At 64.5% G+C, this 57,671-nt stretch carries 47 protein-coding genes and 1 pseudogene (1 of these 48 running past the window's edge); 14 read left to right on the top strand and 34 right to left on the bottom strand.

The genetic code is table 11. The annotated features are described in order from the left end of the window. From HMPREF3014_RS00650 to HMPREF3014_RS34580, 18 genes are all read right to left on the bottom strand, one after another. On the bottom strand, positions 1-1,598 hold the 5' portion of the coding sequence (locus HMPREF3014_RS00650; RefSeq protein WP_023087517.1) for an FAD-dependent oxidoreductase. It extends 136 nt beyond the left edge of the window; 1,598 of the gene's 1,734 nt are visible here — the first part of the coding sequence; its start codon is at positions 1,596-1,598; the stop codon falls past the left edge of the window. Positions 1,599-1,784: 186 nt separating this feature from the next. Next, the gene (locus HMPREF3014_RS00645; protein WP_003089238.1) at positions 1,785-2,852 is read right to left on the bottom strand and encodes an acyltransferase family protein; all 1,068 of its coding nucleotides are present in this window, start codon (positions 2,850-2,852) and stop codon (positions 1,785-1,787) included. 82 nt (positions 2,853-2,934) lie between these two features. Beyond that, positions 2,935-4,344 (bottom strand): lipid II flippase MurJ, encoded by a 1,410-nt coding sequence (locus tag HMPREF3014_RS00640; RefSeq protein ID WP_003122758.1) that lies wholly within the window; start codon positions 4,342-4,344, stop codon positions 2,935-2,937. Between the two features lies 1 nt (position 4,345). Beyond that, a complete protein-coding gene (locus HMPREF3014_RS00635; RefSeq protein ID WP_003089234.1) occupies positions 4,346-5,782 on the bottom strand; it encodes a biofilm formation protein PslJ in 1,437 nt (478 codons plus the stop codon). A gap of 2 nt (positions 5,783-5,784) precedes the next feature. Further along, positions 5,785-6,888, bottom strand: coding sequence for a glycosyltransferase family 4 protein (locus HMPREF3014_RS00630; protein WP_003089232.1), 1,104 nt, complete (start codon positions 6,886-6,888; stop codon positions 5,785-5,787). Continuing rightward, on the bottom strand, positions 6,879-8,087 hold the full coding sequence (locus HMPREF3014_RS00625) for a glycosyltransferase family 4 protein (RefSeq protein WP_003158940.1): 1,209 nt from the start codon (positions 8,085-8,087) through the stop codon (positions 6,879-6,881). The genes HMPREF3014_RS00630 and HMPREF3014_RS00625 overlap by 10 nt, the downstream gene beginning before the upstream one ends. 8 nt (positions 8,088-8,095) lie before the next feature. Then, entirely contained in the window at positions 8,096-9,424 is a 1,329-nt protein-coding gene (locus HMPREF3014_RS00620; protein ID WP_003089230.1) for a glycoside hydrolase 5 family protein, read from the bottom strand. Continuing rightward, complete coding sequence (locus HMPREF3014_RS00615) at positions 9,414-10,601, bottom strand: glycosyltransferase family 4 protein (RefSeq protein WP_003089229.1); 1,188 nt, start codon at positions 10,599-10,601, stop codon at positions 9,414-9,416. Before HMPREF3014_RS00615 ends, HMPREF3014_RS00620 begins: the two co-directional genes overlap by 11 nt. Continuing rightward, a complete protein-coding gene (locus HMPREF3014_RS00610) occupies positions 10,601-12,589 on the bottom strand; it encodes a GumC family protein (protein WP_003089228.1) in 1,989 nt (662 codons plus the stop codon). The genes HMPREF3014_RS00615 and HMPREF3014_RS00610 overlap by 1 nt, the downstream gene beginning before the upstream one ends. Positions 12,590-12,603: 14 nt before the next feature. Next, a complete protein-coding gene (locus HMPREF3014_RS00605) occupies positions 12,604-13,374 on the bottom strand; it encodes a polysaccharide biosynthesis/export family protein (RefSeq protein ID WP_003089227.1) in 771 nt (256 codons plus the stop codon). 29 nt (positions 13,375-13,403) lie between these two features. Further along, entirely contained in the window at positions 13,404-14,315 is a 912-nt protein-coding gene (locus HMPREF3014_RS00600) for a glycosyltransferase family 2 protein (RefSeq protein WP_023087518.1), read from the bottom strand. Beyond that, complete coding sequence (locus HMPREF3014_RS00595) at positions 14,315-15,781, bottom strand: mannose-1-phosphate guanylyltransferase/mannose-6-phosphate isomerase (protein ID WP_023087519.1); 1,467 nt, start codon at positions 15,779-15,781, stop codon at positions 14,315-14,317. Before HMPREF3014_RS00595 ends, HMPREF3014_RS00600 begins: the two co-directional genes overlap by 1 nt. Continuing rightward, positions 15,781-17,217, bottom strand: a complete 1,437-nt coding sequence (locus tag HMPREF3014_RS00590) for an undecaprenyl-phosphate glucose phosphotransferase (RefSeq protein ID WP_003111160.1) — start codon at positions 17,215-17,217, stop codon at positions 15,781-15,783. Before HMPREF3014_RS00590 ends, HMPREF3014_RS00595 begins: the two co-directional genes overlap by 1 nt. 527 nt (positions 17,218-17,744) lie before the next feature. Then, positions 17,745-18,341: a transglycosylase SLT domain-containing protein gene (locus HMPREF3014_RS00585; protein ID WP_003089218.1), complete on the bottom strand. Its 597-nt coding sequence runs from the start codon at positions 18,339-18,341 to the stop codon at positions 17,745-17,747. 117 nt (positions 18,342-18,458) lie between these two features. Then, entirely contained in the window at positions 18,459-19,178 is a 720-nt protein-coding gene (locus HMPREF3014_RS00580) for an MOSC domain-containing protein (RefSeq protein WP_004343550.1), read from the bottom strand. Between the two features lie 215 nt (positions 19,179-19,393). Beyond that, positions 19,394-20,134: an SDR family NAD(P)-dependent oxidoreductase gene (locus HMPREF3014_RS00575; protein ID WP_003117250.1), complete on the bottom strand. Its 741-nt coding sequence runs from the start codon at positions 20,132-20,134 to the stop codon at positions 19,394-19,396. Between the two features lie 49 nt (positions 20,135-20,183). Continuing rightward, positions 20,184-20,546: a hypothetical protein gene (locus HMPREF3014_RS00570; RefSeq protein ID WP_023087520.1), complete on the bottom strand. Its 363-nt coding sequence runs from the start codon at positions 20,544-20,546 to the stop codon at positions 20,184-20,186. Positions 20,547-20,640: 94 nt separating this feature from the next. Next, entirely contained in the window at positions 20,641-20,961 is a 321-nt protein-coding gene (locus HMPREF3014_RS34580; RefSeq protein ID WP_132707032.1) for a hypothetical protein, read from the bottom strand. Here HMPREF3014_RS34580 and HMPREF3014_RS00565 point away from each other — a divergent pair. From HMPREF3014_RS00565 to HMPREF3014_RS00550, 4 genes and pseudogenes are all read left to right on the top strand, one after another. Next, positions 20,896-21,990: an MBL fold metallo-hydrolase gene (locus HMPREF3014_RS00565; RefSeq protein WP_004343548.1), complete on the top strand. Its 1,095-nt coding sequence runs from the start codon at positions 20,896-20,898 to the stop codon at positions 21,988-21,990. The genes HMPREF3014_RS34580 and HMPREF3014_RS00565 overlap by 66 nt on opposite strands. A 226-nt stretch (positions 21,991-22,216) precedes the next feature. Next, entirely contained in the window at positions 22,217-23,296 is a 1,080-nt protein-coding gene (locus tag HMPREF3014_RS34295; protein ID WP_023086258.1) for a carbon-nitrogen hydrolase family protein, read from the top strand. A 286-nt stretch (positions 23,297-23,582) separates the two neighbouring features. After that, positions 23,583-23,753, top strand: a pseudogene (locus HMPREF3014_RS00555) (transposase); the annotation flags it as partial. Between the two features lie 123 nt (positions 23,754-23,876). Then, positions 23,877-24,419: a hypothetical protein gene (locus tag HMPREF3014_RS00550; RefSeq protein WP_003122765.1), complete on the top strand. Its 543-nt coding sequence runs from the start codon at positions 23,877-23,879 to the stop codon at positions 24,417-24,419. A 22-nt stretch (positions 24,420-24,441) separates the two neighbouring features. Here the strand turns inward: HMPREF3014_RS00550 and HMPREF3014_RS00545 are convergent, their stop codons facing one another. Further along, a complete protein-coding gene (locus tag HMPREF3014_RS00545; protein WP_003160255.1) occupies positions 24,442-25,641 on the bottom strand; it encodes a PucR family transcriptional regulator in 1,200 nt (399 codons plus the stop codon). A 293-nt stretch (positions 25,642-25,934) separates the two neighbouring features. Between HMPREF3014_RS00545 and HMPREF3014_RS00540 the strand changes: the two genes are divergently transcribed. Next, complete coding sequence (locus HMPREF3014_RS00540) at positions 25,935-26,801, top strand: phytanoyl-CoA dioxygenase family protein (protein WP_003089190.1); 867 nt, start codon at positions 25,935-25,937, stop codon at positions 26,799-26,801. An 84-nt stretch (positions 26,802-26,885) separates the two neighbouring features. Here the strand turns inward: HMPREF3014_RS00540 and HMPREF3014_RS00535 are convergent, their stop codons facing one another. The 7 genes from HMPREF3014_RS00535 to HMPREF3014_RS00505 all read right to left on the bottom strand — a co-directional run bounded on the left by HMPREF3014_RS00535 (position 26,886) and on the right by HMPREF3014_RS00505 (position 36,993). After that, positions 26,886-27,848 (bottom strand): WD40/YVTN/BNR-like repeat-containing protein, encoded by a 963-nt coding sequence (locus HMPREF3014_RS00535; RefSeq protein ID WP_003144176.1) that lies wholly within the window; start codon positions 27,846-27,848, stop codon positions 26,886-26,888. A 10-nt stretch (positions 27,849-27,858) separates the two neighbouring features. Continuing rightward, a complete protein-coding gene (locus HMPREF3014_RS00530; protein ID WP_023082917.1) occupies positions 27,859-30,261 on the bottom strand; it encodes an efflux RND transporter permease subunit in 2,403 nt (800 codons plus the stop codon). An 8-nt stretch (positions 30,262-30,269) separates the two neighbouring features. Beyond that, positions 30,270-31,916, bottom strand: coding sequence for a DUF1302 domain-containing protein (locus HMPREF3014_RS00525; protein WP_003089183.1), 1,647 nt, complete (start codon positions 31,914-31,916; stop codon positions 30,270-30,272). Positions 31,917-31,939: 23 nt separating this feature from the next. Continuing rightward, entirely contained in the window at positions 31,940-33,364 is a 1,425-nt protein-coding gene (locus HMPREF3014_RS00520) for a DUF1329 domain-containing protein (protein WP_003089182.1), read from the bottom strand. Between the two features lie 554 nt (positions 33,365-33,918). Further along, the gene (locus HMPREF3014_RS00515; protein WP_003158798.1) at positions 33,919-34,566 is read right to left on the bottom strand and encodes a hypothetical protein; all 648 of its coding nucleotides are present in this window, start codon (positions 34,564-34,566) and stop codon (positions 33,919-33,921) included. Positions 34,567-34,676: 110 nt separating this feature from the next. Further along, positions 34,677-36,044 carry an NAD(P)/FAD-dependent oxidoreductase gene (locus HMPREF3014_RS00510; protein WP_003122771.1) on the bottom strand — a complete coding sequence of 456 codons (1,368 nt, stop codon included), beginning with the start codon at positions 36,042-36,044 and terminating at the stop codon, positions 34,677-34,679. 61 nt (positions 36,045-36,105) lie between these two features. After that, a complete protein-coding gene (locus tag HMPREF3014_RS00505; protein ID WP_003158799.1) occupies positions 36,106-36,993 on the bottom strand; it encodes a phytanoyl-CoA dioxygenase family protein in 888 nt (295 codons plus the stop codon). Between the two features lie 448 nt (positions 36,994-37,441). On the opposite strand from HMPREF3014_RS00505, the gene HMPREF3014_RS00500 reads away from it, so the two are divergent. The 8 genes from HMPREF3014_RS00500 to HMPREF3014_RS00465 all read left to right on the top strand — a co-directional run bounded on the left by HMPREF3014_RS00500 (position 37,442) and on the right by HMPREF3014_RS00465 (position 47,348). Further along, entirely contained in the window at positions 37,442-38,023 is a 582-nt protein-coding gene (locus HMPREF3014_RS00500) for a TetR/AcrR family transcriptional regulator (protein WP_004349750.1), read from the top strand. A 383-nt stretch (positions 38,024-38,406) separates the two neighbouring features. After that, positions 38,407-39,933, top strand: coding sequence for a flavin-containing monooxygenase (locus tag HMPREF3014_RS00495; RefSeq protein ID WP_023087521.1), 1,527 nt, complete (start codon positions 38,407-38,409; stop codon positions 39,931-39,933). Next, on the top strand, positions 39,930-40,805 hold the full coding sequence (locus HMPREF3014_RS00490; protein WP_004349746.1) for an alpha/beta fold hydrolase: 876 nt from the start codon (positions 39,930-39,932) through the stop codon (positions 40,803-40,805). The genes HMPREF3014_RS00495 and HMPREF3014_RS00490 overlap by 4 nt, the downstream gene beginning before the upstream one ends. A gap of 230 nt (positions 40,806-41,035) precedes the next feature. Further along, positions 41,036-42,193, top strand: a complete 1,158-nt coding sequence (locus HMPREF3014_RS00485; RefSeq protein ID WP_003158800.1) for an iron-containing alcohol dehydrogenase — start codon at positions 41,036-41,038, stop codon at positions 42,191-42,193. A 12-nt stretch (positions 42,194-42,205) separates the two neighbouring features. Continuing rightward, on the top strand, positions 42,206-43,537 hold the full coding sequence (locus HMPREF3014_RS00480; RefSeq protein WP_023087522.1) for an APC family permease: 1,332 nt from the start codon (positions 42,206-42,208) through the stop codon (positions 43,535-43,537). Between the two features lie 78 nt (positions 43,538-43,615). Continuing rightward, entirely contained in the window at positions 43,616-45,040 is a 1,425-nt protein-coding gene (locus tag HMPREF3014_RS00475; protein ID WP_003160242.1) for a gamma-aminobutyraldehyde dehydrogenase, read from the top strand. Between the two features lie 45 nt (positions 45,041-45,085). Beyond that, on the top strand, positions 45,086-46,339 hold the full coding sequence (locus HMPREF3014_RS00470) for an aspartate aminotransferase family protein (protein WP_012614185.1): 1,254 nt from the start codon (positions 45,086-45,088) through the stop codon (positions 46,337-46,339). An 88-nt stretch (positions 46,340-46,427) separates the two neighbouring features. Next, entirely contained in the window at positions 46,428-47,348 is a 921-nt protein-coding gene (locus tag HMPREF3014_RS00465; RefSeq protein ID WP_003122778.1) for an NAD(P)-dependent oxidoreductase, read from the top strand. A gap of 303 nt (positions 47,349-47,651) precedes the next feature. Here the strand turns inward: HMPREF3014_RS00465 and HMPREF3014_RS00455 are convergent, their stop codons facing one another. From HMPREF3014_RS00455 to HMPREF3014_RS00425, 7 genes are all read right to left on the bottom strand, one after another. Continuing rightward, a complete protein-coding gene (locus tag HMPREF3014_RS00455; RefSeq protein WP_003158805.1) occupies positions 47,652-49,310 on the bottom strand; it encodes a cation acetate symporter in 1,659 nt (552 codons plus the stop codon). Next, positions 49,307-49,630, bottom strand: a complete 324-nt coding sequence (locus tag HMPREF3014_RS00450) for a DUF485 domain-containing protein (RefSeq protein WP_003089157.1) — start codon at positions 49,628-49,630, stop codon at positions 49,307-49,309. Before HMPREF3014_RS00450 ends, HMPREF3014_RS00455 begins: the two co-directional genes overlap by 4 nt. A 56-nt stretch (positions 49,631-49,686) precedes the next feature. Continuing rightward, on the bottom strand, positions 49,687-51,333 hold the full coding sequence (locus HMPREF3014_RS00445; RefSeq protein ID WP_011666659.1) for an acyl-CoA synthetase: 1,647 nt from the start codon (positions 51,331-51,333) through the stop codon (positions 49,687-49,689). Positions 51,334-51,419: 86 nt separating this feature from the next. Continuing rightward, entirely contained in the window at positions 51,420-52,187 is a 768-nt protein-coding gene (locus HMPREF3014_RS00440; protein ID WP_003123438.1) for an SDR family NAD(P)-dependent oxidoreductase, read from the bottom strand. After that, positions 52,187-53,359 (bottom strand): acyl-CoA dehydrogenase family protein, encoded by a 1,173-nt coding sequence (locus HMPREF3014_RS00435; RefSeq protein ID WP_010794173.1) that lies wholly within the window; start codon positions 53,357-53,359, stop codon positions 52,187-52,189. Before HMPREF3014_RS00435 ends, HMPREF3014_RS00440 begins: the two co-directional genes overlap by 1 nt. 50 nt (positions 53,360-53,409) lie before the next feature. Beyond that, positions 53,410-53,766 carry a DUF6285 domain-containing protein gene (locus tag HMPREF3014_RS00430; protein WP_003089151.1) on the bottom strand — a complete coding sequence of 119 codons (357 nt, stop codon included), beginning with the start codon at positions 53,764-53,766 and terminating at the stop codon, positions 53,410-53,412. Further along, entirely contained in the window at positions 53,763-54,818 is a 1,056-nt protein-coding gene (locus HMPREF3014_RS00425) for a phosphotransferase family protein (protein WP_016253453.1), read from the bottom strand. Before HMPREF3014_RS00425 ends, HMPREF3014_RS00430 begins: the two co-directional genes overlap by 4 nt. 196 nt (positions 54,819-55,014) lie before the next feature. Between HMPREF3014_RS00425 and prpR the strand changes: the two genes are divergently transcribed. Then, positions 55,015-56,967 (top strand): propionate catabolism operon regulatory protein PrpR, encoded by a 1,953-nt coding sequence (prpR, locus tag HMPREF3014_RS00420; protein ID WP_023087523.1) that lies wholly within the window; start codon positions 55,015-55,017, stop codon positions 56,965-56,967. Positions 56,968-57,032: 65 nt separating this feature from the next. Here the strand turns inward: prpR and HMPREF3014_RS00415 are convergent, their stop codons facing one another. Next, the gene (locus HMPREF3014_RS00415) at positions 57,033-57,515 is read right to left on the bottom strand and encodes a transcriptional regulator (protein ID WP_225037681.1); all 483 of its coding nucleotides are present in this window, start codon (positions 57,513-57,515) and stop codon (positions 57,033-57,035) included. Between the last annotated feature and the right edge of the window lie 156 nt (positions 57,516-57,671).

The following is a 57,671-nucleotide window of genomic DNA, read 5'->3' as shown; positions in this document are numbered from 1 at the left end:
TCCGCGCCCGCCGCGTACAGGCCGGGGATCGGCTGCCCGCCGCCGTCCAGCACGCGGGCCTGGGCGTCGGTCTTCAGCCCGGCGAAGGTGCCGAAGCAGCCGGGCTCGACCTGCACCGCGTAGTACGGTCCGCGTTCGATGGGGGCGACGCAGGGATTCGGCCCCGGATACGCCGGGTCGCCCTGCTTGCGGTTGAATGCCGTGCCGCCGCGGCCGAACTCTGGGTCGCGGCCCTCGCGGGCGTGGCGGTTGTATTCGGCGACGGTGGCGGCCAGGCCGGACGGGTCGATGCCGCAGCTCCTTGCCAACTGATCCAGGCTGGTCCCGCGCTTGAGATAGCCGCTGCGCAGGTGCGCGGCGATCGGCAGCGGCGCCGGACGCACGTAGCCGAGGCCGTAGCGACGCAGGAAGCGCCGGTCGCAGACCAGCCAGGAGCGTGCCGGCTGCCCGGGCGGGGTGGCCTCGAGCAGGGCGGCGACATAGTCGTGGTAACCGTGCGCCTCATTGACGAAGCGCCTGCCGTTGGCCAGCACGCCGATCACCCCGGGCTTGCCGCGCTCGATGATGTGCGGGAAGTGCCCGGTCTCGCCATCGCGGTGGGGAACTCGCGAGACCGGCGCCCAGGCGATCGGCGAGCGCAGGTCGTCGGCCACCCGGCCGCCGGCGCTTTCCCCCAGGCGCAAGCCGTCGCCGTTGCAGCCCGGCGGCGGCAGCGGCAGCAGGGTGTCCAGGGTGGGGGCCAGCTCGGCGCGGCGCTGCGGATCATGGGGAAAGCCGCCGCAGGCCAGGACCACGGCGCCTGCCTCGATGCGCAGGAGTCCCTCGGCGCTCTCGACCAGCGCGCCGACCACCTTGCCGTCACGCAGCAGCAGTTCGCGGGCTGGCGCCGATTCGATCAGGCGCACACCCAGGGCTTCGGCGGACTTGGCCAGGCGCGCTACCAGGGCCACGCCATTGACCAGGTGCATGGCGCGACCGTAGCGCAGCAGGTGCCAGAGGTGGCTGGAAAAGCGCCGGGCGACATGCAGGAAGGCCGGCAGCGAGCGGGTCAGGTCGAGGAAGGCGGCGAGGTCGGCGCCGGCCATGATCGGCATGCCCATGAACGAGGTCTCCCGCAGGGTCTTGCGCAGGCGCGGCAGCAGCGGGCCCAGTTGCCGTGCGTCATAGGGCGCGGCGACCAACTGGTGGCCGCCCTCGGCGGCGCCCGGCGTGTCGCCATGCATGTCCGGGATGCCGTTGCCGTCGACGAACCGCAGGTGGGTGTGGCGCTCGAAGAAGGCCACCATGTGCGGGCAGGCTTCGAGGAAGGCGTCGATCCGCGCGGCGTCGTAACGCTCGCCCAGTTCGTGGCGCAGGTAGGTACGCGGTTGCTCGATATCCTCCTCGATACCGGCGCGACGCGCCAGCGGGTTGCGCGGCAACCAGGCCCAGCCGCCGGACCAGGCGCTGGCGCCGCCGAACACCGGGTCCTTCTCCACCAGGACTACCCGGCGCCCGTGCCAGGCCGCGGTCACCGCCGCCGCCAGCCCGGCGGCGCCGGAGCCGACGACCAGCACGTCACAGGTTAGCGGGGTGGTCTCGACGGCCGCAGAGGTCATGGCTTCTCCCTTTTTAAAGATTTCGGAACGATGTTCCATATTCTAGGGAGGCAATGCCCGCGTACCAACCCGCTCAGCGAAAGGAGCGGGCGATCATCGGCCAGGTCGAAGCGAGGTCGGCCGCCCGTCAGGGAAAAGGGAGACGGGAGGGGAAAGGCCCGGCGCAGGCGCGCCGGGCCGAGGGCGTCAGCGCGCTTCGCCGCCGCCCTGGACCGCGGCGGCCTTCTTGCGCACCGGGAAGGGGAAGTAGAGGGCGCGCAGCAGCGCGACGCGCTTGATCACTTCGCCGATCAGCAGCGAGACGATCACCGAGATCACCAGGGCGACGCTGGCAGCGGCCGGTTCCGACAGACCCAGGTGGACCAGCAGGTTGAAGGTCTTGTGCTGGATCTCGCCGTGGAAGATCAGCAGGATCAGGGTCGACTGGCCGATGTAGGTCATCGCCTTGCCCAGCCAGTCGATCTTCATCATCAGCCCGGACAGCGCCCAGCACAGGTAGACGCCGCTCACCGCCTGGACGGTGGCCCAGAACCAGTGGTCGTAGCGGCGCTGCGCCATGTCCACCACCGTCGGGTAGTAGAGGAAGCTGGCGGTGGTCACGGCAAGGGCGATGCACAGGGTCAGCAACGAACTCTGGTGGCGACGCAGGACGTCGCGCAGGACATAGCCGAACATGAAGTGGGCGCTGCTGATCAGGGTGATGTCCAGGCTGAACGGCAGGCCTGGCAGCAGGTACTGTTCGCCGCCGAACTCCACCGGGATCTGCCAGAACGTCTTGAGGAACAGGATGCCCAGGCCCAGTTGCACGGCCAGCAGCACGCAACTGGCGGCGAGGGACAGGCCGAGACGCTGGATGACGCGCAGCATGAACCAGGCGAACAGGGTCGCTACCCAGAAGTGCGGCAGGTACCAGAGCGCCTGCCAGGGCAGGGTGTCGACCGAGGCGTACAGCACTCCGCCGATGTCCGGCAGCAGCGGTTGGCCGCGCAGCAGGTCGCGGAGGATGACGTAGCCGAGCATGGTCACGAAGAACGGCTTGAGGAGGGCGTCGGCCTTGCGCAGGGCCATCTCGCCGAAGGGTTGCTCGGTCCTGAAGAACACCCCGGAAATGAAGAAGAACAGTGGCAGGATGAACGGAGAGAGCAACGGATAGAGCACGGTCGGCGAACTGGCGACGAACCAGCTGTGCCCGAAGACGATGATCAGGATGCCCACGCCGCGGGTCACATCCATCTGAATCCAGCGTTTTTTCACTTTGCAACTCCCGCTTGACGTGCTAACTCACAGTGGTTGTTCGAAGGCCCCCAGGGCCAGGCTCCCTACCCGGAGCCATGGGTCAATCGGTGCGCCAGGGCCGCAGCCAGAGCGCCATGCCGAGCAGCGCCAGGCAGCCGGCGACGGTGCCCAGGCCCAATTGCAGCCAGATACCGTCGATGCGGAACAGCAGGCCGGCGGCGAGCGCCATGGCCAGGGCGTTCAGTAGCCACAGCCGGGCCCAGGGCAGGGCGCCGAGCAGGGCCTGGCGACGCATCAGCAGCAGCGCGGTGCAGAGCACCCCGCCAAGGGCCGCGAGGGGAATCCCCGGCAGTCCGAAAATCAACGGCAGGACCGCCAGCAGCGCGGCGTTCAGCGCGCTGCCGAGCAGCTCGCAGCGCAGCGGCAGGCGAGTATCGCCGGCGGCGTAGGCGTAACGCGCCAGCAAGGCATTCCAGGCGCCGAACACCAGTGGCACGGCGAACCAGGCCAGCAGCGCCGGCAACGGCGAGCCGGCGGTCTGCCGCGGCAGCAACAGGGCCACCAGGCCGGGTGCGGCAGCGACCAGCCCGACCCCGGCCGGCAGGGTCAGCAGGCTGGCGGTCTCCAGGCCGCGGCGAAGCAGGGCCAGGCGCTCGCCACCCTGGCGTCGGCTCATCATGCCGAGCAACACCTGGTTGAGGCTCATCAGGGCGATCAGCGGCAGGTTCATCAGCTTGCGCGCCAGGTTGACCCAGGTCACCGCGCCTTCGCCGAGCAGCGAGGCCACCAGCCGCTCGACCAGCGCCAGGCCCTGGCTGGCGGCGTTGCTCAGCAACAGCGGAGCGATGCGCCCGCCAAGCTCGCCCAGTTCGGTGCCGGACAGGCGCCAGTGCCAGGGCCGCCAGCCCTCGATCCATAGCGAAGGCAGCAGCACCAGCGGCATCAGCAGGCTGCCGAGCAGGCAGGCCAGGGCCAGTTGTTCGGGCTGGCTGGCCTGGCCGTGCAAGGCCAGGTAGAGCACCGGCGGCAGGTTGAACAGCAGCGAGCCGAGCCCGGCCAGGACGAAGCGCTCGGCGGCCTGCAGGGGGATGCTGAATAGCGCATGGAGCATCAGCCCCGGCACGCACCAGGCGAGGACCCGCAAGTTGGCCGCGGCCTGGGCGCTGGCCGTCTCGGCCAGGCCCGGGCCGAGCAAGCGCACCAGCCAGGGCGCCGCCGCCAGCAGCAGGAGGCTGAGCGCCACGGCGATACCGAGCAGCGCCGGGAGGATTGCCGCCAGCCAGTCGAGGCGACGTTCGCCCTGGCGTTCGAGGAACAGTGGCAGGGCCGCCGCGCTGAGCACGCCGCCGGCCAGCGACATGCGCAGGGCCTCGGGCAGGAACAGGGCGATGAGGAAGGCGTCGCTGCGCTCGCCGGCGCCCCAGGAGGCCACCAGCAGCCATTCGCGGGCGAAGCCCAGGCACAGGCCGAGCAGGGTGGCCAGGGTCAGCCAGAAGGCGGAGCCGAGCATCTCAGGCCTCGGCCCCGCGCTCGAGCTGTCGCTTGAGCTTGCGATAACCCACCGCCCGCGGTTGCGGCTGGCGTTCCGGGAACAGCCGGCGGGCTTCCAGCAGGTTGATCCCGACCAGCAGCCAGAACAGGCCGATCATCACCACGGCGAAGCTGAAGTAGTGGTCGAACAGGCCGCTGACCAGCGCCGCCAGGATGCCGCCCGTACTGCCCAGCCAGATCGCGTTGTCGCGGGTCAGGCGGATCGGGCCTTTCTCCGGACGGGCTTCGCGCCACCAGCGCCAGGTCACCGCGATGAACAGCAGCATGCCGCCGAGGCCGACCTTGTACATGAAGTTCAGCCACAGGTTGGAGATGCCCAGGAGGTCGGTACCCGGCACCGGCGGGTCGACCTTGAAGCCGATTCCCAGCGGATAGCGGGCGACGGCCTTGGGGAACATCCGGTATTCGTCGAAGCGCACCTCGGTACTGGCGTTCTGCGGCGAGAAGATGGTCGCCAGGCGTTCCTGCAACGGCGGGTAGCTGAGCACCAGGACCACCACCAGGCCGACCCCGAGCAACAGCAGGCGGCCGGTGTAGGGCACCTTGCGCAGGGACATCCAGAACAGCACCACCGCCAGGCTGAGCATCGCCCCGCGGGAACTGGCGAGGAGGATCGCGGCGGCGCCGAGGACCGCCACGGCGAGGCCCAGGCCGCGCCGCCAGCCCTGGTTGGCGACCCCGTAGCAGAACGCCAGGGGCAGCAGCAGGGCCATGATCCCGCCGGTGGCGTTGGGGTGCATCCATGGCGAGCCCATCCGCGAGGAAAGCGCCTCCAGGCCGAACTTGAGGGTGTCCAGGTTGGCGTAGTTGAACATCGCCAGGATCGGCGCCATCCCCGACGCCGAGCGGTAGCGGATGAACACCGCGATGGACATCAGCAGCATCGCCAGGGTGCCCAGCAGCAGGGCGATGACCAGGGTCTCGCGGTTCTTGCGCTCCACCAGCAGGCGTCCGGCGAGGAACACGATGGACAGGTTGAGCAGCCAGCGCAGCCAGTTCGACAGGCCGCTGGCCTCGGCCTTGATGCTGACCTGGCCGACCACGAACGGCAGCACGGTGAACAGCATCAGCCACAGCAGCATGCGCTCGGTGGAGCGGTAGCGCAGCGCCGGCGCCGGCGGCAGGCGCGAGAGGAAGATGTGCCAGAGCACCGCGCCCCAGGTCAGGGCGAGGATCGCTTCGCTGACCGTCGAACGGATCCCCACGTTGACCGTGGAGTAGGGCATGAAGGTCGCCACCAGGGCGAACAGCAGCAGCCCCCAGAACGGGAAGCGCAGGATGGTGACCGCGGCCGCCAGGCCGACCATGGCGGCGCCGGCCTTGGCCGGGCTGAGCATCAGCAGCGCTCCGCCGAAGGCCAGGCCGAAGACGACAGCGACGAGGTTTCCCAACGACATTCTCAACTCAGTTCCTCGATCAGTGCGGCCAGCCGTTGCCGGTAGGCTTCGCGGTTGAAGCGCGCGGCCCAGGCGATGAGTTCTTCCGCCGAGGCTTCGCGCGGCGCATCGGCCAGGCGCAGCATCAGGCGTTCCAGGGCGGCGCCGTCGCTGGGCGAGAAGCGCGGCGCCGACGGCGGGGTGACTTCGTCCAGCGAGGTGCCGCTGGCCACCGCCACCGGCGTGCCGACGCTCAGCGCCTCGACCACCGGCAGGCCGAAGCCTTCCGCGTAGGACGGTTGCCAGAGCCGCTCGGCCTGGCGGTACAGCGCGTGCAGTTCGGCGTCGTCGAGCCCGCCGAGCGCGTGCAGGCCGGGCAAGCCGCGTTGTTCCTCGGGCAGGTGGTCGAGGCTGCCGACCAGCACCAGCGGCGGCACGCCGGGCGCCTGGGCGCGCGCCCGGGCCCAGGCACTGACGAACCAGGGCACGTTCTTGCGCAGTTCGCGGGTACCCACCAGCAGCCAGTAGCGTGGCGGCAGGCCGCGTGCCGAGAGGTCGGCGGGTTCGCCGGCGAAGCCGTCGACCTGGTTGGGCAGCACCCGGACTTTCCCGGCGACCCCGGGAAACAGCCGCACAGCCTCGTCGGCGCTGTACTGCGAAGGGGTCCAGACACGGTCGGCGACACGCAGCGCATAGGCGATCGACAGGTAGTCGCTGACCCGATAGACCAGTGCCTTGAGGCGGTTGGCGTGGTAGTTCTTCAGGGTGATCTGGAACAGGTCGTGGATCAGCAGCGCATAGCGCACGCCCGGCGGACGCGGCGGTAGCGGCAGGCCCATGTTGAAGGTGCTGATGTACAGGTCGATGTCCTGTTCGCGCAAGGCGCGTGGGAGGAACCCTGCTTCGAAGCGCAGGCGCTGGTGCGGCTGGTGCATCGCGGTGCGCGGGCAGCCCCACGGCGGGCAGACCGCCCGCTGGCGCAGCGGGTCGTCGAGAGGGGCCACGGTGAAGCGGGTCACCTGCGTGCCGGGCAGGCTTTCCAGGGCCTGCTCCATGGCATAGACCTGGCGGCTGATGCCCGAGTGCGGCGAGCTGCCGACGGTGCGGTAGTCGAGTCCTATGCGCATGCCGGCGCTCCTTCGGCGAGGCCGGCGTAGACCTGTTCCAGTTGGCTGGCGGCGACGCTCCAGTCGTGCGCGCGACGTACGTAGGCGCGGCCGTTCTCGCCCAGCGCGCGGGCCTGCGCCGGGTCCTGCAACAGGCGCACCACGGCGTTGGCGAGCTGCTCGGCGGATTCGCCGCCGAGGTAGTCCTCGCCGTCCCGCAGTTCCAGGCCGGAAACGCCCTGCGCGGTACTCGCCAGCGGCAGCCCGGCGGCCAGGGCCTCGAGCACCTTCAGCTTCGAACCGCCGCCATGGCGCAGCGCGGCGAGGAACACCGAACTGCTCGATTGCAGTTGCAGCAGGTCGGGAACGAAGCCTTGCCATTCGATGCGCGGATCGCTCCAGCGTTGCGCCCACTCCGCCGGCAGCGCATAGCCGCAGACGCTCATGCGCGCCTCGGGGCAGTGTGCCCAGACCCGCGGCAGGATCTCGTCGAGCATCCATTCCACGGCATCGACGTTCGGTGCGTATTCGTAGTTGCCGAGGAACAGCACGCGCTGCGCTTCGGGCGTCGGCCGGGCGGCGGCGAAGTGCTCGCAGTCGACCCCGTTGACCACCACTGGCACCGGGCGCCCGAGCATCGCGCCGAGCTGCCGCGCATCTTTCTCGGTCACGGCGACGACCGCTGCCGCCTGGCTCATCACCCGGCGTTCCCAGCGGCGGTAACGCCACTGGTCGTAGCGCACGAAGGGCAGCGCCCAGCCCGGCAGGCGGTCGTAGGTGGCGGCACCGAGGGACGACTCGACGTTGTGCTCGGTGAGCACGAACGGCTGGCCGGCGTCGCGCAGCGGTCGCTCGTAGGGCTGGAAGCTATAGCTGTGCTCGACCTGGACCACGTCCCAGGGCTCGCGCAGCAACTCCGTGGCGGTGCGTTGCAGCTCCGCCGACAGGCCGTTGACGCTGGCCAGCAGCGGGTAGGGCGCGAACAGCGCGGCGAGCAGCGTGGAGAGGCTGCGCAGCGGCCGGCGCGGCAGCACGACCAGGCGTTCGAGGAAGGGCTCCAGGGCCTGGCGGTCCTCGGCGCTCACCGGCTGCTTGCTGTGCAGCAGCACGGTGATCCGGTGGCCGCGTGCCGCGAGGCTGCGCAGCAGGTGGTACTGGCGGGTCTTGCCGCCGCTGGTGGTGGGCCAGGGCGAGTAGGGCAGGATCCAGAGAATACGCATGGGTGGCTTCACTCCCAGACCAGCATCTGCAGGCTGGACTTCACCGGGACTTCCAGGCCGTCGCTGCCGCTCAAGGGCGTGACCTTGCCGCTGAGCGGATCGTGCAGGGTGGCCTCCTTGAGCTTCGGCAGGCGCACGTTGCCGCCGCGGGCCGACCAGAACAGCCAGACGTTGCGACCGTCCTCGCGGGTCCAGCCGATGCTGAAGGAACCGTCGGGCAGGTCCTCGGTGACCGGCGGGTCGGCCGGGCGCAGCTTCGGCCCGGTGACCTTGAGGAAGCGTTGCAGGGCCAGGTAGACCGGCTTGGGGTTGGCGTCCAGGTCGAGCAGGCCGTAGTCGCGGTCGCGCACGCTGGCGCGCTGGTCGAGATCGCTGAGGGTGAAGAGGAAGATCCGGTCGTAGTCCAGCGCACTCATCAGCGCCAGGCGACGCAGCACGTAGTCGGCCTGGCCTTCGACGCCAATGATGTCCTGCAACTCCTTCGGCCCCTTGTAGGCCGACCAGCCCCACTCGGTGCTCCAGATCGCCGGCACGCCGGCGTTGCGCAGGGCGCGGTTGATCTGGTTGGCGTGGGAGACGAAGTCCAGGTTCCACGGGTAGTTGCCTTCCGGCAACTGGGTATAGGGGTGGTAGGTGGCGATGGTGCCGAGGCTCTCCACGCCCAGGTGGCCGAGGGCGTCGAACATGGTGCGGCCGTCGGGCATCTCGCTGAAGAAGGCCATGCCGGCGGAAACCACCGGCTTCTCCGGGTCGACCATGCGCAGGGCGATGGTGCTGGCCTGGAGCAGCTTGGCGTAGCCTTCCGGGTCGGCCTTGGGCCGCCAGAAGCCGATCAGGTTGGGCTCGTTCCATACCTGCCAGGCGGCCACGCTCGGGTAGCGCTGCGAGAGCATCGCCATGCGCCGGGCGAAGACTTCCGGGTCGCGCGGCGGATACTGGTCCTGGAAGGGCGAGTAGAACGGCGCGGTGGTGATGAAGCGGGCCGAGCCGACCAGGTAGAACACCGACTTCAGCTGGCGCGCCTCGAGATCCTTGACCAACTGGTCGAGGGAGGCCAACTGGTACTGGTCCTCGGCGGTTTCCAGGCGGTCCCAGTGCAGGTCCAGGCGCACCCACTCCAGCCCCAGGTCTTGCAGGCGGTCGATCTGCTTGTTGTAACGCTCCGGGCTGAACCAGAGGAACTGCGCGTTGACCCCGAGGAAGTCTTTCCAGACCACCGCGCGAGGCGCCTTCAGTACCTGGATCTCGGCGTCGGCGGGACGCCCCCAGAACACCAGCAGCAGTACCACGGCGAGCAGCAGCGCGCTGCCGCCCAGATAGAGTCCCTTACGTGCCATGAACGGTTCCCACCATGTCGTTGAACAGTGCCTGGAAGCGCAGCGCGGTGCGCGGCCAGGTCCGCGCATGGCCGATCGCTCCGGCGCGCTCGGCCCAGGCCTGTGCCAGGCGGGGTTCGCGAGCGAGGTTCAACAACTGTTCGGAGAGGGCTGCCACGTCTCCCTGAGGGTAGATGGCGCCGTTGCCGCTGGCGACTTCCTCGGCGAAGGCACGAGCGTCCGAGGTGATCGCGCCGCGCCCGCAGGCTGCCGCCCAGGACAGGGCGCCGCTGGTGCCGCGCTGCTGGCCGAGCAGACCGAGTTTCTTCGACTCGCGGTACGGCAGGACCATCACGTGGTGGGCCTGGATGGTACGCGGGATGTCCGCGGCGGCCAGGTTCAGGTTCCAGTCGATGGCGTCGGCCAGGCCAAGCTCGGCGATCTGTGCCTTCAACTGGTCGAGGTAGTTGCCGCCGGCGCCGAAGGCCATTTCCGCAGCGGTGCCGCCGGCCAGGGTCAGGCGCACGCGCTGGCGCATCTCCGGCGCGCTGGCGAACAGGTCGGCGAGGGCCTCGAGCAGGTCCTCGATGCCTTTGCCGCGATAGATGAATCCGAAGTACAGCAGGCGCAGGGTGTCCAGCGACGGCAGCGGCACCGTGGCGATCTCCAGGTTGCCGTGGTTGATCACCTCGACCCGCCCGGGCGGCAGGCGCATCCGCCGGGCCAGGCACTCGCCGCCCAGGCCGGTGAGGGTCACCAGGCGCGTCAGGCCCTGGGCCACGGCACGTTCTTCGCGCAGGGTCAGCGGGTCGGCGAGCACCACGGCGGCCTGGGGCAGGGGAGAGGGCAGGCGTTCCAGCAGGTTCAGCGGCCAGGGCAGGCGCTCGCGGCGCCAGACCATGCGCTCCGGATCGTGCACCGTGGCGCTCAGCGGCAGGCGCGGGAAGCGCTTGCGCAGCTCGCGCAGGGCGATGAACTCGCCCAGGCGGCCGCCGCCGAGTTCGGCATGGACCAGGTCGAAGGCGTTCCAGTCGACGCTGTCCAGCCGGCTGGCGATATTCGCGCTGTCGGCCGCCACGCCGGCGAGCGGCGTGGCTACTTCGATGCCGAGACCCTGCAGGGCGTTGCGGAAATGACTGGCGTAGTCGGCGATGCCATTCTTTTCCGGCGGCAGGGGCGCGAGGAGGGCGATCCGCATCAGAACGCGCTCCGGTAGCGGGCGATGGTCTGCAAGACCTTGCTCGGCACCTCGAAGCGGCGCCGGTTGATGATGATCCCGTCGACCTTGCCGAACGCCGTGGTGAGGATGGTCAGCGCATGCTCGACCACCGGCACGGTGCTCTTCTGCGCCTCTACCACCAGGGCGATCAGGTCGGCGCGGCGCAGGGCGATGAAGGCCTCGCGGCTGTCCAGCAGGGCCGGCGCGTCGAGCAATACCACTTCGCCCGGCTGGGCCGGCTCGCCGCCGACCCGCACGCGCACGCCGTTTTCCTCCAGCAGACGGCGCAGTTGCTCGATGATGAAAGTCACACCTTCGCCGTGGCGCGCCGAGGTCAGGCCCAGGGTCAGGCCCTTTTCCTCGATGCGTGCGTAGGGCAGCAGCCCGTACAGCCGGTAGATGCTGGCGGTGAAGGCGTTGCTGCTCTCCGCGGTGCTGTTGCTCAGCTCCGGCAGGGTGGTCCACAGCGGCAGGCCGAATTTCTCCTCGACCAGGCCGCCGTCGTGGATGCGCTGGTCGAGCAGGTAGCAGAGATAGACCACCAGCAGGCCGACGGCGAGGCCGAAGGGCACGGCGAGGAACAGCATCAGCAGGGTTTTCGGGAAGATCCGCCCGGGGTTGTAGGTGGCTTCCTCGATCACCGAGATGTTGCTGATCTGGCTCTTGTCCAGTTCACGGTCGATCCGCGATTTCTCCAGGCTGTCGACGTACAGCGCGTAGTTGCGCTCGGTGGCGTTCAGCTCGCGCTGCAGGCGCGCCAGGGTCGGCTCGATGTCCAGCGCTTCGCGCCGTTGCGCCTCGAGTTCAGCGAGCTGCTTTTCCTGCTCCGCGAGCTGGGTGCGCAGGGCCGCGTTGTTGCTGGTCTCGTCCAGCAGGACCCGTTCCAGGTGAGTGGTCAGGGTGTTCGGCGCGCGGTCCTCGGAACTCTGCACGGTGGCGCCTTCATCCTGGACTTCCTTCTCCAGGGCACGGATCGAGGCGTCCAGGGCCTTCACCGGCGGCGCATCGTCGGTGTAGGTGCGCATCATGTCGGCGCGTTCCAGGCGCTTCTGGTTGAGCAGCCGGCGCAGGTCCTGCTGCGCCGGGTTCAGCGCGATCTGCCGCACCGTGACGATCTCCCTGGGCAGCCCCTTGAGTTGCTGGCGGGTGGATTCCAGGGCGCTGTCGGAGGAGGCGATCAGGCGGATCGAGTTGAAACGCTCGCCGCGCAGCACGTTGATCCGCTCGGACAGGTCCTGCAGGCGGTCCTCGATGCTGGATGCGCCGATCTCGTTGAGGTGCTTGAGGATCTGCGCCTTGTAGCTCTTGATCTGCGCCGCGCTGTCGGCAGTCTGCGCCTCGTAGAAGGCGTACAGGCTCTTGCGGCCGAGCGCCTGGGTGCGCTCTTCCATGTAGATCTCGATCCAGGCCTTGACCACTTCCTGGGCGACTTCCGGCTCGCTCCAGGTGAAGCTGATCTCCATCACCGTCGAGCCGGCCGCATGGGTGACCTCGAATTTCTTCTCGAGGTCCTTGGCCAGGCGCTCGACCGCGGTGGTTTCCTCGATCACGCCGAAGGTTTCCAGGGTCACGCGAATCCCGTCGAACACCGCGCCGATGGCCTTCTTCACATAGAACTTGGTGCGCTTCCACAGGCCCTCCGGCGGCGGCCGGTTGGCCAGCACCTCGAGGTAGCGCTCGGCCACCTGACGGACGATCGGCCGGCCGGTGAGCAGGCGTTCTTCGTCGACAATAGGGTCGCGCTGGGTGCTCGGCATCACCAGCGCCTGGCGGTTGCTGATCTCTATCGGCAGGGTCGAGTCACGGCCCGGCTTGACCAGCAGGCGTGCGTTGGACTCGTACTTGGCCGGCAGCAGGAAGGCGCCGAGGACGATGATCACCACCGCGCTGAGGGCCGCCAGCTTGAACTCGCGCTGGTAGATGAACAGCAGGCGCAACAGATCACGCAAGGAACGAATTTCTATCATGGCGATGTCGCTCCTCAGCGATCATTGTTGACGGTGTAGCTGACGCCGACGCCGATGGACTTGGCGAAGGGCAGCAACTGGTTCAGGTAGACGTCGACGCCCTCGATACGGTCGCCGACCATCGACTTGGGCACGAAGACGATGTCGCCACGCTGCATGGCCAGGGGCTTGCGGCCTTCCGGCCCGATCTTCATCAACTGGCTGAAGTCGAGGAAGTAGGCGTGATAGCGGCCTTCCGAGTCCTCGCGCATGAGCGCCACGCGGCGGGCGTCGCCCACCGGCAGGATGCCGCCGGCGCCGAGGATCGCCTGCTCCATGTTGTTGGCGGCGGGGATCGGCACGGCCGACGGGTTGCGCACCGCGCCGCCGACGAACACCGTATTGCCCGGCGCCTGGTTGATGTTCACCGTGACCCGCGGCTCGCGGTAGATCGGCGCGAGCTTGGTGGTCAGCTCGTTGGCGATTTCCTGCGGCGTGCGGTGCGCGGCCTGGATGCGACCGATGAACGGATAGTAGATGCTGCCGTCGTTGAGCACGGTGTACAGCGTCAGTTCATAGATGGTGGCGACGTTGAACGCCGAGAGGGTCGGCATCTCCCCGGCATCGCGGACGATCCGCAGGGTGTCCCCGACGCGCACCCGCTCCATCGCCGGCGGTAGCCTGGCGAGTTCTTCCAGGGCACGCTTGCCGCTGTCCACGGTGTCGCTGTCCGGTGCGGGAATCCGTGCGGGGGTGTTGCATGCGGCCAGGGCGAGCATGGCGAGCATGAGGAGGGTGCGTTTCATGAGGGAGCACTTCCTGTAGGTCATGATGTTCACTTCCAGTAGCCTGGAAACATGCTGATGCGGCGCTTGAGGGCGACCGGCAGGTGGCGTTCCAACTGGCCAAGGCGGTAGCCGAGCAGCTTGAACGCGCTACGCAGCGCTATTTCAGGTACGCGATACAGGGCACCGGCGGCACGCAAGGCCTGTATCTCGGCGAGGACATAGCGCTTGCCCTCGCCACCCGCGCCGCCGAAGGCGGCACGTATCCAACGCTCGCGGCCGTAGAACACGCCGATGTCGAAATAGCGGCGGAACTCTTCCAGCAAGCGGTAATCGTGGGAATGGTAGACCTCGGCGCTGGCCGCGTAGCGCACCGCGTAGCCGGCCTGCAGCAGGCGCGCGGCGACGTAGGCGTCCTCGCTGCCGATGACGTCTTCGGGGAAGCCGCCGACGGCCGCCAGGGCGTCGCTGCGGTAGGCGGAGAACGAGTCGGAACTGAAGCAGGTCTTGATCCCCAGTTCCGAGGCGTCGGCCAGGCGCTTGCTGCGGCTTTCCGGCGGGTAGTTGAAGCGCCGCGCCTGGGCACCGAGCAGGCCGGCGCCGGGGTGCGGCAACTGGCGGCCGTAGGCCACGCCGATGTCGGCCTCGGCATAGAGTTCGTCGAGCAGGTTGGCGAAACTGTCGGGCGAGGCGGGAATGGCGTCCTGGGTCAGGTAGATCAGCGCGTCGGCCTCGACCTGCTGGCTGGCCCAGCGCCGCGTCCCGCCGTGGTTGAAGCTGGCCGGCTCGATGATCTCGACCCGCGCGCCGAAGGCGCGGAAGCGCTCCACCGTGTCGTCGCTGGAGCGGCTGTCCACCACCAGGATGCTGTCCGGCTGCCGCCGTTGCGCGACCAGGGCCGGCAGCAGCCGGTCCAGGTGCGCGCCGGCGTTGCGCGTGGGAATGACCAGGGCGCAGCGCATCAGGCTTTCTTCTCGTCGCTGGCGGGGGCGCGACCGTAGATGTCGTTGAAGCGGACGATGTCGTCCTCGCCGAGGTACTCGCCGCTCTGTACCTCGATCATCACCAGGTCGATGATCCCCGGATTGCTCAGGCGGTGGCTATGCCCGGCGGGGATGAAGGTGGATTCGTTGGTGTTGAGGAGAAACTCGCGCTCGCCGTTCTCCACCAGCGCCATGCCGCTGACCACGATCCAGTGCTCGCTGCGATGGTGGTGCATCTGCAACGACAGCGAAGCCTTGGGGCGCACCACGATGCGCTTGATCTTGAAGCGGCGGCCTTCCTCGAGCACGGTGTAGGTGCCCCAGGGCCGGCTGACCGTGCGGTGCAGGCGGAAGGCGTCGTGGCCGCGACGCTTGAGTTCCTGGGCGACGAACTTGACGTCCTGGCTGCGCGCCGCGTCGGCCACCAGCAGGGCGTCGGGGGTGTCGACGATGATCAGGTCGTGCACGCCGACGGCGCCGACCAGGCGCTTCGGCGAATCGATGTAGCAGTTGCTGACGTCGTGCAGCACGCTTTCGCCGCGTACCTGGTTGCCGTTCTCGTCCGCCGCGCTGAGTTCGCGCAGCGCCTGCCAGGAGCCGATGTCGCTCCAGCCGATGGAGCAGGGCACCACGGCGACCTTGTCCGAGCGCTCCATCAGCGCGTAGTCGACGGAGATGTCCGGCGCCTCGGCGAAGGCCCCGGCGGCCAGCTCGCGCTGGCGGCACTGGCCGTTCTCCAGGCTGCTGCCGTCGGCCAGGGCGGCGTGGGCGGCGATCAGCACCTCCGGCGCGTGGCGCTCCAGTTCCTGCAACACGGTGGCGGCCTGGAAGCAGAACATGCCGGCGTTCCACAGGTACTTGCCGCTGTCCAGGTAGGACTGGGCGGTGGCCTGGTCGGGTTTCTCGACGAAGCGTGCGACCCGGAAGCCGTTGCCCAGCGGGGCGCCCTGTTCGATATAGCCGAAGCCGGTCTCGGCGCGCTCCGGGGTGATGCCGAAGGTCACCAGGTAGCCTTGGGCCGCGAGTCCGCGAGCCTCGGCCACCGCCGCGGCGAAGGCCTGCTCGTCGCGGATCAGGTGGTCGGCGGGAAGGATCAGCAACTGCGCCTGGTCGCCGAAGTGCTCCTGCACATGCAGCGCGGCGGCGGCGATGGCCGGCGCGGTATTGCGTCCCACCGGCTCCAGCAGCAGGTCCTGGGCCAGGCCGCTGCGGTTGACCGCGCGGTAGTCGTCCAGGGTGCGGAACAGCAGGTCGCGGTTGGTCACCGTAAGCAGGCGGGCGACGTCCGGCAGCCCGGCGATACGCAGGAAGGTCTTCTGCAACAGGCTCTGGTCATCGGCCAGGCGCATGAAGGGTTTCGGCATGCTCTCCCGGGAAACCGGCCACAGGCGGGTCCCGGAACCGCCGGAAACGATGCAGGGGATCAGCGGGGCGACGGCGTTCATCAGTAGACTTCCTTGGTCAGGAGTACGGCTGGCACCGTACGGAACAGGATGTAGAGGTCGAACCACACCGACCACTTGGCGATGTATTCGAGGTCGTATTCCACGCGTTTCTTGATCTTGTGCAGGGTGTCGGTCTCACCCCGGTAGCCGTTGATCTGCGCCCAGCCGGTGATGCCGGGCTTGACCCGGTGGCGCGAGCTGTATTCGCTGACCGCCTCCTCGAAGGGAATGCCGGCGGCCTTGGTCGCGGTGGCGTGGGGGCGCGGGCCGACCATCGACATGCTGCCGGCGAGCACGTTGAACAGCTGCGGCAGCTCGTCGATGCTGGTCTTGCGGATGAAGCGGCCGACCCGGGTGATGCGGTCGTCGTCGCGGGTGGTCTGGCGTTCGGCGTTGGCGTCGGTCCTTTCCGTGTACATCGAGCGGAACTTGAAGACCCAGATCAGCCGGTTGTTGTAGCCGTAGCGTTTCTGCCGGAACAGCACAGGCCCCTTGGAGTCGAGCCTGATCGCCAGGGCCACCAGGGCCATCAGCGGGGCGAAGAGGACCAGCGCGATGCTCGCCAGGACCAGGTCCTCGCAGCGCTTGATCAGCGGCGACCAGCCGCGCAGCGGCAGCTCGGACGCGTTGAACATGGGGATCCCGGAGACATCGACGATGCGGTTGTGGGCATGCCGGAAGGCAGCCATGTCCGGCACCAGCAGGACGTTCACCGGCAATTGCCGCAGGCGATGGACGATGGCGCCGATGCGCCCCTCGGCGAACCAGGGCAGGGCGACCAGCACCTGGTCGACCTGTTCCTGGCGGATCAGCTTCTCCAGGTCCTTGGTGTTGCCCAGCAGCGGCAGCGAGTTGTAGTTCTCCGGGACCCGCTCGGAGCGGTCGTCGATGAAGCCGATGATGCCGGAGCGGATGTCGTGGTTGCGTACCAGGTATTCGGCCAGGTGCATGCCGCTCTCGGTGAAGCCGAGGATCACCGTGCGTTGCAGGTACATGCCGCGTTTCATCCAGGCCCGGTACAGGCGCAGCACCAGCAGGCGCTGCACGCCGAACAGCAGCAGGCTGCCGGTGAACCAGAAGATCACCAGCTTGCTGCTGAGGTAGGGAAACAGGCCCAGGCCCTGGTACATGAACAACAGCAGGCAGAACGCCGAGGCCCAGGCGAAGAACATGATGCGGAAGCGCAGGCGGTTGCTGAAGATATCGTCGGAGTAGACGTCCAGTGCCTGGAACATGATCACCGTGAGCGCGCCGAAGAACAGCAGCAGCCCGAGCATGTTGCTGCGCAGCTCCACGGGAACCAGGCCGGGGTAGTACAGCAGGAACAGCGCCGGGGCGATGGCGGTGAGCGCGTGTACCAGTTTGGTCGCGACCAGGAAGTACTCGATGAATCCAGCCCGTGTCAGCGACAGGCTATCTACCGACTTCGAATGCATGTTGTTTGCTCTGCCGATCACGGGCAGTCCATTGAGTGGATAGGGAAGAGCAAGGCGGTGAAGCGTCAATTTAGTGACTATTTTTCATTTGCCACGCGGTTTAGTCATTTTCCCGTCGAATAGGTTCATTCGTCGATAGTGGCTTTGTGATAGCTATCTTAGCATTCCCAGGGAAATATCCGTAGTCTGGGTAAGTTTTTTTAGTCAATTTATTGACGTATTTCTGGCGCCAAACTTTTATCCAAACAGTAGACGAGGAAATCTGACGCTGCCAATCCGCGAGCGCTCTGGCCTGGGAAGCGAAGCGGGGTGAAAGGTGAGGGCAGGCCGCTCGGCCAGGTGGCTAGCCGCCGGTTCGACGACCCGCCTGTCCACTGGTGCTGCGGGCTGGCTGGGCAGGATGCGCCTGCGGTTCCATGACGCAGGTTGGCCGTTCGAGCGTGCCGATCCGGCTTGGGGCCGTCTTGGCGGACGCTACCCTCGTCGAAGGCGGAAGAGGTTCGAGCCCGCGGCGTGCGCGGACCGGGCTACCAGAACCAGCCGCCGCGCGACAGCTCCTGCTGGCAACTGCGGTACTGGGCGCCGAACAGCGAGGCGCGGGACTGGACCTTCTGCGAGACGTTCTTCAGCCATGGCTTGGCGTCGTAGCTGCGGTTGCGGTAGCCGCCCCAGCCCTCGTGGTAGTTCAGGTACTGGCCGTAGGCGTCCCACTTGGAGACGCCGTTGACCCGCTGGCTCTTCTGGATGTACCAGCCCATGAAGTCCAGGGCGTCGGCGAAGTCGTCGCGGCTGGCGCCCCAGCCGCCGGCCTCGCGCTTGTAGTCGGCCCAGGTCTCGTCCTTGGCCTGGGCGTAGCCGTAGGCGGAGCTGACCCGGCCCCAGGGGATGAAACCGAGGAAGTAGTAGCGCGGCGGCAGGGCGTCATGCTTGAAGGAAGATTCCTGGTACATCATCGCCATCGGCACCTGGACCGGCGCGCCCCAGCGCTGCTGCATCTTCAGCGCCGCCTCGTGCCATTTCGGTTTTTCGCGGAAGATCTCGCAGAGGTTGTCGGGATTGGCGGGGGGCTTGGTGGCGCAGCCGGCAAGAGCCAGGAGCAGGGCCGGCATCGAGAGCCGCAGCATGAAAGGGGTCCTTTGGCAGACGTCTGGGTCGCTTAACGCTGGCGCTTTATACCCGCTTTCCGGCACTCCATGCATCCCCAGGCCGATTCCCTGCCTGCGGGGGACGTCGGCGCTTCCTCAGGTCGGCCTGGGCGTCTCGGCCTGGCTGGGGGCTCCCTCCAGGCGCGGCCCCCAGTCCTCGACCTGGCCTTTTTCCAGGCGCCGCTCCAGGGTGCGCCGCCAGGATGGCGTCAGCGGCAGCGCCAGGCACTGGCGCAGCAGCTCGGCGTCGGCCCGCCTGTCGAACAGCACCTCGGACAGGCGCAACAACGACCAGTCCGGATGGCGCCGTTCGACCAGTTGCAGGATATCGCCAGCCGCCACCACGCCTTCCTCCAGCACCCGGTAGTACCAGCCGGTGCGCCCGGACTCCTGCACCCTCAGGGACATCCCGGCGACCTCGAAGCGGTCGTTGAGCTTCCAGCAGGGCATGCGCCCCTGGGACACTTCCAGCAGCGCGGTCCCGGCCCGCACGCGGTCGCCGAGGCAGACGTCGGCTTCGCTCCAGCCGCTGGTGCTGAAGTTCTCGCCGAAGGCGCCCGCCTGCATCAGCAGGGGATGTTCGCCCAGTTCGGCGATCCAGGCGGCGTAGTGTTCGCGCGGATAATGGTGGATCGCCTTCTCGACGCCGCCATGGACGCGCAGGTCGCCCTGTTCGTCGCCTTCCAGGCCGACGGGGGTGACCCTGAGCGCACCGTCGCGCGGAGACTTGGCGATGCCGCTGCGCGAGCCGGGGCGGGTGAAGGGCCGGGCGCGGCCGGTGAGAAGGGCATCCAGGGGTAGGGCAGGCAGGGGCATGGGAGGGTTCTCTAAGATGCAAGATGGTATCGACTAAATACAATATAGAGTCCGCCAAGCCTTCGCCCGCTGTCAAGCCGCCAGACCCTCCGGATGCGTCGATAGCCTCGGCGGGCCGGGGGCATCCAGGCCCCCTAGTTGAGCTGCCGTGGGGTCCCGACAGGAAACCGCAAAGGCGCCGGACGTCGCGATACGACGTCCGGCATCGGCGGCCCTCAGCGCAGCCCGTAGCCCTTGTCGACGATCAACTCCTGGCCGTAGAGCCCGGCGGATTTCGACGACAGCAGGAACATCACCACGTCGACGATTTCCCCGGGGCTGAGGAAGCTGCCGTCGACCAGGCGCTGGTTGATGCTCCGGGTGACAGACTCCGCCTGGGCATCGCTCAGGCCCAGTGACGCCCATATCGGGGTGGCGGTAGGGCCGGGGGAGACGAGGTTGATCCGCACGCCTTTTTCCGCCCATTCCACCGCCAGCGTCCTGGCCTGGGCGATCAGGGCCGCCTTGGAAGCGATGTAGGCGGCGAGCCCGGGGAAGGTCACTTGGCTGAGGAAGGTACCGATGAAGACTACGCTGGCCGGTTTGCTCGTTTGCCGGCTGAGCACGGAAAAGGTGTTCAGCGCCCCGGCGCCGTTGACCCGCCACTGCTGCTCGAACGCCAGGCTGTCCAGGCCGTCGGCGAGCTGGGCGATGCCGGCGTTGGGTACCAGGTAATCGACGGGGCCGATGGACGCGGCACGCGAAGCCAGGGCGTCCAGGTCCCGTTCGCGGGTGACGTCGCCCGCCAGCCAGTGCAGACGCTTGCCGGAGTGGGCGTGCAGGCTTTCCGGCGGTCCTTCGCGCCTTGCCATCGCCAGGACAGTCGCGCCGTGCCCGAGCAACGTTTCGGTCAGTTTCAGGCCGATGCCGGAACTCGCGCCGGTGACGACGGCGAACCGGTCGTTGAATTCACTCATGGGAATCCCTCGTGGGGTGATGGAGATACGGGTCTTCGATAGGGATGGATCAACGCGAGAGCAACGGGGCAGGGATGAGGCGGATGCCTTGTACCTGCACCTGGTCGCCGGCGTCGAACCGGGCGTTGGGAGAGCGGAAGCGTTCGGTCGTGCCGTCCTCGTAGCGAACGGTGTAGGCATTTTCGCTCAGACCGGTTGCCTGCTGGACGGAGGCGCCTCCCAGGGCTCCCAGCGCGGCCCCGGCGATAGCGCCCAGGGGACCGCCGAGGGCCGCGCCGACCATGACGCCAACCACGCCGCCGGCGCCGTAGCCGACCGTTCGGTCCCTATCTGCGGAAATCACTTCGGCGGAGTGGGCGAGGGGAGTCGTGGTTGCCAGGGCCAGTGCGATGAGGGGGAGCATGTGTTTCATGGGAAATCCTGAATGGGAAGGAGTCGCCATTGGCTTTCCATTTCCCATGCCAGGTTTTTTATTGATGTAGATCAATGATTTGAAGGTTTATGAGTCATATTGACACGATCTTTTTGCGGTCGTAATGACCCGCATGTAGTCGGTTTGACTCTGCGCCGATGACAGTTTCGGGCGCTTCGGAACGGCCTCGTCGATGACGCTCAACGATCGGGGCGAGCGGGGCATTCGACCGCTTGAGCAGGCCCGCACGATCGGGCAAGGACTCCCGAGGAATAGGCAATGACGAGGAGGGGAGGATGCCCAATAGTGACCGCGAACGAATGTCGGCGGCTGCGCTGCGGTTGTCGAAATGCCAGACAGGAATAATGACGCTTTGAAACTTCCCTCGATACGGCGAGCCGCCATCGGCGGACATCACGATTCCCCGCAATTGCGCCAGGGGCGTTTCCACAATCTCAGCCCCAGGCCGGCGGACATGCCGGCACCCGGTGCCCGGGTGCTCTGGAACGCGCTTTTCAACAAGCCGAGAAGCACCGTCCCGCGGCAGCCTTTACCCGTGCTCAGCCCGAGCCGTGCCGAGCTCGATGCGACCGTCGATGGCAGTCTGTTCCGCCTGGGTCATTCGACCTTGCTGCTGAAACTGGCCGGTAGCTGGTGGTTGACCGACCCGGTATTTTCCGAGCGCGCCTCGCCGTTGCCGTTCGCCGGGCCGAAGCGTTTCCATGCGCCGCCGGTGGCATTGGCGGATCTCCCGCCGATCCGTGGGGTAATTCTTTCCCACGATCACTACGACCACCTGGACCGCGCCGCGATCAAGGCCCTGGTCCCGCTCGTCGAACTGTTCCTGGCGCCGCTCGGCGTAGGCGACCGCCTGCTGGCCTGGGGCGTACCGCCAGGCAAGGTGCGCCAACTGGACTGGTGGCAAGGTATCGAGGCTGGCGGTTTGCGCCTGACTGCCACGCCGGCACAGCACTTCTCAGGCCGTGGGCTACATGATGGGAACCGTACGCTGTGGTGTTCCTGGGTGATCGAAAGCGCCGAACTGAAGCTGTTCTTCAGCGGAGACAGCGGTTACTTCGATGGTTTCGCCGAAATCGGCCGCCGCTACGGACCGTTCGATCTGACCATGCTGGAAACCGGCGCCTACAACGAACATTGGCCGTACGTGCACATGCACCCGCAGCAGACCCTCCAGGCTCACCGGGATCTTGGCGGGCGCTGGCTGCTGCCGATCCACAACGGCACCTTCGACCTGGCCATGCATGCCTGGTACGAGCCGTTCGAACGGATACTCGAACTGGCCACCGAACACGGCGTGCGGGTTTCCACGCCGATGATGGGCGAGCGGATCGACCTGCAAGCACCGCATGCCGGCCGACGCTGGTGGCGCGAAGTGGTCGACAGCGAAACGCAGGTGCAGGGTTACGGCTGTTGCAGAAGCTAGGTCGGCGAGCGATCGCACGAGGGCTCCAGACGGAAGCCGCCATGGAGTCGCTTCGAAATGCGTGATGCTGCCTGCCCTAGGTCCTGTGAACCTGTAGATTCGCATAATGTATATTATGTTAAACGATAGGCCATGTTGAGAATGTTCATGAGAAGCCTCCGCTCCGGGCTGCTCAGAATGTTTTTTCAGCTACGCTTCGTTTCTGTGTCATGGACAGAGCGTAATCATGCCAAAGCTGATAGTTGCCATCTGGTCGGTCAATACGAAAAATCATGCGGCTACGCCAGACGCAAGGTTTGCAAGCCTGACTGTTGCAATACAGAGTGCCTGGACTACGATGATGACCCTTGCGGATGGGGAAACGGTATCTTATCTAGGGGCTCAGCCACACGCGATAACACCACAAAGCGTCAGCGTTCATACAGCAAGAAATAAAAGCGTCAATTACCTGTTCATTGCCCCTGAATACCTGTTTACAGCAAACAAGGACATTCCTAGCCATTTCATGACGGAAACGCAATTTGAACTAATCAGGGCGCAGCTTGTATTCCTCAGTCTTCGCTTTCCAAACCTGATGATAATTCCAGGTAGTGCTGGATGGTTCAAAACGAGGATGCGCTCAGCCGTGAAGATATTCCGTAAGTCACTTGCACAGCCGCAACGTGAGCGCGGCCCGGAAGCGTCCCGCGACATGAATAAATACCTGGAGCGATACCAGCGCTCGATCGATACGCCGCTCGACTACCGCGGGGTCGTACCCGACCGGCATTTATCTTCCTACACAAATCAATATAAGGATCTTAAATATGGACAGACATACGATCTCGAGCAGGCTTCACCAAAGAGCGGCCAGCATGCGGCAGGATTGAAAATAGCCAAGAACACATGTTTGGTGCTCAAGAGCGCGACGATCATTCATCGTTACGACAAAATCTTCGAGGCTCAGGATAGTACCGATACCGATATGTCGAAAGCCGATAGGCAGGAGCCTTTTCTATTCATGCCAGGCGAAGCCAGCCCGATTTTCGAGTCCGCTGGAATAAAATACGGCGTCGAATTGTGTGTAGATCATAATTTTGCTGCCTTGCAGGTGTGGTGCAAGAAAATATGCCACCCTCCTTCGCCGGTAGATATTCAAATCCTCATGTCTGCAAGCACAGGGCTCGAGAGTTCAAATATCGCGGCCACGCAATTCGTTCTCCATGCAGATTGCCATGGTGCCAGCGTCATAAAGGCAAACGGGGAAGACGTCTCGCCTGCACGATCTGCCGCAGAGGATCTCCCCGTCTATGTCCTGGAGTGGTAGTTTGCAAGCGAGGTTTCAGGCTGCTCAATTAAGGATCAGGTTCTGCCAGTCTCACTGACTGAGCTGATGCGCGAGTTTCATGACTTGATCCTTTCAGATTGGGACGTGAACCTCTTAGACATTATTTATGCCCACGAATCGGATCCGACGGACGTTTTTGCGACGATAGAGCGCATTCACAGTGGGCGGGAGACCGCCCTCAAGAGCTTTGGCGGCACTGACCTGCCCCCCGATTTCAGTACCATGTCAAACTTAGTAGAGTCCGTTTTCCGAGCAGGAGACGGCAGTGAAAAAGCGTTTTACCGAAGAGCAGATTCTCGACTTCCTCAAGCAGGCGGAGGCCGGTGTGCCGGTGAAGGAACTGTGTCGCCGACACGGCTTCAGTGATGCCTCGTTCTACACCTGGCGGGCCAAGTTTGGCGGTATGACCGTGGCGGACGCCAAACGGTTGAAGGATGACGATGACGGCGCTGCTGCAGCAAGCGCCGTCCTGCATTGAATATTCAAAAAGTGCTCTGGCGGGACTCATCTTTCTATTTGAAGATGAAACCAGCAGGCAACCATAGCAGAAGGACGACGGATGTCACCTAGCCCCTCCCCCGACGAGCGTCGGCTTGTATTCGAAGCGCGCCGACTGACCATTGAAGCACTGGTGAAAATCTATCTTGAGCAGGTTTCTTCCTCAAGGAACCTGGTGACGGTCTACCTTCGCCTCATGTTCACGTTGTCACTCGGTGCCCTCGCCGGCGTGATAACTCTATATGGGACCATGCTTCGCTTTGGCACTTCGGCCAGTATCAGCATGATTACTCCCCTGGAGGTGGTTCTTGCTATCGCAGCGCTTGCGGCCCTGGTCACTTCGGCTCTGCTTTCCGCGCGTGCGCTCCAGAAAAGTGCATTCGATGTCGCTCCGCTCTTGCATAACCCATTTCCAAGCGCGGACTCGGTGATCGATTCAATATTCGATGCAGACGATATCGATGAGCGGCAAATACTCAGAAAGCTTTATTTCGCCCTGGACAAGACTGTCGAGCATCAGCCTCCTCTCAGGCTCAGCACTCGTCTGATCACCCTCTTCCTTATTGGCGGTCTTTTCCTGACCGGGGCATCCTTTTTACTGTGAAGAGCGCGTTCGGTCTTTATGGTTATTTATCATCATCGATCAGGGGAGTACTCCAGATCACCAGTTCAAGGGCCGCGGCGATCTGAATGCGATGATCGGCAAGCCGGACGGGCAACAGGTCCTGGGCACGCTCCAGCCGGCGCAGCAATGTGTTGCGATGCGTGCCCAGCGCTTCTGCGGTCTGGGTGACATTGCAGCCATTGGCCAGGAAGGCGTGCAGCGAGCGCTGAAGCACCGAAGGCTCCGTCGCCAGCCGCCCCAGGGTGCTCAAGACGAACTGCCTGGCCGCGCGGTCGTCCTGGGTCATCAGCGACACCATCCTCACCTGGTCGATGGTGGCAACGGCGGGTGCGCCCGCCAGGCGGCCCATCAGCCTTTGCGTCGTCAGTGCCTCCAGATGCGAGCGACGGAAGCCATTGACTCCCGTGCCCGGCGAGCCGATTGCCGCGCGAATCCCTGAAAACCGCAGTGCGATGCCTTGCAGCAGGTTCAGGTCCAGCGGTTTCGCCGCATGGCTCCAGACCCACAGGGTCGCGGGGCCGGCGAATACGATCAACGGCGCCGCCGTGCCCGTGAGTTGCGCCAGGGTACGCGCCACATCCTCCAGAAGGCGGATCTCGGCGTCCGGGCTTTCGCACCAGACCAGGCCGGCGTAGTGCTTCTGGAAAAGGCTGTAGCCCAGCCGCCTGCCGAATTGCTCCGTATCCACATCCCTGCCCTCGAGCAGCCGACTGACCAGGCTTCGTTTGTCGATCGGGTCGTCATGGGCCTGGGCGCTCTTTTCTTCGAGGATGATCTGGGTCACCACACGCATGTTGCTGTCGATGAACTCCGAGATGGACCGCGACGAGACCTCCAGGAATTCCTCAAGCACCCTGGGATCCTGCGTCAGGTTGAAGGCCATCTTCATCCATAGCTCCCAGGCGGTGTTCTGTGTCGACCTCGCGACATTCATCAGCAGCTCGGACAGCCCTCTGCGGGCGAGTTCCCTGGCCGTGTCCACCATGTCGGCCGAGACGTAGGGTTGCACCGGTTCTCCGGGGCGCTGCAGATTGGCGTTCGCCCAATGCAGCAACTCTGCGCGGTTGGCGCGCCGGCACGCCGCGAGGATGACCGGGTCCTCCAGCAGCTTGGCATCTTCCGGTGAAGAGAACAGCGCCTGATTGAGGCGCTCGACCCACTCCGGCGGCAGCGTCTGAGCGAGCTCGGCGCCTTTGCGCATGAGTTCACGAACGGCTTCCGATGGGCGTGGCCAGGAGGATGGCGTACTGGTCATGGGCGGTGCAAATCACTCAAAAATCACAGAGGAAATGGTGCAGTTCGTACCTTGGCGCAAGGTTGGGGGAAACCTAGCATGAACTCACTGCCTGAACAAAAAATACAAGGAGGCGCCGTGACGCTCCATGTTCTTTTTTTGGGGTTTAGCGCAGTGGCAAGCGGGCTTGTTCGCCGGTGCCCGTTGCCCGGGCAGCGACCCGCCTGCGCCAACCGTTCCTTCAATCCGGAGTTCTTTCAATGTCAGCCTCTCGCGATACCTTCAGCCTGCCCGTCGTAACCCGCTCGACTCCAGCGCAAGAGATTGCACTGCTGAGCGACCAGGCAGGTGCGGTGATCATCCGCAACTTCATGACCCCCGAACAAGTCGCACGGATCAACAACGAACTGGACGCTCCCCTGGCCGCGCTCGAGGCCGGCTCCAAGCACCAGCACGAGCTGATCGCCGAGTTCCATGGCCGCCAGACCAAACGGCTCACCAACCTCGTCACCCACAGCAAGACCTTTCGCGAGGAGATCCTCGATGACGACCTCTTTCACGACCTGGGGAACGTGCTCTACGCCGCGGAGTGCGGTGACTGGTGGCTGACCACGGCCCAGTTGATCGAGATCGGCCCAGGCAACAAAGCGCAAATGCTGCACCGCGACATGGCGCAGTACCAACCGTTCGTGGCCATGAATAAACATGCGCCGCGCACCATCACCAACCTGATGCTGGCGCTGACCGATTTCACCGAGGAAAACGGTGCCACGCGCTTGATCCCCGGGAGCCAGGACTGGGATGACTTCGACGATGTAGGAACCCCAGAAATGACGATCCCTGCCCTGTTGAAAGCAGGAGATGCCGTGCTGTTCGGCGGGAAAGTCGTTCATGGCGGCGGGGCCAACGTGACCGCTGACTTCTACCGTCGCGGGCTGACCATCCCGATGCAGGCTTCGATCATCACGCCTGAAGAGGCCTACCCGTTGATCGTGCCGCTCGAACTGGTCAGAACGCTTGCTCCGCGCGTTCAGAAGATCCTCGGCTTCCGCTCCCAGTACCCCAATGGCAGCCCAGGCCTGTGGCAACATAACTACGCAGACCTGGCCGACTATCTCCAGCTCTAGAAGCCTTCCACGCTGGCCGGCCTGGCCCCGAAGGCGCCAGGCCCAACCGAGTCCCCGGACAAGCAAAGAGGCCGGTGAACACTTTCATTCCTGGCGGGGCATTACTCCGCGACGTGAAAACAGCAGCGGCGTGCCGTCGGCGTTGAACAGCGCCGCCGTCAGCGAAAGGCCGTCAGCCGACGGTGCTTCCTGGAAACTGTTTCCACCATCCCTGCTCCGTACCTTCAGTCCGTCAAGCCCGACCGCCAGTACCCGAGCGCCAGCCACTGCTATGGATGTGACCGAGCCCTTGCCTTGCGTTGGCACTCTGCGAAAAGCCTTGCCATCGGCAGAGCCCTGCAACAGGGTGCCACGCTGACCACCCAGCAGCAGACGCCCATCGGCCAGCACCGCGCCAGACCACAGGGTGCCCTCATAGCCGGTATCCAGGTAACGCCAGTTCTTCCCCTGGTCGTCGGAGCGCAGCACCTGCCCATGCTCGGCCGTGGCGTACAGGGTGCCGTGGTTGTCGGCAAACAGCCCCATCAGGTTGAGGTCGGCCCGCTTGGCTCCTGGAGGCGCTTGCAACGGCTGCTCCGTCCATGTCTTGCCGCCATCCTCGGTGGTCAGCACCAACGACCAGAGGCCTACCGCAACGCCCTGCCGGGCATCGAAAAAGTGCACGGCGAACAGCGGCCGGTCTTCTTCGCTCGACAGGCGCTGGACCTGCCAGGATTCCCCGCCGTCGGCGGTGGACAGGATCGCCCCCCAGTGACCCACCGCCCAGCCGTGCCTGGCATCCACGAAGGACACACCCGTCAATGGCGTGGATAGTGGGACCGAGCGTGCCTGGCGCCACTGCCTGCCCTGGTCGTCGGACAACAACACGACACCGTGGTCGCCCACGGCAACCACCCGCTCTCCGGCCCAGCCGGCGGCCAGCATGGTGGCCTGCGTGGCATTGCCCGCCTGCACGGCCGGCACGGCCTGCAACGGCGCGGCCTGGAGAGACATCAGCGGCAATCCTGCTGCGAGCAAGGCCGCGGTGAATGAAACCCTGAACTTCATGCTTCTCTCCTCAGTGCACCAGCGCGCCGATCATGCGCACGGGACGTTTGCGCGGGAACGCCCGCTCCAGCCATACGGCGAAGGCCGGCAGCACGGTCATGGCCATGACCATGTTGACGACGAACATGAAGGCCAGCAGCTTGCCCATGTCGGCCTGGAACTTGAGCTCCGAGAAGGCCCAGGTGGCCACGCCAACGGCCAAGGTGATGGCGGTGAAAATGGTGGCGACGCCCACCTCGAGCAGCGCGTACTCCACCGCCTTGGTGATCGTCTGGCCATGGGCCAGGTGCAGTTGCAGGCGGTTGTAGATGTAGAAGGCGTAATCGACGCCAATGCCCACTGCCAGCACCATCACCGGCAAGGTGGCGATGGTCAGGCCGATCTGCAGCTCCTTCATGAACCAGTAGCCAATGAAGGTGCCGATGGTCAGCGGCAGGCAACACACCAGGACTGCCCGCAAGTCGCGATAGACCACGAACACCAGCAAGGCGATGGCGGCATAGACGTAAAGCAGCATGGGGGTTTCGCTCTTCTCCACCTCTTCGTTGATCGCTGCCAGGACGCCGGCGTTGCCGGAGGCGAGGCGAATCGAAATGCCTGACATCGGATACTCGCTGCGGAAGGCCTTGGCGGCGTCCACCACTCGGTTGATGGTCGTGGCCTTGTGATCGGCCAGGTACAGGTGCACGGCCGACATGCTGCAATCGGTGCGCATCAGCCCGGGGGTTCGCGCAACCTCGGTGGCCAGCGCGGCGTAGTTCATCGGGTCGATGGGCACCGCCGCCATCTTCGGGTTGCCTTCGTTGTAGCCCTCGTTGAACTGACGCATGGTGGTGGAAAAGGACGCGACCGAGAGGACGCCGGGCACCCCCTGCATGGCCCACACGAAACGATCCTGGTACTGGCCCAGGGCAACATCCTCGCAGGCCACCTCGGAAGGAGCCTTGTCGACTTCGAACACCACGCTGAGCCAGTCCAGGCCAATGTCGTAGTTGCTGGCGATGGAGACCGCGTCGCGATTGAAGCGCGAGTCCTCGCGCAACTCCGGCGCACCCGCCTGCAGCGTGCCGACGACGCGGTCATGGCTTTGCCAGATCGCCGCCAGGAACACCGCCAAGGCTGCGCCGAGCACCCACTGCGCCTTGCGTGGCTCGGCGAGCCGGGCCAGGCCCCGCAGCCAACGGCTGCGACGCTGCCGGGAAACCTCCTGGGCGGCTGCGTACTTGTCGTCGACGCGCAGCAACGACGCCATCAACGGCAACATCACCAGGTTGGTGACGATCTTGTAGGCCACGCCAAGCGAAGCCGTGATCGCCAGTTCCCGCACCATCGGGATCGGGATCAACAGCAGCGTCACGAAGGAAACCAGCGCGGTCACCAGCGCCAGCGTCCCGGGAACCAGCAACCCGGTGAAGCTCGAGCGTGCCGCCTCTTCGGCGCTCTTGCCGATGGCGATCTCGCGCACGATGAAGTTGATTTGCTGCACGCCATGGGAAACCCCGATGGCGAACACCAGGAAGGGCACCAGCACTGCCAGCGGATCGAGCCCGTAGCCCAACAGGCGCAGGCTGCCGAACTGCCAGACCAGCGAGGCCAGCGAACAGACCAACGCCAGCAAGGTGAAACGCAGCGAGTGGCAATACCAGTACACCGCCCCCGCCGTCAGCAGCAACGCCAGCAAACAGAACTCCAGCACGGCTGAAGCTCCGTCGGCGATGTCGCCGATCTGCTTGGCGAAACCGATGATCTGGATTTCGAAATCGCCGTCTTCGAAGCGCTGGCGGATCTCTTTCTCCAGCCGATGGTTGAAGGTTACGTAGTCCAGATGGGCGCCCTGGCTATCGTACTCGTTGAGTTCCACCGTGATCATCGCGCTGCTCTGGTCCCGGGAAACCAGCGTACCGATGAAGCCGCCCTGGGCAGTGGAATTGGCGATCTTCGCGATGATCCGGTCATCCAGGTGCTCGGGAGAAACCGTTCCGGGTACCAGCGGATCAGCACGAAAACCTTCCTCGGTGATTTCGTTGACGAAGGCGTTGGGCGTCCACAGGGAGCGCACGCTGCTACGCGATACTCCCGGGAGGAAGGTCACCGCCTGGGTGACGTCATACAGCCGCTTCAGGCCCGGGGCGCTCCAGATATCGCCCTCTCGGGCCTTGACCACGATGGTCAGTCGGTTCGCCCCCAGCAGGTCATTGCGGTAGGCCTCGAATGTCTCGATGTATTCGTGGCCTACTGGCAATTGCTTTTCGAAGCCGGCATCCATGCGCAGCTGTACGGCGAACCAGCCCATGATCAGCGTGAATACCGCCAGGCTCGCCAGCACCAGCCGGCGATGCCTGAACAACACACCTTCGACATATGACAACAGGCCACGTGTCGGGGCCTCAGGTAGCTTTACAGAACCGTTCACGGCAAGCCTCACAAGGTGCGGGAGATCGCGATGCCGACATAATCGCGGTCACGATAAAGCTGGTCGTAGGGCGTCTCACCGCCCATGAACTTCGCGTAGTTGAGGGAAATCTGCCAACTGGCCGGGTTCCGCACGAAGTTCAGGTACAGGTTCATGCTGCTCGCGTCCTCGGTGAAGGTTGCGCTGAGGTTCGGTGTCCGTCCTCCCAGCGACCGTGCATAGAAGACGCCCGGCGTGACCTGCCAGCCCGGCAACAAGGTGCCGTCATAGGTCAGGCTGAAGTCCAGGTTGATCCCTGAAGAGGTCTTGTCGCCACGGGACTTCGGCGCTCTGGCAGGATCCAGCTGCCAGGCATTGAGTCCCGCGGCGAGCGGTTCGCCATTGACCTCGTCATGCAGCCCCGGGTACTTGATGACCACCAGTTCGGTCAGCAAGCTGCCCGTGCTGGCCCCGCTGAAATCCAGAAGCGTCGGGGAATTGGACGGCGTGAAGCTGTACAGGCCGGTCAGGTGCCACTGGAATTTCTTCTCGTCCTTCCAGCATTTGCCGCCGTTGCCGGTACACAGGTCGATGACCGGGTTGAGCATGACCGAGTCCTTCGGCCGGTACGACAGCTCCGTACCGACGGCCCAGTCACCGATCGGCATGTTGGCACTGATGCCGTACATCATCCGGTCTTCCTGGTACTCCCAGGTCGGTGCCGCCGCGAAGGTGTTCGGGTCGAGAATGGCGACACGCAACGATGGCAACTTGTCGTGATAACGCATTACGTAGAAGCCATAGGCGACGTCGCTGTCCTCCGGCTGCCAGCGCAGCGAAAGGCCCCACTGGCCGCTGTCGCGGGCGTCCTTTTCGGAGAATCCATAGTCCCCCCTGCCCTCACCCAGCGCGTTGGTGGTGGACCAGTAGCTGCCTACCGGCGGCAATTCGCTCTTGTTCCAGCGGAATTGATAGTAGGCCTCGACGTTGACACCCGAGCCCAGGCCCGACGCGACACTGAGCATCGGCGCCGGCAGCACGGCCTCCTTGAGCTGCACGCCGGGGCGCGCCAAGGCCTGGTAATCGTAGGCGTTGGTATTGTTGATGCCACCGGCCACGAACAGGCTTTCGCCCCAGTTGATCACCTGGTTGCCCAGGCGTGCGCGGACCCGCTGCCCGCCCACGTCGAAGCCTTTGCTCACCCACAGGTCCAGCAGGCGGGCCTTGAACGCGAGGTCGTCGCGAGCGTCGTCGCTCAGCCCGTTGCTGCCGACGCTCTCCGGGGTGTTGAACGACAGCGTGCCGGTGGTATCGGTGGCAGCGAAGTCGCGGATCCAGGTGCCGCGCGCCATGAAGGTGATGTCCTCGGGCATCTTCAGCAACAGCTCATGGGTGCCCTTGAGGTAGTTGGTGAACATGTCGCCGCGGTCGTAGTTCAGGTCGCCCTGGTCGGCCACGCCGGAGCTCTGCGCCAGGCAGCCGGAGGGCGCGTTGTGCCCGGTCGGTCCCTGGTTGATCAGGTTGCAGCCCCGTGACTCGGTACGCAGACCCATGCCTGCGGTGATCGTGGAGTCGAAGGAGCCATTGAGGGTTTCGGTTTCGAACGTGAATCCCATTGCCAGTGGGGTTGTGCACGCGATGACAAGGCCTGAGGCTTTCGTAATTATTTTTTTCATGCTGGCTCTCGATCTGGCGTCGGTTAGCGCTCGCTGATGGCTCGCAGATTGTCGGAGGTGAAGAAGTCACGCTTCAGGCGGGGGGAGCCGTTGTCTTCGGTGAGCCAGCGAATATCGTTCTTGCCCGCACCGATCGAGGTCATGTCGAAGAGGTAGCGGCCATCCGCCAGGTTGTACTGGACCTGGGCCTGGACGTCGCAGGCGCCTGTCTCGTACACGGGAATCGAGAACCCTTCGCGCACTTTCCAGATCTGCCCTTGCTTGTCGTAGTCCACCGCCAGCAACGGGTTCCAGCTGTCCTCGTCGATGTAGAACATGCGCTTCGGCGCCTGATGGCGCATGCCTTGACGGACATTGGCCTCGACGACCCAGACCCGATGCAGCTCATAGCGACGCGACTGCGGCGCGATCGAGTCGTTGCCGGCAAACGTCTCCACCTTGGCGCCAGTGTCGTAGGCACCGAAATCGTTGTAAGGCACCAGCAACTCCTGCTTGCCGATCAGCTTCCAGTCGAAACGGTCCATGGTGCCGAAGAAGACGTTCGCCTCGTCGACGGTGTACTGGTTATCCAGGCCGATCTGTGGCGCATCGTAGGAGTACGACGGCATTCGCCGCACGCGGCGCTGGCCGGGGAAGTAGTAGAAGGTCGTGGCCTGTTCGCCGGCCACGGCAGTCTGTACCGCGGACTGGCCGGCCAGAGCAGCCGGCTCGAGGTAGTTGAAGAAGGTCGCATTCTCCAGGCGGCCAACTGACGAGAAGAGCGCACTCCCCTTTTTCCCCCAGGGCGTGAAGAAGAAGGTATCTGTCGACTGACGTAACCATTCCCCCCCTTTGCGTGGAGAAATTCCGGAAATGGTCCGGGGAATTTCGACGCCAACGCCGCGGTAGCGCATCTTCATGTTCCACATCACCTCGGCACCGGTACTCGGCATGGGGAACGGGATGCCCGGAACGTGAGCCTCGTCCAGAGCGAGGCCGGCAGCATCGAGCTTGGCGAAACCAACGTTCTGCCGGGTGTTCTCGACCACGAAGTCCGGAGCGCTACAGGTCCGACGGGTCGGATACACATCCATGCGATAGCCGGGAATCCTCTTGAACAGCTCGACCTGTCCGGGGGACAGCTTGCTCGAGTGTTGCGCGAGATTGTTCGCGTCGATGCTGTAGAGCGGCTTGTCGCCCTTGAACTTCCAGTGCTCTCCTCGCACCTGGCCGTAGCTCCATCCCTCGTCCTGCTGTCCAGGCTGCGTCCAGGCAGGAATATCCCCGCTTGCACTCGCTGCGATCTCCCCGCCCAAGGGGGTCAGTTTCGACCCCAGCGCCTCGGGGCCCTGGGGCGCAGCCTGGACCGAACAGAGCACGGTCGATACCGCGAGGGTCATGAACAACTGCTGCTGGAAAACACGACGGGTGGGCGCTTCACCTTCCAGCCGTTCAGTTACATCTTTCATTGGATGGCTCCTCACACAGGGCATGGACCGGTTGCTCGACCTCCCAAGGGGAAGAAGTCGGCTCCTGTCGATAATGATCATTTGACCTGATCAATTGACCATGTCGGACGATCATGAGGCAAACCATATGCCAGTTCTCTTTCATGTTTTTTTAATTGTTATAAATCAGGCGGTTATGGAAAAAGTTCTGTTCCAGGCCCAGTGCCCTGTGCACCACCTTGGGAAGTAAAGAAACATGTGTTACCTGGAGATGCTTGGTAACAGGGCACAAGAGAGCTTGAGGGGAACTTTCGTAGATATCGGCTCGGGCATTTTTAATTGTCGTTTCGCCTCGGGTCAGAGGGAGCGATCGGATATGACCGGTCATGAATCGAGCAACTTTATCCGACAATGCACGCTCCGCGGCGGAGCGGGACTATAGCGGATGTAATGCCTGCAAAAAAAACCGCCCCGAAGGGCGGTAAAAGGCAGGGCCAGGGCCTGCCATGGAGTTACAGCAGAACAGTTCTGCCAGGTTATCGGGTCAGAAAGAAAAACTTGTCGCGCCGTATTGTTTATCGCGGACGAGGAAACGCTTGGCCGTATACCTTGTTCGAACGCTCCAGCGCACCATAGGCATAGTACAACTGCACCATGGAATAGGACCAAGCCAGGAAGGCCATGGTCATGAAGACCATCTTCGTGTCGTCTCCCGGAATCGGGAAGAAGTCATATCTGAGCGCTACTACCAGGCCCGCCAGCCCGCCAGCGATGGTGGCCAGAGTATGGAGGGCTTCGCCTGCACGGGCCAGTTGCAAGGTGAAGTAGCAAAGATACAAGGTATAGGCTGACCACATGAATACATAGAAATAAGGGAGGAATCCCTCGATGATTCCAGACAGGAAATAGACGCCGGTAGCGGCAAAGCCAGCTACAAAAATGAGGATGTCCTTGGTGGGCGACGGTTTGTAATCGTGGGTAACTGCCATTAGCCCGAGCGTAGCGATAACTGGCACTCCCACCCCTCGCGAAAAGGCGTCGAGAAAGATCGCGATGTTGTAGTTGGCTTGCCAGCCGGTGGCTATGAATGTAGTGAAGTTCGATGCCGAGATACCTACGATCAAGAACTCCAGGCCAAGCAAATAGTTTTTCCGCCTGATGAATGCAGCGCCATAAAACAATCCGGAAATCACCAGGAGAATACATGAGAGCAGAGCGAACAAGTCTCTCGGTTCCACGTTAACTGCCCCTTCAGATAGAGTTGTATCGATGCCTTGTGTCTAATCGGTGCAAGGGAGTACGGGCATAACCCCATTAACTCCCCGCATCGTTATCAGCCGTTCAAGGCTTTGTCTTTGCGCACTTTCTTGTCGGTCCATGCATCCAGTAGCCTGGCGGCCGCAAAGGCCGTCTTTATGGCGCACCATTGAAGTGGCTCGGGTAGCATGGATGGCGTCTTGTGTTCCAGCGCCGCTAGCAGCGGAGGCTCTCCACCGCCGATTCGCTCGGCGAAAAGCGCGCCCATGAGCGATTGAGTGGCAAGGCCATGCCCTGAACATCCCGCCGTATAGAAGATGTTCTGCCTGGCCCCTGTCACCCCGACCACGGGGAGGAAGTCGTAGGCCCCGCTGATATACCCGCTCCAGCAATGCCGAATGGCAAGGCCCTGCAAGGAAGGAAAACGCTCGCGCAACACTCTCGACAACGCGGCGTAGGCGGCGTGGTCCGGAACATTGGGTGTCTTCGAGCCGTAGGCATAACCCAATTGCTTCACGGTCAGCAGCAGGGTGTCATGGGCCGTCAGGCGATGACTTTCCATGGTGTAGTGCGGCGTAATGAGGCCTTCACGCTCTTGCCAACCCAGGGACGCCAGTTGCTCCGCCGATAGCGGCTGGGTTTCGATTGCCGAAACCCGGATCGGTGCAACCTTGTTGCGGAGCACTCCCAGCTGAGGCGTGTAGGCGTTGGTCGCCAGAACCATTACAGGGGCGGTGGCGATACCCTGGGCCGTATTGCAGGTAATCACCTGCCCTTCACAGTAGGAAAGCACCGGCGTGCGTTCGTACAATTTCACGCCAGCCTTGATTGCCGCACGACGCAGGCCGTTGACGTACTTTCCCGGATTCAAGGTGCCGCCACGCTGCTCGCTGCCAAACAGGAATGCGGGCGGTATGCCTCGCGCGCGCATCTCGGCGCTATCCACGAAGCGCGTGACAGAGCCCAGCGCGTGGCCAAGCTCCATGTTCGCTCGCAGTCGCTTTTCCTGGCTGGGATGGACGGCGGCCCGGATGATTCCCGAGGGCGTGTAATCGCAATCGATGTCCAGCGCAGCCAAACGCTCTTCCACATAGGTGACGGCCTCGTCATAGAAACCGACGAACTTACGTGCCTGCTCAAGCCCCACTCGCTTGACGAAAACCTCGCATTCTATGCCCATGCTGCCGAGCAGATAGCCGGCATTGCGCCCGCTGGCCCCGAAGCCTGCGAACTGCTGTTCCAGAACGATGACGTTCGCTCCACGCGCCCTTAGTTCCAGCGCCGTTGACAGGCCGGCGAACCCGGCGCCGACCACGACTACGTCTGCGTGCTCGTGGCCTTTCAGCGCCGGCTGCAGGTCGTCTGGCTGCTCCACCCATCCGCCAAGGCTGCGGAATCTCATGGGTTCTGCATTGTTGCGTGCCGCTCCGTTGAAGGCATTCATTCACATCACTCCCGGGTTGCCGGACGTTGTTCCTCTCATGGGCCGATCCATGGCAGTGCCGCTAGAACCCCTTCCCCGCCTCGGAAAAGGAGGGCATGCCCAACAGCTCTTGCGGGTCACGCATCTGACCATCGATCTCCACCCAACCCAGTAGCGTGGAACTGGCACTCCACCCCAGCAGACGCTGCATTTGCGAGGGGAGCTGCCGGACGCGCTCGACGGGTATGGAAAGGAAGTGGTTTTCTTCCAGGCGCAGGAAGGCCAGGTCATAGGCCATGGTCAGGCCTGTGCGAGGAGCGTCGGATCTGTTGGCGCCACCGCCGTGATATACCGATCCCAGCCAGAGAAGCGCAGTGCCTGCCTTCATTTCTGCGCCGATGGTTTCTTCCTGGGTGGGCATCCGTTCGTCATCCCATTGATGACTGCCAGGAATGACCCGCGTCGCGCCGTTCTCTTCGGTGAAGTCGGTAATCGCCAGCATGAGCTGCAAGCGAGCCTCGCGACCATACTGCGGATGCCGCCAGAGCGAAGTGGCATCGTCGCGATGCAGGGGTTGAAGACCTTGTCCAGGCCCGATCTGTATCGCCTGGGTCATGCTCAGTTGGATATCGGGCGTGATCTCGACCCGATCGTTCCCTACCCAGACATGGGTGGGAGTCTGCAATACCTGCTTTGCCGTCTCGAGGAACAGGGGGTTCAGTGCCACTTCCACGGCGGAGTCGCTTTTCGCCAGGATCCGCGCGGTACGTCGAGTCTGGGTGCCGGCGAAGTAAGGGTCCATGCCGCAGGGGGTAACGCCCAGATAGCTGTCCAGGTCCTCGGTAAGAGACTTCAAGGTTTCTTCCGAGACGAAGTTGCAAATAGCGACAGCGCCATCACGCCTGATGATTTCCACTACCTGCTCGATCGGGGTGTCGCAGCTGACTGTCGTCAATCTTCGCGTACTCATCTGATGCCTACCTGTGTGGTGTTGTCATTGTTCTGCAGGGCTTCCGCAATCAACCTCAGCCCATGAGCGTTCACTCTCATGCGGTCAGACCGCCCTCTCCTTGCGCCTGGCGCGGAAAGGAGGTTTGATCATACGACATGATCATGTGATCAAGTCAAACGATTAATAATTCTGCGTGGCATCTCGGCGCTCAGGAAAGGCCTGCCGAATCAAGATCCGGCTCTACGCGGGTTCGCGCTGGCGATAGCGGATTGCCCAGGCTCGATCCTGTTCCGCTTCGGCTACGCATCGCCGGCGGTCGGAGCGAAACATCTGGAGAGACAAAGGGTCGCTGCCTCGGTCCTCAAGCGTGTCGACTCATGGATTGGGGGACGGCCATGCGTTAGCATTCGTCCCGGTCGACAGCGGACCAGTCGCCTGGCGGCAACACCGAAGAAGGAGAAGCTGAATGGCTCGAGTGGGCGCCGAAGTGCGCAGGCAAGACTTTATTGAGGCCGCCGTGAAGGTGATCGCGGAATATGGTGTGGCGAATGCCACTACCCGTCGCATCGCGGCCGCGGCGAATTCTCCATTGGCCTCCCTGCACTATGTCTTCCACACCAAGGACGAATTGTTCGACGCGGTCTATGAATCCCTGATAGACAAGCCACAGCAGTCCTTGCTGCATGTTACGGCGGGAGCCACGGCGGCAGACTCGGTAGCAGAGATATTGCGCCAGTTGGTCGGGTGGTTCACCACGCATCCGGAACTGGCGACTACGCAGTTCGAGCTGTTTTTCTGGAATCTGCGTAACAACCCCGCGATGGCGAGCAAGATCTACACCGATTCCGTCGAAGCGACGAAGCAGGCCATTGAACAGGTCGCTGGCTCGGTGCTGGACCAGGAAGCGCTGGCCATTGTCAGTCGCTTGCTCATCAACCTGTTCGATGGCTTGCTTCTCGCCTGGTCCGCCCATGGTGACCAGGAGCGGCTGAATGCCGAGACCGAAGCCGCCTGCCAGGCTGTGAAGCTGTTGGTGGCCAGCTTCTGATCTTTTCGAAGGCGCATCTCTAGAGAGGGGCATGGTGACACGGTTCGCCGTGCCCCTGCTCTTCGGGCCTCTTGCCAGTTCAGGTGCAGCGCCTCTTCTAGTTCTCCTCTCCCCGCCTCCGCTTCCAGCGGAATCCTGGGCGGCTATCTCGCCGGTCCTTCCCCCTCATAGTCCTGCAAGTTGACTGTGCGCTTCTCGTCCATGCAACAGGCCTTCCGCCATGGCTTGGCGGGAACTGGCTGCGGCACCTAGGTGCAAATAAACCCAAACCGATGGAAACCTGGTGCATTTCGCACCTTGTACCAGCAACTCGCTCGCGCCTATTCTGGTCAAACGATCAAGTCAAAAGATCAAGTCTCTATAACACAACAATAGGAGGCGACATGTCCTCTCACACTGCTCTTCCAATTGAGCCGCTCGATGTTCTGATCATAGGAGCCGGTGTGTCTGGCATCGGCGCTGCGGCTTACCTTCGACGTCACCAGCCGCACAAGGTGTTTGCGATTCTCGAGTCCCGGGAGCGAATGGGCGGCACCTGGGACCTGTTCCGCTATCCCGGCATACGCTCCGACTCGGACCTGTACACCTTCGGCTTCGACTTCAAGCCTTGGACCAAGGCGAAATCTCTGGCGGATGCCGCCGACATTCTCGAATACCTGCGAGAAGCCGTCGCTGAATACCAGTTGGCCCCCTTCATCCAGTACCGGCAGAAAGTGGTCTCGGCGAATTGGCAGAGCGACAAAGGGCTGTGGGCGGTATGCGTCGAGGACGGCCACACGGCAGAAACCCGCACCATCGAATGCCGCTGGCTGTTCAGCGCAGGCGGCTACTACCGTTATGACCAAGGCTTCAGCCCACGCTTCGAGGGCGCGGAGCAGTTCAAGGGGCAAATCATCCACCCGCAACACTGGCCCGAGCGCTTGGACTATCGGGGCAAGCATGTGGTGGTCATCGGCAGCGGCGCAACGGCGGTGACCCTGATTCCCGCCATGGCCGACGAGGTCGCCAGCATCACCATGTTGCAGCGGACGCCCTCCTATATCGTCAACCAGCCCGCCAACGATTCCGTTGCCGCTTTTCTTCGCAAGATTCTGCCGGCGCAAACCGCCTACTCACTGACGCGCTACAAGAATGCCAAGATCACCCTGGTCTTCTGGCGATTCTGCCAGCGCTTCCCCGGGCTCGCCCGCAAGCTGCTCATATGGCTGACCCGTAGAGAATTACCGAAGGGCTATCCGGTCGACGTTCATTTCAACCCGCCCTACAAGCCCTGGGACCAACGCTTGTGCTCGGTTCCCGAAGGCGATCTTTTCAAGGCCATCAGTGCAGGTAAAGCCTCGGTCGTTACCGACCATATCGAGCGCTTTACCGAGTCCGGTGTCTTGCTCAAGTCCGGCACGGAACTGAAGGCCGATATCATCATCACGGCCACCGGTCTGAACGTGCAGTTGTTCGGCGGTATCGCCCTGCACAAGGATGGCGAGCCGGTAGTGTTGAGCCAGACGCTGGCGTACAAGGGCACGATGCTTTCCGGCGTACCCAATTTTGCCTTTGCGGTGGGCTATACCAACTCATCCTGGACGCTGAAAGTATGCCTGCTGTGCGACCACTTCTGTCGCTTGCTGGGCTTCATGGACAGCCAGGGCCATAACGTCTGCGAGCCGAAGGCGCCGGATGGTGTCGAAACCCGTCCCCTGCTGGATTTCGGGGCCGGATATGTCCAGCGGGCATTGGATAGTATGCCGCGCCAGGGGCCTCGTGAGCCCTGGGTGATGTCGATGGATTACTTCCGTGACATCAAGCTTTTGCGCCGAGGGAAGGTCGCCGACGAATGCCTCCGGTTCAGCACGGTGCCTGACGCCTACCTGCACAGAAGCGTGGCGCTTCAGACTCAGGGCGGCGGGCGATGACTGCGGATCGGTTCTGCGAGCTACCGGGCAAGCGTAGCCTCTGCTATCGCAGCCACGGTCCGGAAACCGCGCCTGCGGTCATCCTCATTGTCGGCCTGGGGCTGCAATTGATCTATTGGCCTGAAGCGCTCATCGCCGGCCTGGTCGAGCGGGGCCTGCGCGTGATCACGCTGGACAATCGTGACTCGGGCAGGTCTTTCTTCACCGAGGTTACCCCGCCCTCGACCCTGCAACAGTTCTTCCGCAAACCGACTGCGGGGTATGACCTGGGCGACATGGCCGACGATGTGATCGGCCTCATGGATGGCCTGCGCCTGGGTGCGGCGCACGTCGTAGGGATGTCGATGGGCGGCATGATCGCCCAGACACTTGCCGCTCGTTATCCGCAGCGAGTCATGAGCCTGGCGTCCATCTTCTCGACGACAGGATCGCTTCGAGTAGGCCAGCCAGCGTTCAAGACCATCTTGCAGCTTCTCCGGCGTCCTCCCCGGAACCAGCGGGAGAGCGTTCGCGACTATGTGGAGATCATGCGTTCCGTCGGTACGACGCTGGAATGGGACGAGCAGGCCCATCGCGACTACGCCATGCAAGCCTGGGAGCGAGGCGGCGGGGAAGCGAGCAACCTCGGGATGGCGAGGCAGATCGGCGCCATCATCAACTCGGGCGACCGAACGCAGGAACTCCAGCGAATTCGCTGCAACACGCTGGTCATCCATGCTGAGAAAGACCTCATGGTCGCCACCAGCGGAGGCTTCGCCACGGCGGCGGCCATTCCCAGGGCACGCTTGGTGCTGTTGCCGGGAATGGGGCATGACTTCCCCGCCTGCCTGACAGGAACGCTGCTTTCCCTGCTCGCAGGCCAAATGCATTAGTACGGAACATCCCTTCAGGGGCGGGTGGGTGCCGCCCCTCTTTTTACACCTCGGGACTTGCATGGGGCTTTTCGAAGTTCGTGCTTATCCAGGCCCACATAAGACAAAAAGGTTCCCGGTTGATTCTCGACCGCAGAGCCATGCATCACACGCCGGAGCCGTTGGTTCGCCCTGCGCGTGAATTCCTCCACTGCCGTTCAACAACGACAAAAATCGAGCAAGAGGTACGTATGGAATTCAAGTTCTTACTCCCCGCCAAAGTCGTGATGGGACCCGACCTGCGTGAGCGCACCGGCGAATACCTGCGGGAACTCGGCATGGCGCATGTGCTGATCGTGACGGACGCCGGGGTAAAGGCCGCAGGCCTGTTGAATGGCGTGTATGCCAGCCTGAATGAGTGGGAGATCGCGTTCGACGAGATATCGGACGTCAAGGCAAACCCTCGCAGCGAAGACATCAACCAGGCGGCGCAGCTGTATCGCGGCAAAGGTATCCAAGGCCTGCTGGCCATCGGCGGCGGCAGCGCGATGGACGCGGCCAAGGCGATCAGCCTGCTGCTGACCCACGAGGGTCGGATCGAAGACTACGAGGGCTCTTTCACCCTCAGGCACGCCATCCCGCCTATCGTCGCCATCCCGACCACCGCCGGAACCGGCAGCGAAGTGACCTGTTTCTCGGTGATCACCGATACCGCCCGGCATTTCAAGATGAGCGTCCAGGACTACCGGGTGGGCCCCGTTCTGGCATTGCTCGACTCCCGCATTCTCGACACGCTGCCTGCATCGATTGCCGCCGCAACCGGCATGGATGCCCTCACCCACGCCATCGAAGCCTACACCTGCCGTGTGTCGAATCCGATCAGCGACGGGCTGGCGCTGCATGCCATCCGCCTGATCAGCCAATACCTCAGGCCCGCCGTACTGGAGCCGGGCAACCTGCATGCACGCGAGCAAATGCTGGTGGCCAGCCTGATCGCCGGCATGGCCTTCGGTAACGCGGACGTCGGCAGCGTGCACTGCATTTCCGAAGCCATCGGAGGCATGTACGACACGCCACACGGCGTGGGCAACGCGATCTTCCTGCCCTTCGTGTTCGGCCATAACCGCGACGCCGACATCACCCGCCACGCGCAGGTCGCCTATGCACTGGGTATCGACCCCAACCTCTCGCCGGCCGAGGCCGCCGAGGCCGCTGTCGGCTACCTGTTCCAGATGAGCAAGGACCTGGGCATCCCCCGCTTCGCCGAGGTGAAAGGCGTGCGCGAGGAAGACTTCCTGAGCATCGCCGAAAAGTCGAAGAAGAATTTCTCCGACGGCAGCAATGCCAAGCAAATGACGGTGGAAACCTACCGTGAAATCGTCGCCGCCGCTTACCACTACGTAGCGTGAAGGAGGCCAGTCATGAGCGAATCAATCGCCGGCGCTTCATTGAAGCGCACGCTGGGTCCGTTTTCCGTTCTGCTGTTCGGTCTGGCGTTCCTCGCTCCGTTGATCGTGTTCGGCACCTATGGCGTGATCACGCAGGCCAGCGGCAACACCACGGCGATGGCCTACCTGATCGCGGCAATCGGCGTGGTGTTCACGGCCTTGAGCTATGGCCGGCTGGTCAGGGTGTTCCCGGTCGCCGGTTCGGCCTACACCTATACTCGCAAGATGCTGAGCGCGAACCTCGGCTTCATGGTGGGCTGGGCCGCCCTGCTCGATTACTTCTTCATCCCGATGCTGATCTGGCTGCTCGGCGCCAGCTACCTCAACATGGCCTTTCCAGAGGTGCCGCAATGGGTGTGGATCATCGGCTTCATCGTCTCCACCTCGCTGCTTAATATCCTGGGCATCCAGGTCGCCAACCGCTTCAACGTGCTGTTGATGGTCGCGCAACTGGCCATCATCGTCGTGTTCATCGGCCTGTGCGTGCACTACATCGTCGCGGCCAACGGCCCTGGCGGGCTGCTGTCGGCCAAGCCGTTCTTCAACCCGGACGTGTCCTTCGCCACCAGCATGGCCGGCGCCGCCATTGCCGCGTACTCGTTCCTGGGTTTCGACGCGCTGTCCACGCTCAGCGAGGAGACCCGCGACCCGGGCCGGACACTGCCGCGCGCGATCCTGCTGGTCGCATTGATCGGCGGTTCGGTCTACGTCGGCTCGTCGTACTTCATGTACCTGGCGCACCCCTCCCCCGCCTTCGAGCATGTGGACGGCGCCGCCTTCGAGATCGCCCGCATGATCGGCGGCGACCTGTTCTTCGCCGTGGTCCTGGCGGGGATCATCATCGCCCACTTCGCCGCAGGCATGTCGTTCCAGGCCAGCGTGGGCCGGCTGCTGTACGCCCTGGGGCGGGACAACCAACTGCCGCGCAAGCTGTTCGGTGTCCTGCATCCTCGCTACAAGACCCCGGCCTTCAACATTCTGCTCTGCGGCATTTTCGGCTGCGCGGGTTTTGCCCTGACGATCGCCACCGCGACGTCCCTGGTCAATTTCGGCGCGTTTCTCGCCTTCAGTGCAGTCAACCTTTGCGCGTTGCGGCTCTCCTTCGATACCCGCCTCGGAGACGGGGCGGGCTTGCTGCGCGGGGTGGTCTGCCCGCTCGTTGGCCTGGTCACGGCCGGGTGGATGCTGGTCAGCCTGGATAAAGACGCGCTGATCATGGGCTGTAGCTGGCTCGGCCTGGGGGCGGTCTATCTCGCTTGCCGGACCAGCTTCTTCCGCAACCCGGTGCCCGACGCGCTGGCGTAGCGACCACCCTTCTATCGAACGCTCTGACAACAACCACAAGGCCGGCTTCGAGCCTGCCCTTCAATGGCGAGAATCGATATGCAAACCAAACTTCTGATCAATGGTGCCCTGGTGGCCGGCGAAGGCGAGAGCCACGCGGTGTACAACCCGTCCCAGGGCAACGTCCTGGTGCGAATTACCGAGGCCAGCGGTGCCCAGGTCCATGCCGCGGTGCAGAGCGCGGATGCGGCCTTCGACGCCTGGTCGCAAACGCCGCCCAAGGATCGCGCGGCCCTGCTGCTCAAGCTCGCCGAGCGCATCGATGCCCAGGCGCACGTGTTCGCTCGCCTGGAGGCGGACAACTGCGGCAAGCCTTTCAACGCCGTGCTGCTGGACGAACTGCCCGCCGTATCGGACGTGTTCCGTTTCTTCGCCGGCGCCGTGCGCTGCCTGCAGGGCTCGGCGGCGGGAGAGTACGTCGCGGGGCATACCTCGATGATCCGCCGCGACGCGGTGGGCGTGGTCGCCTCCATCGCGCCGTGGAACTATCCGTTGTTGATGGCAGCGTGGAAACTCGGCCCGGCATTGGCCGGCGGAAACACCGTGGTGCTGAAACCGTCGGAGCACACGCCGCTGAGTACCTTGAAACTGGGCGAGCTGCTTGCCGAGATCTTCCCCGCCGGCGTGGTCAACATCGTCCACGGTCGAGGTGCCTCGGTGGGTGAGCCGCTGACCAGCCATGCCCAGGTGCGCATGGTGTCGCTGACCGGCTCCGTGCGCACCGGCAGCCGGATCATCGAAGGTACGGCCGAGAGCGTGAAACGCATGCACATGGAGTTGGGGGGCAAGGCTCCTGTACTGATCTTCGACGATGCCGACATCGACGCCGCCGTCGAAGGCATCCGCACCTTCGGCTTCTACAACGCCGGCCAGGACTGTACCGCCGCGTGCCGCCTCTATGTGCAGAAAGGGGTCTACCAGGAGTTCGTTCGCAAGCTCGGCGAGGCCGTATCCAGCATCCGGTGCGGGCTGCCGGACGATCCGGCGACCGAGATGGGACCGCTGATCACCAAGGAGCATCTGGAGCGTGTCGAGGGGTTCGTGAACCGTGCCAGGGAGTTGCCGCACATCGAAGTGGTCACCGGCGGCAAGCGCGCCGAGGGTGCCGGCTTCTTCTTCGAGCCGACGGTCCTGGCCGGCGCTACGCAGGAGGATGAGGTGGTGCGCCGCGAGATCTTCGGCCCGGTGGTGACCGTCTCGCCGTTCGAGGATGAAGCCCAGGCGCTGGCTTGGGCGAACGACTCCGATTACGGCCTGGCGTCTTCGGTATGGACCGCCGATGTGGGGCGCGCTCATCGCCTGGCCGCCCGCCTGCAATACGGCTGCACCTGGGTCAACACCCACTTCATGCTGGTCAGCGAAATGCCCCACGGCGGGGTCAAGCTGTCCGGCTACGGCAAGGACCTGTCGATGTACGGCCTGGAAGACTACACCGTGGTGCGCCACGTGATGTTCAAGCACTGACCGCCCACACCCCGGACTACCCAGATCATTTTTCAAGAGGTTTGCATGAACAACATCGAGACGTTCGAAAGGCTCGAGTCCAACGTGCGGATGTACTGCCGCGACTTGCCCCTGGTGTTCGATACCGCCCAAGGCAGCAGGATCCGCGGCGAAGATGGCCGCGAATACCTGGACTTCTTCGCCGGCGCCGGCGCCCTGAACTATGGCCACAACGACCCGCGCATGCGCGATGCGCTGATCGCGTATCTGTCGGCCAACGGCGTGACCCACGCCCTCGACCTGCACACCACCACCAAGCGCCAGTTCCTGGAAGCGATCGAGCGCGACCTGTTCAAGCCACGCGGCTGGGACTACAAGGTCCAGTTCACCGGCCCGACCGGTGCCGACGCCGTCGAGGCGGCGTTGAAGCTGGCGCGCAAGGCGACCGGGCGTACCAAGGTCGTATCGTTCTACGGGGCTTACCACGGCATGACCGCCGGCGCCCTGGCCGTCACCGGCAACCGCACTCGCCGTGGCCCCGGGCTTTCCACCGACGTGGTGTTCGTGCCCTACGAAGACAGCCCCTATGGCGAATTCGACAGCATTGGCTTCCTCGAGCGCCTGGCCAACGACCAGGGCAGCGGCTCGGAGCTGCCGGCGGCGGTGATCGTCGAGTCGGTGCAGATCCAGGCCGGCGTCTACCCGGCTTCCAACCAATGGCTGCAACGCTTGCGCAAGTGGACCACCGACCACGGCGTGCTGCTTATCTGCGACGAGATCCAGGCCGGTTGCGGCCGCACCGGCGACTTCTTCGGCTTCGAGCGCTCCGGGGTGGTGCCGGACCTGATCACCTGCGCCAAATCGATCGGCGGCTTCGGCCTGCCGATGGCGATCGTGTTGCTTCGTGCCGGGCTGGATGTATGGCAACCGGGCGATCACATCGGCACCTTCCGCGGCAACCAGTTGGCGTTCCTGACCGCCCGCATCGCGCTCAGCTATTGGCACGATGAGCAGTTCCTGAAATTGCTGGCCGACAACTGCGCGGCCATGGAGCGCGCAGTTGCCGGCTTTGCGGAAATTCCAGGCGTCGCGTCCGCGCGTTGTCGCGGCATGATCGCCGGCATCGATTTCGGCCGCGGCAACGTCGAGGTCGCCAAGGACGCCCAGCAGCGCGTGCTGCAAGCGGGCGTGCTGGTCGACCGCTGCGGCCCGAATGGCGAAATCATCAAGCTGATGCCACCGCTGAACACTCCGACCGACCAACTCGAAGGCGGCCTCAGGGCCTTCGGCGAATCGGTCGCGGCAGCGCTGGGCGAATAGCTGCCAGGGTCACCCTTCGGCCTGTGTTGAAGCGCAGGCCGGAGACCTGTTGGACATCAGCCAGAACAATAATCAGGAGACCTCGAGCGTGCGTGAACACAATGATGAAAGCTTCGAGTTCGAAGTGTCCGTGATCGGGCTCGGAGCCATGGGAACCATCATGGCCCAAGCGTTGCTCAGGCAAGGCAGGCGCGTGGCGATCTGGAACCGCTCGCCCGGCAAGGCCGCGGCGCTCGTCGCCGCTGGCGCTCACCTGTGCGAGAGCGCCGAAGCCGCGCTGGCTGCAAGCCCGGCCACGATCTTCGTGCTCCTGGACAACCAGGCGACCCACGAGGTGCTCGGGATGCCAGGTGTGATGCAGGCGCTGGCCAACCGTACGATCGTCGATTACACGACCAACGCCCGGGACGAGGGCCTGGCGCTTCAGAGTCTCGTCAACCGCGCGGGCGGCCATTACGTCAAAGGGATGATCGTGGCCTACCCGCGCAACGTTGGTCGTCGCGAAAGCCACAGCATTCATACCGGTGATCCTGAGGCCTTCGAACGGCATCGGGCGCTGCTTGAGGGGCTTGCCGGTCATACGACGTTCCTCCCCTGGGACGAAGCATTGGCCTTCGCCACCGTGCTCCACGCGCATGCGTTTGCCGCGATGGTGGCTTTCTTCGAGGCCGTGGGGGCTGGTGTCCACTTCGGCCTGCCGCCTTCGAAGACCGCTCGGCTCATGCTCGACACGTCGCGCTTTTTCGTCGCCGATGCACTCGAGGAAGCGGTCCGTCGGCTGGAAGCGCAGGATTTCGCAGGCGATCAGGCGAGGCTCGATGTGCATGCCCAGGCCTTCGCCCATATCGCCGGAGCCCTGCACGCACAAGGGGCCTGGACGCCGGTCTTCGACGCGCTGTGCCAGGCCGTGCAACGCGCGGCAGCCATGGGCTATGGCGACCAGGACATCGTAGCCGTCACCCGCCTGTTCGCCCGCGAATGCGACACCGCAAGCGCGGCGGGACAGTGACTGCGCTGCGCTTCTAAGGTCCTCGTGGATAGCGCCCGAAGACAACAACTATAAAAAATCGCTGGAGAATCATATGCGCCGATTCGGTTTTCTACTGGCTGTCCTTGTACTGGTCATCTTCCTGAGTGCACTGTTTTCGAAGCCTTCCGTCGTCAACCGCGGGACGGCTCAGCGCATGGAGCACTACCCCACCGTCGGTATCGGAGACATCTTCCGGGGGCACTAGCCAGGCCTCGGGCGACAGACAGCCTCAAAGCCTGCCATGCGGTCGCTGCCACCCGTTCGACAGCGACCGTGTGCGCCTCAGTGGTCTATGGCTCCGCTGGCGCCAAGGCCGGTCTGGCCTCGTACGTACTGGTCGGCGAAGGCTGCCCTTTCCGCCATGGCCCGCTTGGTCCGGTCCAGGCGGGAAACGCCATACGCCACCAGGAACGCCAACGGCATGGAGAACAGCGCAGGCTGGGTATAGGGGAACAGCGGCTCGGCGAAGTGCAACACATCCACCCACACCAGCCTGGAGAAAACCACGAAGCCCATGGCGCTGAACAACCCGACGTAGCCACCGGCCAACGCGCCACGGGTGGTCAGCCCCGACCAGAACATCGACAGGAACAGCACCGGGAAGTTGGCCGAAGCGGCGATGCCAAAGGCCAGGGCGACCATGAAGGCCACGTTGATGTTCTCGAACACGATGCCCAGGGCTATCGCCACCAAGCCAAGGCCCAGGGTCGCCAGCTTGGTTACCCGCAGCTCCTGCGCCTCGCTGGCCGCGCCCTTCATGATCACCCGCGCATACAGGTCATGGGCGATGGCGGACGCCCCGGCCAGGGCCAGGCCTGACACCACGGCCAGGATGGTGGCGAAGGTCACGGCGGAGAGGAAGCCCAGCAGCAGGTTGCCTCCCACTGCCTGGGCCAGGTGCATGACCACCATGTTGCCCCCGCCCAGCAGCTTGCCTCCCGCTTCCCCGCCCTCGAAGAACCGGGGCTGCTGGCTGACGATCACGATCGACGCCAGGCCCAGCAGGAAAATGACATTGAAGAAGTAGCCGATGAACCCGGTGGCGTAGAGCACCGACTTGCGCGCCTCCCGGGCATCGCCGACGGTGAAGAAACGCATCAGGATGTGCGGCAGCCCGGCGGTGCCGAACACCAGCCCCAGGCTCAGCGATAGCGCGGTCAACGGGTCGGCCAGCAAGCCACCAGGGGCCAGCAGGCGTTCGCCCAGGGCATGGCTATCCATCGCCTGGCTGACCAGCCTGTCATAGCTGAAGTCGAATTCGCGCATCGCCAGGAACAGCACCAGCGAGCCGCCGACCAGCAGCAGGAATGCCTTGACGATCTGCACCCAGGTGGTTGCCACCATACCGCCGAAGGTCACATACAGCATCATCAGCGCACCGACGATCACCAGGGCGATCTGGTAGTCCAGGCCGAACAGCAGCCTGATCAACTGCCCGGCCCCGACCATCTGCGCCACCAGGTAGAAACACACCACGGTCAGCGATCCGATGGCGGCCATGGTGCGCACCTTGCCCTGGTCGAGACGGTACGAGGTGATGTCGGCGAAGGTGAAGCGGCCCAGGTTGCGCAGCCGCTCGGTCATCAATAGCAGCAGTACCGGCCAGCCCGCGAAGAAGGCGATGAGATAAATGTAGCCATCCATCCCGGAGCTGTAGATGAGCGCGGTGATTCCCAGCAGCGTGGAGGCGGACATGTAGTCGCCGGCCAGCGCCAGGCCGTTCTGCCAGCCCCGGATACCGCCACCGGCGCTATAGAAATCCGCCGTCGAATGGGTCCGTCGCGCCGCCCACCAGGTGATGCACAGGGTGAACAGCACGAACACCATGAACATGCCGATGGCATGCAGGTTGAGCGGCTGGCGCTGGCCAGCGTCCAACGCGGGCGAGGCCAACAGCAGGCCGGAGTGCAGCGACAACGCCAGGGGAAGGAGCTTCTTCATGCGCCCTGCTCCTCTTCCAGCCCAGCGACCAGAGCCTGGGTCAGGCGATCGAATTCGCCGTTGGCGCGGTACACATAGAGCGCCGACAAGGCACAGAAGAACACGAACAGGAACACGCCGGCCGCGACGCCGAAGGTCATGTTCGAGCCCTGCGCCAGACGCCTGGCAATCAGCTCGGGGCAGAACGATACCAGCGCGATGTAGCCGTGGAACGTGGCCAGGATCAGCAGGAGCAGGCTCAGGGTGAAACGGTTTCGGCGCGCCACCAGTTGCTGGAACCGGGCACTGGCGCGGATACGTGCGTATAGCAGGCTGGACATGGGACACCTCGGGCAACCTAGTTATTGTTATGGAATGTGCGGGTGCGGCAGCGCCATCAGCGGCCGGCGTCGCCGGCCTCCTCCTCCTGCCGGGCCCACTCGCGCAGGACGAACTTCTGGATCTTGCCGGTGGCGGTCTTGGGCAGTTCGGTAAGCGTCACATGCCGCGGTGCCTTGAAGTGCGCCAGGCGCTCGCGGCACCAGCGGACCAGATCGTCACCCGTGGTTCTGGGTAAGGCATCCGCCCGCAAGGCGACGAACGCGTGGGGTGTCTCGCCCCAGCGCGAATCCGGGCGCGCCACCACCGCGGCCTCGACCACCTCGGGGTGCTGGTAGAGCACTTCCTCGATCTCCAGCGAACTGATGTTCTCGCCGCCGGAAATGATGATGTCCTTGGCCCGGTCCTTGATTTCCACGTAGCCGTCCGGGTGCAGCACGGCCAGGTCGCCGGTGTGAAGCCAGCCGTCGGCCAACGCGGCACGGGTGGCCTCGGGGTTGTGCAGGTAGCCTTTCATCACGGTGTTGCCCCGCACTACCAGTTCGCCAAGGGTGCGGCCGTCGGCCGGGACCGGACGGCCGGTGTCGGTATCCAGCACCGTGGCCTCCTCGAGCATCGGGTGGGCGACGCCCTGGCGGCTCATGAACTGGGCCCGGGCCTCCAGCGGCAATTCGTCGACCCCCGGCTGCCACAGGCACAGGGTGCTGGGGCCGTAGCTTTCGGTCATGCCGTAGGCGTGGGTGATGCTGAAGCCGCGTGCTTCCATGGCGGCGATGACCGCGCTGGGCGGCGCGGCGCCGCCGGTGATCACCGATACCGGCACGGCAGGGACGCTGGCATGCTCGGCATGGATCAGCATCGACATCACCACCGGCGCGGCGCTCAGGTGGGTCACCGCATGCTCGGCAATGGCGGCGTGGATCGCATCTGGCTGGACCTTGCGCAGGCATACGTGCGTGCCACCGGACAGCGTCACCGCCCAGGTATGGCTCCAGCCGTTGCAGTGGAACATCGGCAAGGTCCACAGGTAGACGCTGCGCGGCCCCAACTGGAAGATCAGCGCGCCGGCGCAGGCGTTGAGGTAGGCGCCGCGGTGATGCAGGACCACGCCCTTGGGATCCCCCGTGGTGCCGGAGGTGTAGTTGATGGCGATCGACTGCCATTCGTTCTGCGGCGCACTCAGCGGCCGCCCCGGGTCGCCCTGGGCCAGAAACGCCTCATAGTCCAGGTCGTGGGCGAGGTCGGCTCGCTCGGCCTGATCATCGTCGATGCCCACCAGCAAGGGCGGCGCATCGAGCATGGCCAGCGCCTGCTGGGCCACGGCACCGAACTCACGGTCGCAGATCAGCACCCTGGCCGCGCAGTGGCGCAGGATGAAGGCGATGCTGCGTGCCTCCAGGCGAATGTTGATGCATACCAGCACCGCCCCGGCACCGGGTACGCCATAGTGGGCCTCGAGCATTTCCGGGATATTCGGCGCCAGTATCGCCACCCGCTCGCCCGCTTGTACGCCGACCCGCTCCAGGGCACTGGCCAGGGCGCAACTGCGCTCGTGCAACTGGCGGTAGCTGTAGCGCCTTGCGCCATAGACCACCGCATCGCGCTGCGGGTACACCTGCGCGGCACGCTTGAGGAACGACAGCGGCGACAGCGGGACATGGTTGGCTTCGTTGGGAGCAAGCTCGTGCTCGAGGGTCGGAACCATCATGGCAGCCACCTCATCGACACATTGCTCGGGTCTTGCACGCACATACATACCTCCTGTTCTTGTTGTTATTGCGCCAGGGCGCGTTACAGGCTGCTGCACAGGTGGCCGCCATCGACCACGATCTCGGCGCCGCTCATGGCCCGCCCGGCATCGCTGGCGAGCAGCAGCAAGGCGCCGTCCAGGTCCGCCGGCACGCTGAAGCGGCGGCTGGGGATACGCGAGCGCAACTTGTCGCCGGCCTCGCTGGCCAGGAAGGCCTCGTTCAGGTCGGTCATCACGTAGCCGGGCGCCAGGGCGTTCACTCGGATGCCATGGCGCGCCAACTCCAGCGCCATGGCGCGGGTCAGGTGGGCCAGGCCGGCCTTGGCCGCCAGGTAGGGGCCGACGGCGCCGGCCACACGGCTGGCGAGGATCGAAGTGACATTGATCAGGCTGCCGCCCTTCCCCGCCGCGACCATGCGCCTGGCGCTTTCCTGGGCCACCGCCCAGGCGCCCTTGAGGTTGGTGTCGAGCACGCGGTCCCAGCTTTGATCGTCGCAGGCCAGCAAGGGCTGGCTGTCGCTCACCCCCGCATTGTTGACCAGCACATCCAGCGGGCCGGCGGCATCGAGCACCCGGCAGATATCCTCACGGCAGGTCACATCGAGGGCAAAGGCCTGCGCCCGCCCTCCCGCCACCTCGATGGCCTCCACCAGTGCCTGCAGCGGCGCCTGGCGCCTGGCAGTCACCACCACCTCGGCGCCTGCGGCGGCCAGGGTCATGGCGAAGTGGCGGCCCAGGCCGCTGGAGGCTCCGGTCACCAGGGCGCGGCGCCCGTCGAGGGCGAACAGTCGGGTCAGGTTCGGCTGCATCAGCGGGCCTCCAGGCGCTGGTCGAGCAGTTTCTTCGCCAGGCTCATGCGGTGCACCTCGCTCGGGCCGTCATAGATGCGGAACGGGCGAATGTCGCGGAAGATCCGCTCCACCACGGTGTCTCCGGTCACCCCGCGCCCGCCCAGTACCTGGACGCAACGATCGACCACCCGCCACAACGCCTCGGCGCTGATCACCTTGGCCATGCTGGAGTCGACATTGGCCCGCCGGCCCTGGTCGAGCACCCAGGCACAGTGCCACACCGCCAGGCGCACCACGTGCAGGTCCATCATGTTGTCGGCCAGCATGAAGCCCACACCCTGGTGCTCGCCCAGCGGCTTGCCGAAGGCGTCGCGGGTGCGCGCATAGTCGCAGGCGATGTCGTGGGCGCGACGCGCGGCGCCCAGCCAGCGCATGCAGTGGGTGAGCCGCGCCGGCGCCAGGCGCACCTGGGCATACCGGAACCCCTTGCCGATCTCGCCGAGCACATCGCTCGCCGGAATACGCAGGTTGTCGAAACGCAGCTGCCCGTGGCCACCGGTGAAGCAGCTGTCCAGCGAGTCCAGCTGACGCTCATGGATGATGCCGTCGCGTTTCATGTCGGTCAGGAACATGGTCGCCGTACCATCCTCCATGCGCGCCATGATGATGCCGAAGTCGGCGCCTTCTGCGCCGGTGATCAGCCACTTGCGGCCATTGATCAGGTAGTCGTCTCCATCGCGGGTGGCGGTGGTGCGCAGCATCGAAGGGTCCGAGCCGGAGCCTGGCGCAGGCTCGGTCATGGCGAAGCAGGAACGGGCATGGCCCTGGACCAGCGGGCGCAACCAGCGGTCTTTCTGCGCCTCGGTGGCGACCACGTCCATCAGGTGGATGTTGCCTTCGTCCGGGGCATGGATGTTCAGCGCCACCGGGCCCAGCGGCGAGTAGCCGGCCTCTTCGAAGACGATCGCCTTGGCCACGTGGCTCAGCGCCAGGCCACCCATTTCGCGACTGGCGTGGGGCGTCAGCAAGCCGGCCGCGCGGGCGCGGGCCACCAGGTCCTGGCGCAGGGCGTCGCTGGGGCCGTGGCTGTCCTGGCGGGGGTCGTTCTCGAGCGGGATGACCTGTTCGGCGATGAAGTCTCGGGTCTTGGCCTGCAAGGCGAGCAGTTCGTCCGGGAGGGTGAAGTTCATGGTTGTCCTTCTGGGTGCTTGTCTGTCGGGAATGAGATGGCTGACGCCGTTCAGGGCAAGGCCTTGGGATTGCTGATGGCCAATCGGGCGAGGGTGACCTGGCGCAATGTCTCGACCAGGGTTCTATGGTTTTGCGGGGCGTCATGGCTGCCCAGGCGAATGGCCCGTGCCAGTTGGCGGCGCAGGTCGGGCAAGGCTGCGGGCGCCTCGTCGACCAAGGCGGCCAGACGTGTCCGCTCCTGGTCCTCGGCCAGAGCCCCCAGGCGGCTTTCGCGGGCTGCGATGGCCATGGCATTGGCGATCATCAGGGCCGGGTAACGCAGCTCGCCGGGCAGCGCTGGCAGCAGTTGCTCCAGAAGCGTCGAGCGAGCGATGTCGAGCAGTTCATGGGCATCGGGCTGGGTCATGGCGCTTCGGCTCCGGTCATGTGCAGGATGTCGAGCTCAAGCTCCGGCAGCAGTCGTGCGGTCAGTGCCAGCTCAATGGACGGCTCTTCGCCGGACAGGTGGCGCTGGCCTTGCTGCAGGGCGATCACCGCCCAGCGCAGGGTGGCCATGACCTGCCAGTAGTGCAGTTGGCTGCGCTCGATACGCAGCGGAGACACCTCGTGGTAGCCCCCCAGGAAGTCCTCCAGTTGGCCGATACCGCCGGCCTCGAGGTCTGGGCGGGTGAAGCGCCAGCAGCGGGCGGTGAACCAGCCGAGGTCTTCGCACGGGTCGCCCCAGCCGGTGAACTCCCAGTCGAGTACGGCTTCGAGTCCCTGTTCGCTGGCCAGGTAGTTGCCGGTGCGGTAGTCACGGTGCAACAGACACAGGATGCTGTTGCGCGGTGCGTGCAGCTCGCACCAGCGCAGGCCCCACTCCAGCACCGGATAGGCATCGGCGAGGGTGTCGAGGTAGTGGCGATAGGCGTCGATGGTCGCCAAGGCCGGTGAGCGGGTTGGCATCGGCAGGAAATCCAGCGCGGCGCACGGCGGGCGAACCTGATGCAGGCGCGCCAGGTTGGCGCCAAGCTGCGCCGCCAGCTGCGCCCGGCCCTGGGTGCCGGCGCCAGCGCTGAGCAAGCGACCGGCGGCGACACCCGGCACGTACTCCATCAGGAAGAACACCCGCCCATGCACGCGCATATCGCGGCACAGCCACAGCGGGCGCGGTACTTTCACACCGGCCTGATGAACCACTTGCAGCACCGCGAACTCCTGTTCGCGGTCAAGGCTGGCGGGTAGCGCGGAAAGCGCATCGCTGCGCAGCACCCAACGCCGGGCGCCAGCCCAGGGGCCGCCTTCGATCAGCAGGTCCAGCAGCCAGTTTTCCTGGATGGCGCCGCCGCTCAGGCGCTGGCGTGCCTGGATGACCACCCGCTTCGCTGCGGCGTGCTCGCGGATGAACTCGACCAGTGGCTGGTCGTCCGGGGCCACGAATGTCTCGCCGTCCCGTACGGTCGTAGGAGGAGTGCTCATGGGGTTGTAGGGCCTGCCTGTAGTCATGTTGTCAGACAGCTTTAGCAACGCCTGGGCCAATTTTCGGGATATGCCTGTAACCCGCGCGCTCTCTGGCGCCAGGTTTTTCCATGGCGCTCGACGAAGCAATCCGGGTTTCACTTTTGCAACGAACTGATTCAGTATCGAAACAATTCAATCCTGAACAGGTCTCGACATGCGTCCTCCCCTTTCCCAGGTCGTCGTGCTGGTCAGTCACCTTCAACGACCTCGGCAGCGCAGTCGCCTCGCCAGCCTGGTGGCCGGCCTGGCGGCGGGCTACCCGGACGTCCATATCGAGGTGCTCGACACCTCGGTATCCGAAGCCCTGCAAACCGCCCGCGATCTCGAACAGCGCGGCAAGGCCGACGTGTTCGTCTGTGCTGGCGCCACTGCCGCCTACCTGCGTAGACACCTGGCACGTCCGGTTCTGACGATGCGTGTTGGCGGCGGAGACCTGTTGCGTGCGCTGGAGCAAGCCCGCGAACACTCCTCCCATGTCGCCCTGCTCAGCTACAACCGCATCGACCGGGACCTGCAAGCCATGCGAACGCTGTTCACGGTGCAGGTTCACCAGGTCGCCTACACCACCCTGGAAGAGGCTCGCCAGGCTGTCCTGGAGGTATCCCGCCTGGGTTGCCGCAGCATCATCGGTTCGTCGACGGTGGTGGAGCTGGCGGAACAGGCAGGCCTGCACGGCGTGCTGTCGCTGAGCGAAGACACTGCGCGCAAGGCGCTCGAGGAAGCCATGGGAGTCCTCGACAGCCAGCGCCTGGAGATCGCCAAGCGGCGGCATCTGGACGCGGTGCTGCAACACATTCCAAGCGGTGTGGCAGCGGTCGACAACCAGGGTGTGGTGCAATCGCTCAACCCTGCCCTTGCCCAGTTGCTGGAGTTGCCGGTCAGCTCGGCTCTGGGGCGACCGTTACAGCAGCTATGCCCGGAGCTTGACCTGCAGCAGGCGCTAGAGGATGGCGGTGGCGAGGAAAACCGGGTGATCCGGCTGGGCTCGCACGCCGTGGTCAGCAATCTCCTGCCGATCCTGGAGAATGGCGAGCGTACCGGCCTGGTGCTCACCTGCCAAGACATCACCGCCGTGCAGCGCGCGGATCAACGCATCCGCTCCACTCGCCGTCCAGGTGCCTTCACCGCGCGTTACCGGCTCGAACAACTCAACGGCGCGAGCAAGGCCAACCGTGAGATGTTGCAGCTGGCCAAGCGCTTTGCCGCCAGCCATTCGACCATCCTGATCACTGGCGAAAGCGGCACCGGCAAGGAACTGCTCGCCCAAGGGATCCATAACGAGAGCCCTCGCCGGCACGGGCCTTTCGTCGCCATCAACTGCGCGGCGTTTCCCGAGTCGCTACTGGAAAGCGAACTGTTCGGCTACGAGGAAGGCGCCTTCAGCGGTTCGCGCAAAGGCGGCAAGCCCGGCCTGTTCGAGGCGGCGCACCGTGGCACGCTGTTCCTCGACGAGATCGGCGACATGCCTGTGTCGCTGCAGACTCGCCTCCTTCGTGTATTGCAGGAGCGAGAGGTCTTGCGCCTGGGCGGCACCGAGCCGATCTCCATCGACGTGCGCATCGTCGCCGCCACCCACAAGGACCTGGGGGCCGCCATGAAGGATCGCGAGTTTCGCACCGACCTGTATTACCGGCTGAATATCCTGCGCTTGCAGACCACGCCCCTGCGCGAGCGGCCCGAGGACATTCCTCTGATTTGCCAGGGAATCAGCCAGCGCCTGCTGGTCCAGGGCCAGCCACCGGGTGCCGCAGGCATAACGACGCTCCTGCTACCCTACCTCGTCCGCCATTCCTGGCCCGGAAACGTCAGGGAACTGGAGAATGTCATCGAACGGGCGATGCTCTCCGCCAGCGAAATCTTCCATGAGCACGGCGTGGATGAGCATTACCTGGCTCGCGTGCTGCCCGAGCTATTCGAAGGCCAGCCTCAGCCCAGGTCCCGGAAAGAGCCATCGCGCACAAAGGATTTGCACGCCATCGGCAAAACCGCGCAGTTGCGCTACATACAGGAGACGCTGGACAGCTGCCAGGGCAGCCTTGACGAGGCTGCGCGTCGGCTCGGGATCAGCCGGACCACGCTGTGGCGGCGGCTTCGCTCGGCACGCTGAGCAAAACGATGCGCCTGGGCGATGCGGAACTCGCCCAGGCATGGACACGGCCGGTGCCGTGAAACTCAATTGATCAGCGGAACCTGCTTGCCGATCTGCAACGCCTCCAGCGCGTCCAGTTGCGCTTCGATCTGCAGGAAGCGCATGGCCCGCCGAGGTGACATCTTCTCGGCCACTTCCTGCACGTACCGGTGCAGCACGGACAGCTGTTTCTCCTGCAATCCCCGATAGAGGTCGACCATCCTCGAAGCTTCCGCGTCGGTAATGCTGCCGGAACCATAGGCGCGGGCATATTCGAGCAGGAGCTGGAATGTCTCCTTGTGCAGGCTGTCCGTCTCGCCTCGGTAGCGTGAATAGATCGGCCAGAACGTCTCGGCTTCGGTGCCGTCCAGCGCCATGTTTGCCTCGACCATCCGTTTGCGCTTGTAGTTGATGGTTTCCAGCTGGTTCCTGATCTTTTCCTTGTGCTCGTTCATCACCTGCTCGACCGATGGCAGGGGTTCGTCGGCATGAGCGGCAAGGGAAAGGGTCGCGACCAGGGTGGCCACGAAAAGCAAGCGCCTGGACATCGGCGTTCTCCTTCTGGGTTGATCGAATGGATTCATGCTGCCGCGGTGCGATGCGACATCAACGGGCCCCGCTCCTCAGGGCGATCCTGGGCGCCCACTCCAGCCATTCGTCATTGGCCGAATCGAACAGGGCGA

Origin of the sequence: Pseudomonas sp. HMSC065H01, from assembly GCF_001815235.1 — a bacterium.
GTDB classification, from domain to species: Bacteria; Pseudomonadota; Gammaproteobacteria; order Pseudomonadales; family Pseudomonadaceae; genus Pseudomonas; species Pseudomonas aeruginosa.
Note: the sequence above shows the minus strand (reverse complement) of the source record. Positions and strands in the feature narration are given on the sequence as shown.

Coding starts and splice junctions, on each gene's coding strand:
- HMPREF3014_RS34295 (WP_023086258.1), top strand. CDS start 22,217: ATGCCAAAGCTGATAGTTGCCATCTGGTCGGTCAATACGAAAAATCAT.
- HMPREF3014_RS00620 (WP_003089230.1), bottom strand. CDS start 9,424: ATGGCACGTAAGGGACTCTATCTGGGCGGCAGCGCGCTGCTGCTCGCC.
- HMPREF3014_RS00505 (WP_003158799.1), bottom strand. CDS start 36,993: ATGAGTACGCGAAGATTGACGACAGTCAGCTGCGACACCCCGATCGAG.
- HMPREF3014_RS00430 (WP_003089151.1), bottom strand. CDS start 53,766: ATGACCCAGCCCGATGCCCATGAACTGCTCGACATCGCTCGCTCGACG.
- HMPREF3014_RS00500 (WP_004349750.1), top strand. CDS start 37,442: ATGGCTCGAGTGGGCGCCGAAGTGCGCAGGCAAGACTTTATTGAGGCC.
- HMPREF3014_RS00615 (WP_003089229.1), bottom strand. CDS start 10,601: ATGCGGATCGCCCTCCTCGCGCCCCTGCCGCCGGAAAAGAATGGCATC.
- HMPREF3014_RS00570 (WP_023087520.1), bottom strand. CDS start 20,546: ATGAAACACATGCTCCCCCTCATCGCACTGGCCCTGGCAACCACGACT.
- HMPREF3014_RS00525 (WP_003089183.1), bottom strand. CDS start 31,916: ATGAAAAAAATAATTACGAAAGCCTCAGGCCTTGTCATCGCGTGCACA.
- HMPREF3014_RS34580 (WP_132707032.1), bottom strand. CDS start 20,961: ATGTCCGCCGATGGCGGCTCGCCGTATCGAGGGAAGTTTCAAAGCGTC.
- HMPREF3014_RS00475 (WP_003160242.1), top strand. CDS start 43,616: ATGCAAACCAAACTTCTGATCAATGGTGCCCTGGTGGCCGGCGAAGGC.
- HMPREF3014_RS00610 (WP_003089228.1), bottom strand. CDS start 12,589: ATGATAGAAATTCGTTCCTTGCGTGATCTGTTGCGCCTGCTGTTCATC.
- HMPREF3014_RS00480 (WP_023087522.1), top strand. CDS start 42,206: ATGAGCGAATCAATCGCCGGCGCTTCATTGAAGCGCACGCTGGGTCCG.
- HMPREF3014_RS00545 (WP_003160255.1), bottom strand. CDS start 25,641: ATGCGCAAAGGCGCCGAGCTCGCTCAGACGCTGCCGCCGGAGTGGGTC.
- HMPREF3014_RS00495 (WP_023087521.1), top strand. CDS start 38,407: ATGTCCTCTCACACTGCTCTTCCAATTGAGCCGCTCGATGTTCTGATC.
- HMPREF3014_RS00585 (WP_003089218.1), bottom strand. CDS start 18,341: ATGCTGCGGCTCTCGATGCCGGCCCTGCTCCTGGCTCTTGCCGGCTGC.
- HMPREF3014_RS00640 (WP_003122758.1), bottom strand. CDS start 4,344: ATGCTCGGCTCCGCCTTCTGGCTGACCCTGGCCACCCTGCTCGGCCTG.
- HMPREF3014_RS00565 (WP_004343548.1), top strand. CDS start 20,896: ATGCCAGACAGGAATAATGACGCTTTGAAACTTCCCTCGATACGGCGA.
- HMPREF3014_RS00425 (WP_016253453.1), bottom strand. CDS start 54,818: ATGAGCACTCCTCCTACGACCGTACGGGACGGCGAGACATTCGTGGCC.
- HMPREF3014_RS00590 (WP_003111160.1), bottom strand. CDS start 17,217: ATGCATTCGAAGTCGGTAGATAGCCTGTCGCTGACACGGGCTGGATTC.
- prpR (WP_023087523.1), top strand. CDS start 55,015: ATGCGTCCTCCCCTTTCCCAGGTCGTCGTGCTGGTCAGTCACCTTCAA.
- HMPREF3014_RS00580 (WP_004343550.1), bottom strand. CDS start 19,178: ATGCCCCTGCCTGCCCTACCCCTGGATGCCCTTCTCACCGGCCGCGCC.
- HMPREF3014_RS00435 (WP_010794173.1), bottom strand. CDS start 53,359: ATGAACTTCACCCTCCCGGACGAACTGCTCGCCTTGCAGGCCAAGACC.
- HMPREF3014_RS00445 (WP_011666659.1), bottom strand. CDS start 51,333: ATGGTTCCGACCCTCGAGCACGAGCTTGCTCCCAACGAAGCCAACCAT.
- HMPREF3014_RS00520 (WP_003089182.1), bottom strand. CDS start 33,364: ATGAAAGATGTAACTGAACGGCTGGAAGGTGAAGCGCCCACCCGTCGT.
- HMPREF3014_RS00450 (WP_003089157.1), bottom strand. CDS start 49,630: ATGTCCAGCCTGCTATACGCACGTATCCGCGCCAGTGCCCGGTTCCAG.
- HMPREF3014_RS00470 (WP_012614185.1), top strand. CDS start 45,086: ATGAACAACATCGAGACGTTCGAAAGGCTCGAGTCCAACGTGCGGATG.
- HMPREF3014_RS00600 (WP_023087518.1), bottom strand. CDS start 14,315: ATGCGCTGCGCCCTGGTCATTCCCACGCGCAACGCCGGCGCGCACCTG.
- HMPREF3014_RS00605 (WP_003089227.1), bottom strand. CDS start 13,374: ATGAAACGCACCCTCCTCATGCTCGCCATGCTCGCCCTGGCCGCATGC.
- HMPREF3014_RS00625 (WP_003158940.1), bottom strand. CDS start 8,087: ATGCGTATTCTCTGGATCCTGCCCTACTCGCCCTGGCCCACCACCAGC.
- HMPREF3014_RS00595 (WP_023087519.1), bottom strand. CDS start 15,781: ATGAACGCCGTCGCCCCGCTGATCCCCTGCATCGTTTCCGGCGGTTCC.
- HMPREF3014_RS00540 (WP_003089190.1), top strand. CDS start 25,935: ATGTCAGCCTCTCGCGATACCTTCAGCCTGCCCGTCGTAACCCGCTCG.
- HMPREF3014_RS00635 (WP_003089234.1), bottom strand. CDS start 5,782: ATGTCGTTGGGAAACCTCGTCGCTGTCGTCTTCGGCCTGGCCTTCGGC.
- HMPREF3014_RS00510 (WP_003122771.1), bottom strand. CDS start 36,044: ATGAATGCCTTCAACGGAGCGGCACGCAACAATGCAGAACCCATGAGA.
- HMPREF3014_RS00485 (WP_003158800.1), top strand. CDS start 41,036: ATGGAATTCAAGTTCTTACTCCCCGCCAAAGTCGTGATGGGACCCGAC.
- HMPREF3014_RS00535 (WP_003144176.1), bottom strand. CDS start 27,848: ATGAAGTTCAGGGTTTCATTCACCGCGGCCTTGCTCGCAGCAGGATTG.
- HMPREF3014_RS00630 (WP_003089232.1), bottom strand. CDS start 6,888: ATGCGCATAGGACTCGACTACCGCACCGTCGGCAGCTCGCCGCACTCG.
- HMPREF3014_RS00550 (WP_003122765.1), top strand. CDS start 23,877: ATGTCACCTAGCCCCTCCCCCGACGAGCGTCGGCTTGTATTCGAAGCG.
- HMPREF3014_RS00575 (WP_003117250.1), bottom strand. CDS start 20,134: ATGAGTGAATTCAACGACCGGTTCGCCGTCGTCACCGGCGCGAGTTCC.
- HMPREF3014_RS00440 (WP_003123438.1), bottom strand. CDS start 52,187: ATGCAGCCGAACCTGACCCGACTGTTCGCCCTCGACGGGCGCCGCGCC.
- HMPREF3014_RS00490 (WP_004349746.1), top strand. CDS start 39,930: ATGACTGCGGATCGGTTCTGCGAGCTACCGGGCAAGCGTAGCCTCTGC.
- HMPREF3014_RS00455 (WP_003158805.1), bottom strand. CDS start 49,310: ATGAAGAAGCTCCTTCCCCTGGCGTTGTCGCTGCACTCCGGCCTGCTG.